The organism is Cupriavidus sp. MPR-AND1C (assembly GCF_058809705.1).
Genome location: NZ_JBXASU010000008.1, coordinates 1 through 56,048, shown reverse-complemented (window position 1 = coordinate 56,048; position 56,048 = coordinate 1). Strand labels below are relative to the sequence as shown.

Annotated in this window: 53 protein-coding genes (1 of these 53 running past the window's edge); 34 read left to right on the top strand and 19 right to left on the bottom strand. The window is 65.7% G+C overall.

Features of this window, described 5'->3' with window-relative positions; translation table 11 throughout:
* The 3 genes in view from AC1RWI_RS07255 to AC1RWI_RS07245 are tightly spaced (at most 54 nt apart) and all read right to left on the bottom strand, a layout consistent with a single transcriptional unit that may run on beyond the window.
* On the bottom strand, positions 1-160 hold the 5' portion of the coding sequence (locus tag AC1RWI_RS07255) for a DUF2783 domain-containing protein (protein ID WP_459374321.1). Its footprint begins 56 nt before the window's first position; 160 of the gene's 216 nt are visible here — the first part of the coding sequence; it begins with the start codon at positions 158-160; its stop codon lies off the left edge, out of view.
* 35 nt (positions 161-195) lie between these two features.
* Entirely contained in the window at positions 196-1,929 is a 1,734-nt protein-coding gene (locus tag AC1RWI_RS07250) for an FAD-dependent oxidoreductase (RefSeq protein WP_492865379.1), read from the bottom strand.
* A gap of 54 nt (positions 1,930-1,983) precedes the next feature.
* Positions 1,984-2,943: an MBL fold metallo-hydrolase gene (locus AC1RWI_RS07245; protein ID WP_043353155.1), complete on the bottom strand. Its 960-nt coding sequence runs from the start codon at positions 2,941-2,943 to the stop codon at positions 1,984-1,986.
* A 304-nt stretch (positions 2,944-3,247) separates the two neighbouring features.
* Between AC1RWI_RS07245 and AC1RWI_RS07240 the strand changes: the two genes are divergently transcribed.
* Positions 3,248-4,075 (top strand): IclR family transcriptional regulator, encoded by an 828-nt coding sequence (locus tag AC1RWI_RS07240; RefSeq protein WP_043353157.1) that lies wholly within the window; start codon positions 3,248-3,250, stop codon positions 4,073-4,075.
* An 11-nt stretch (positions 4,076-4,086) separates the two neighbouring features.
* The gene (locus AC1RWI_RS07235) at positions 4,087-4,950 is read left to right on the top strand and encodes an IclR family transcriptional regulator (RefSeq protein WP_492865377.1); all 864 of its coding nucleotides are present in this window, start codon (positions 4,087-4,089) and stop codon (positions 4,948-4,950) included.
* A gap of 7 nt (positions 4,951-4,957) precedes the next feature.
* Here AC1RWI_RS07235 and AC1RWI_RS07230 read toward each other — a convergent pair whose 3' ends face one another.
* Complete coding sequence (locus AC1RWI_RS07230; RefSeq protein WP_492865375.1) at positions 4,958-5,947, bottom strand: LysR family transcriptional regulator; 990 nt, start codon at positions 5,945-5,947, stop codon at positions 4,958-4,960.
* 289 nt (positions 5,948-6,236) lie between these two features.
* Here AC1RWI_RS07230 and AC1RWI_RS07225 point away from each other — a divergent pair, with 289 nt between their 5' ends.
* From AC1RWI_RS07225 to AC1RWI_RS07215, 3 genes are all read left to right on the top strand, one after another.
* Complete coding sequence (locus tag AC1RWI_RS07225) at positions 6,237-7,274, top strand: aromatic ring-hydroxylating dioxygenase subunit alpha (protein WP_043353158.1); 1,038 nt, start codon at positions 6,237-6,239, stop codon at positions 7,272-7,274.
* Between the two features lie 6 nt (positions 7,275-7,280).
* Positions 7,281-8,240, top strand: a complete 960-nt coding sequence (locus tag AC1RWI_RS07220; RefSeq protein ID WP_492865373.1) for a PDR/VanB family oxidoreductase — start codon at positions 7,281-7,283, stop codon at positions 8,238-8,240.
* Between the two features lie 84 nt (positions 8,241-8,324).
* On the top strand, positions 8,325-9,482 hold the full coding sequence (locus AC1RWI_RS07215; protein WP_492865371.1) for an ABC transporter substrate-binding protein: 1,158 nt from the start codon (positions 8,325-8,327) through the stop codon (positions 9,480-9,482).
* Positions 9,483-9,594: 112 nt separating this feature from the next.
* Here the strand turns inward: AC1RWI_RS07215 and AC1RWI_RS07210 are convergent, their stop codons facing one another.
* Both AC1RWI_RS07210 and AC1RWI_RS07205 read right to left on the bottom strand, forming a co-directional pair.
* A complete protein-coding gene (locus AC1RWI_RS07210) occupies positions 9,595-10,437 on the bottom strand; it encodes a transporter substrate-binding domain-containing protein (protein ID WP_492865369.1) in 843 nt (280 codons plus the stop codon).
* A gap of 74 nt (positions 10,438-10,511) precedes the next feature.
* Positions 10,512-11,531 (bottom strand): succinylglutamate desuccinylase/aspartoacylase family protein, encoded by a 1,020-nt coding sequence (locus AC1RWI_RS07205; RefSeq protein WP_492865367.1) that lies wholly within the window; start codon positions 11,529-11,531, stop codon positions 10,512-10,514.
* 292 nt (positions 11,532-11,823) lie between these two features.
* Between AC1RWI_RS07205 and AC1RWI_RS07200 the strand changes: the two genes are divergently transcribed.
* From AC1RWI_RS07200 to AC1RWI_RS07185, 4 genes are all read left to right on the top strand, one after another.
* On the top strand, positions 11,824-12,636 hold the full coding sequence (locus AC1RWI_RS07200; RefSeq protein WP_492865365.1) for a MetQ/NlpA family ABC transporter substrate-binding protein: 813 nt from the start codon (positions 11,824-11,826) through the stop codon (positions 12,634-12,636).
* A gap of 45 nt (positions 12,637-12,681) precedes the next feature.
* Positions 12,682-13,575, top strand: coding sequence for a methionine ABC transporter ATP-binding protein (locus AC1RWI_RS07195; RefSeq protein ID WP_492865363.1), 894 nt, complete (start codon positions 12,682-12,684; stop codon positions 13,573-13,575).
* The gene (locus AC1RWI_RS07190; RefSeq protein ID WP_492865361.1) at positions 13,556-14,212 is read left to right on the top strand and encodes a methionine ABC transporter permease; all 657 of its coding nucleotides are present in this window, start codon (positions 13,556-13,558) and stop codon (positions 14,210-14,212) included. Before AC1RWI_RS07195 ends, AC1RWI_RS07190 begins: the two co-directional genes overlap by 20 nt.
* 366 nt (positions 14,213-14,578) lie before the next feature.
* Complete coding sequence (locus AC1RWI_RS07185; protein WP_492865359.1) at positions 14,579-15,541, top strand: tripartite tricarboxylate transporter substrate binding protein; 963 nt, start codon at positions 14,579-14,581, stop codon at positions 15,539-15,541.
* Between the two features lie 220 nt (positions 15,542-15,761).
* Here AC1RWI_RS07185 and AC1RWI_RS07180 read toward each other — a convergent pair whose 3' ends face one another.
* The 3 genes from AC1RWI_RS07180 to AC1RWI_RS07170 form a co-directional block, all read right to left on the bottom strand.
* Positions 15,762-16,691 (bottom strand): AraC family transcriptional regulator, encoded by a 930-nt coding sequence (locus AC1RWI_RS07180; protein ID WP_492865357.1) that lies wholly within the window; start codon positions 16,689-16,691, stop codon positions 15,762-15,764.
* 242 nt (positions 16,692-16,933) lie between these two features.
* Entirely contained in the window at positions 16,934-17,989 is a 1,056-nt protein-coding gene (locus AC1RWI_RS07175) for an alkene reductase (protein WP_043353164.1), read from the bottom strand.
* Between the two features lie 72 nt (positions 17,990-18,061).
* Positions 18,062-18,358, bottom strand: a complete 297-nt coding sequence (locus AC1RWI_RS07170; protein ID WP_043353167.1) for an ArsR/SmtB family transcription factor — start codon at positions 18,356-18,358, stop codon at positions 18,062-18,064.
* 235 nt (positions 18,359-18,593) lie between these two features.
* Here AC1RWI_RS07170 and AC1RWI_RS07165 point away from each other — a divergent pair, with 235 nt between their 5' ends.
* From AC1RWI_RS07165 to AC1RWI_RS07155, 3 genes are all read left to right on the top strand, one after another.
* Entirely contained in the window at positions 18,594-19,826 is a 1,233-nt protein-coding gene (locus AC1RWI_RS07165) for an MFS transporter (protein WP_492865355.1), read from the top strand.
* 123 nt (positions 19,827-19,949) lie between these two features.
* Positions 19,950-21,548 (top strand): DUF1800 domain-containing protein, encoded by a 1,599-nt coding sequence (locus tag AC1RWI_RS07160; protein ID WP_492865353.1) that lies wholly within the window; start codon positions 19,950-19,952, stop codon positions 21,546-21,548.
* A gap of 28 nt (positions 21,549-21,576) precedes the next feature.
* Positions 21,577-22,929 carry a DUF1501 domain-containing protein gene (locus tag AC1RWI_RS07155; RefSeq protein WP_492865351.1) on the top strand — a complete coding sequence of 451 codons (1,353 nt, stop codon included), beginning with the start codon at positions 21,577-21,579 and terminating at the stop codon, positions 22,927-22,929.
* A gap of 112 nt (positions 22,930-23,041) precedes the next feature.
* On the opposite strand, the gene AC1RWI_RS07150 is transcribed toward AC1RWI_RS07155, so the two are convergent.
* Positions 23,042-23,629: a gamma carbonic anhydrase family protein gene (locus AC1RWI_RS07150; protein WP_043353177.1), complete on the bottom strand. Its 588-nt coding sequence runs from the start codon at positions 23,627-23,629 to the stop codon at positions 23,042-23,044.
* 246 nt (positions 23,630-23,875) lie between these two features.
* Here AC1RWI_RS07150 and AC1RWI_RS07145 point away from each other — a divergent pair, with 246 nt between their 5' ends.
* The 15 genes from AC1RWI_RS07145 to AC1RWI_RS07075 all read left to right on the top strand — a co-directional run bounded on the left by AC1RWI_RS07145 (position 23,876) and on the right by AC1RWI_RS07075 (position 37,292).
* Positions 23,876-24,604, top strand: coding sequence for an SAM-dependent methyltransferase (locus tag AC1RWI_RS07145; RefSeq protein WP_492865349.1), 729 nt, complete (start codon positions 23,876-23,878; stop codon positions 24,602-24,604).
* Between the two features lie 88 nt (positions 24,605-24,692).
* Positions 24,693-24,881: a hypothetical protein gene (locus AC1RWI_RS07140; RefSeq protein ID WP_492865347.1), complete on the top strand. Its 189-nt coding sequence runs from the start codon at positions 24,693-24,695 to the stop codon at positions 24,879-24,881.
* A 160-nt stretch (positions 24,882-25,041) separates the two neighbouring features.
* Positions 25,042-25,917 carry a hypothetical protein gene (locus tag AC1RWI_RS07135; RefSeq protein WP_492865345.1) on the top strand — a complete coding sequence of 292 codons (876 nt, stop codon included), beginning with the start codon at positions 25,042-25,044 and terminating at the stop codon, positions 25,915-25,917.
* A 61-nt stretch (positions 25,918-25,978) separates the two neighbouring features.
* Positions 25,979-26,374 carry a nuclear transport factor 2 family protein gene (locus AC1RWI_RS07130; RefSeq protein ID WP_063778451.1) on the top strand — a complete coding sequence of 132 codons (396 nt, stop codon included), beginning with the start codon at positions 25,979-25,981 and terminating at the stop codon, positions 26,372-26,374.
* A gap of 138 nt (positions 26,375-26,512) precedes the next feature.
* Complete coding sequence (locus tag AC1RWI_RS07125; RefSeq protein WP_043353180.1) at positions 26,513-27,010, top strand: MarR family winged helix-turn-helix transcriptional regulator; 498 nt, start codon at positions 26,513-26,515, stop codon at positions 27,008-27,010.
* A 185-nt stretch (positions 27,011-27,195) separates the two neighbouring features.
* Entirely contained in the window at positions 27,196-27,621 is a 426-nt protein-coding gene (locus AC1RWI_RS07120) for an organic hydroperoxide resistance protein (RefSeq protein ID WP_043353183.1), read from the top strand.
* A gap of 144 nt (positions 27,622-27,765) precedes the next feature.
* Positions 27,766-28,692: a LysR family transcriptional regulator gene (locus AC1RWI_RS07115; protein WP_043353186.1), complete on the top strand. Its 927-nt coding sequence runs from the start codon at positions 27,766-27,768 to the stop codon at positions 28,690-28,692.
* A 130-nt stretch (positions 28,693-28,822) separates the two neighbouring features.
* Positions 28,823-29,191, top strand: a complete 369-nt coding sequence (locus AC1RWI_RS07110) for a CzcE family metal-binding protein (protein ID WP_236702162.1) — start codon at positions 28,823-28,825, stop codon at positions 29,189-29,191.
* A gap of 112 nt (positions 29,192-29,303) precedes the next feature.
* Complete coding sequence (locus AC1RWI_RS07105; protein WP_043353192.1) at positions 29,304-29,675, top strand: helix-turn-helix domain-containing protein; 372 nt, start codon at positions 29,304-29,306, stop codon at positions 29,673-29,675.
* Positions 29,676-29,677: 2 nt separating this feature from the next.
* Positions 29,678-31,012, top strand: coding sequence for a type II toxin-antitoxin system HipA family toxin (locus AC1RWI_RS07100; protein ID WP_492865341.1), 1,335 nt, complete (start codon positions 29,678-29,680; stop codon positions 31,010-31,012).
* Between the two features lie 203 nt (positions 31,013-31,215).
* Entirely contained in the window at positions 31,216-32,220 is a 1,005-nt protein-coding gene (locus AC1RWI_RS07095) for a tripartite tricarboxylate transporter substrate binding protein (RefSeq protein ID WP_492865339.1), read from the top strand.
* Positions 32,221-32,272: 52 nt separating this feature from the next.
* Positions 32,273-32,662, top strand: coding sequence for a Zn-ribbon domain-containing OB-fold protein (locus AC1RWI_RS07090; RefSeq protein WP_043357646.1), 390 nt, complete (start codon positions 32,273-32,275; stop codon positions 32,660-32,662).
* Positions 32,659-33,840 (top strand): thiolase family protein, encoded by a 1,182-nt coding sequence (locus AC1RWI_RS07085; RefSeq protein ID WP_492865337.1) that lies wholly within the window; start codon positions 32,659-32,661, stop codon positions 33,838-33,840. Before AC1RWI_RS07090 ends, AC1RWI_RS07085 begins: the two co-directional genes overlap by 4 nt.
* A 14-nt stretch (positions 33,841-33,854) precedes the next feature.
* Positions 33,855-36,011 (top strand): 3-hydroxyacyl-CoA dehydrogenase NAD-binding domain-containing protein, encoded by a 2,157-nt coding sequence (locus AC1RWI_RS07080; RefSeq protein WP_492865335.1) that lies wholly within the window; start codon positions 33,855-33,857, stop codon positions 36,009-36,011.
* A gap of 207 nt (positions 36,012-36,218) precedes the next feature.
* The gene (locus AC1RWI_RS07075) at positions 36,219-37,292 is read left to right on the top strand and encodes an FUSC family protein (protein WP_043353200.1); all 1,074 of its coding nucleotides are present in this window, start codon (positions 36,219-36,221) and stop codon (positions 37,290-37,292) included.
* Between the two features lie 94 nt (positions 37,293-37,386).
* On the opposite strand, the gene AC1RWI_RS07070 is transcribed toward AC1RWI_RS07075, so the two are convergent.
* Positions 37,387-38,208, bottom strand: coding sequence for a CPBP family intramembrane glutamic endopeptidase (locus AC1RWI_RS07070; RefSeq protein ID WP_492865333.1), 822 nt, complete (start codon positions 38,206-38,208; stop codon positions 37,387-37,389).
* A gap of 239 nt (positions 38,209-38,447) precedes the next feature.
* On the opposite strand from AC1RWI_RS07070, the gene AC1RWI_RS07065 reads away from it, so the two are divergent.
* The 6 genes from AC1RWI_RS07065 (at position 38,448) to AC1RWI_RS07040 (ending at position 46,400) form a co-directional block, all read left to right on the top strand.
* Complete coding sequence (locus AC1RWI_RS07065) at positions 38,448-39,572, top strand: LacI family DNA-binding transcriptional regulator (protein WP_492865332.1); 1,125 nt, start codon at positions 38,448-38,450, stop codon at positions 39,570-39,572.
* Positions 39,573-39,802: 230 nt separating this feature from the next.
* Complete coding sequence (locus tag AC1RWI_RS07060) at positions 39,803-40,792, top strand: Bug family tripartite tricarboxylate transporter substrate binding protein (RefSeq protein ID WP_492865474.1); 990 nt, start codon at positions 39,803-39,805, stop codon at positions 40,790-40,792.
* Positions 40,793-40,867: 75 nt separating this feature from the next.
* Positions 40,868-42,025, top strand: coding sequence for an L-talarate/galactarate dehydratase (locus AC1RWI_RS07055; RefSeq protein WP_043353202.1), 1,158 nt, complete (start codon positions 40,868-40,870; stop codon positions 42,023-42,025).
* Positions 42,026-42,078: 53 nt separating this feature from the next.
* Positions 42,079-43,059 (top strand): Bug family tripartite tricarboxylate transporter substrate binding protein, encoded by a 981-nt coding sequence (locus tag AC1RWI_RS07050; RefSeq protein WP_052494868.1) that lies wholly within the window; start codon positions 42,079-42,081, stop codon positions 43,057-43,059.
* A 176-nt stretch (positions 43,060-43,235) separates the two neighbouring features.
* On the top strand, positions 43,236-43,523 hold the full coding sequence (locus AC1RWI_RS07045; protein ID WP_043353204.1) for a hypothetical protein: 288 nt from the start codon (positions 43,236-43,238) through the stop codon (positions 43,521-43,523).
* A gap of 297 nt (positions 43,524-43,820) precedes the next feature.
* The gene (locus AC1RWI_RS07040; RefSeq protein WP_492865331.1) at positions 43,821-46,400 is read left to right on the top strand and encodes a penicillin acylase family protein; all 2,580 of its coding nucleotides are present in this window, start codon (positions 43,821-43,823) and stop codon (positions 46,398-46,400) included.
* 138 nt (positions 46,401-46,538) lie between these two features.
* Here the strand turns inward: AC1RWI_RS07040 and AC1RWI_RS07035 are convergent, their stop codons facing one another.
* The 4 genes from AC1RWI_RS07035 to AC1RWI_RS07020 form a co-directional block, all read right to left on the bottom strand.
* On the bottom strand, positions 46,539-47,630 hold the full coding sequence (locus AC1RWI_RS07035; RefSeq protein ID WP_043353205.1) for a porin: 1,092 nt from the start codon (positions 47,628-47,630) through the stop codon (positions 46,539-46,541).
* Between the two features lie 180 nt (positions 47,631-47,810).
* Positions 47,811-48,587: an enoyl-CoA hydratase gene (locus AC1RWI_RS07030; RefSeq protein WP_043353207.1), complete on the bottom strand. Its 777-nt coding sequence runs from the start codon at positions 48,585-48,587 to the stop codon at positions 47,811-47,813.
* 9 nt (positions 48,588-48,596) lie between these two features.
* Positions 48,597-49,568 (bottom strand): Bug family tripartite tricarboxylate transporter substrate binding protein, encoded by a 972-nt coding sequence (locus AC1RWI_RS07025; protein WP_492865329.1) that lies wholly within the window; start codon positions 49,566-49,568, stop codon positions 48,597-48,599.
* Positions 49,569-49,613: 45 nt separating this feature from the next.
* A complete protein-coding gene (locus AC1RWI_RS07020; protein WP_492865327.1) occupies positions 49,614-50,795 on the bottom strand; it encodes a CaiB/BaiF CoA transferase family protein in 1,182 nt (393 codons plus the stop codon).
* 316 nt (positions 50,796-51,111) lie between these two features.
* On the opposite strand from AC1RWI_RS07020, the gene AC1RWI_RS07015 reads away from it, so the two are divergent.
* Positions 51,112-51,537, top strand: a complete 426-nt coding sequence (locus AC1RWI_RS07015; protein WP_043353214.1) for a phasin family protein — start codon at positions 51,112-51,114, stop codon at positions 51,535-51,537.
* Positions 51,538-51,730: 193 nt separating this feature from the next.
* On the opposite strand, the gene phaP is transcribed toward AC1RWI_RS07015, so the two are convergent.
* From phaP to AC1RWI_RS06995, 4 genes are all read right to left on the bottom strand, one after another.
* Positions 51,731-52,288, bottom strand: a complete 558-nt coding sequence (phaP, locus tag AC1RWI_RS07010; protein ID WP_043353216.1) for a TIGR01841 family phasin — start codon at positions 52,286-52,288, stop codon at positions 51,731-51,733.
* Positions 52,289-52,796: 508 nt separating this feature from the next.
* A complete protein-coding gene (locus AC1RWI_RS07005) occupies positions 52,797-53,120 on the bottom strand; it encodes a putative quinol monooxygenase (RefSeq protein ID WP_043353218.1) in 324 nt (107 codons plus the stop codon).
* An 86-nt stretch (positions 53,121-53,206) separates the two neighbouring features.
* A complete protein-coding gene (locus AC1RWI_RS07000) occupies positions 53,207-53,956 on the bottom strand; it encodes an SDR family oxidoreductase (RefSeq protein ID WP_492865324.1) in 750 nt (249 codons plus the stop codon).
* Positions 53,957-54,181: 225 nt separating this feature from the next.
* Positions 54,182-55,831, bottom strand: coding sequence for an acyl-CoA synthetase (locus AC1RWI_RS06995; RefSeq protein ID WP_492865322.1), 1,650 nt, complete (start codon positions 55,829-55,831; stop codon positions 54,182-54,184).
* Positions 55,832-56,048 lie beyond the last annotated feature (217 nt).

Genomic DNA, 56,048 nt, shown 5'->3' with positions numbered 1-56,048 from the left:
CGGCGAGCGTGTCGTGGTCGCCGATATGATTTGCGAGCAACAGGATCAATTGCGCATTGGCCGCCTGGCTCTGGCCGTCGTCGAGATCGCGGTGCATGTCGATCAGGGCTTCGTAGAAGTCGTCGGCGCGCGCCAGGTTGGGTTGGGTGTTGAGTGCCATTGCAGTCTCTCTGACTCGGAATGTCGCGGCGGGATTCATGCCGCTACCGGAGCGGCCGCTTGCGCTGCCGGTGCGCTGGTCTGCGTGCCCGGCAAGTTGCCGGTCGCGCGTGACATGGCCTGCTGGACGGCGGCGATGTCGACCTGCCGCCAGCGCGCGCAGACATGCTGGTCGGGGCGGATCAGGTACAGCGTGCCGGGCCGCGCGTCGTAGCGCTGCGCCGCAAGTCCCTCGGCGTCGTGCAACATCGCAATGCCAGGCGATGCGGCGGGCATGGCATCCGCGCTGACCACCACCAGCCTGAGCGGCAGCGTGCCTTGCTGCAGCCGTTGCAAGGCGGCCAGGCTGTCGGCGTCGGGTGTGCCGAACAGCAGCGCGGTGAATTGCCCGCCTAGTTGCGGCAGCAGCCATCCCTGGCCTTGCGCGCCGCGGACCGGCGCATCCACGCAGGCCGTGCCTGGCTCCATGGCGGCGGCAAAGTCGCTGGTGTCAGGCGTGTTGAGCGTCGAGTCGCGCAGCACCGATGGCAATGACAACCGCCCGCTATTCACCAGCTGCCGGGCGAACGCATGCTTCTTCGACAGTGCCAGCACGGCATCGCGGAACACCTTGCTGACCGCACTCTTCGGCGTGATGAAATCCGTCGAGCGCGTCGAGTTGCGGATGTTCTCGTCGGCGGCGTATTCGCGCTCGCTTGCATAGGTGTCGAGCAGGCTGTCCGGCGCGCGGCCCTGGATCACGTACGCCAGCTTCCACGCAAGGTTCTCCGCGTCCTGCACGCCGCTGTTGGCGCCGCGCGCGCCAAACGGCGAGACGCCATGCGCGGAGTCGCCGGCAAACAGCACATGGCCATGGCGGAAGCTGTCCATGCGCAGGCAGGAGAAGGTATAGACGCTGACCCATTCCAGCTCGAACTTCGCGTTCGGCCCGAGCAGCGCCTGCACGCGCGGAATCACGCGCTCCGGCGTTTTTTCCAGCACGGGATCGGCGTCCCAGCCGAGCTGGAAATCGATGCGCCAGACATTGTCGGGCTGGCGGTGCAGCAGCACCGACTGGTTCGGATGGAAAGGCGGGTCGAACCAGAACCAGCGCTCCGTGGGGAATTCGGCTTCCATCTTCACGTCAGCGATCAGGAAGCGATCCTTGAATGTGCGGCCCTTGCTGTCCAGGCCCAGCAGGTTGCGCAGCGGGCTGCGCGAGCCATCGGCCGCCACCACGTAGCGGCCGGTGAGCGCATAGGGGCCGTCCGGCGTGTCGACGCTCAGCACCACGGCCGCGTCCGGCGTGCCGGCGTGACGCTGTTCGATGCCCGTCACCTTGTGCTTCCAGCGGATCTCCAGGTTCGGCAACTGGCGCGCGCGGTCGAGCAGGAAGCCTTCGACGTAATACTGCTGCAGGTTGATGAAGGCCGGCCGTTGATGGCCGGCCTCCGGCAGCAGGTCGAAGGTGTAGACCTGCTCGTCGCGCACGAAGACCTTGCCGACGTGCCAGCGCACGCCCTTGTCCACCATGGGTTCGCCGCAGCCTAGCCGGTCGAAGACATCCAGCGTGCGCTTGGCAAAGCAGATCGCGCGGGATCCGCTCGACAGCGTGCAGTCATCGTCCACCAGCACAACCGGCACGCCGTGCTGGGCCAGGTCGATCGCGGTGGCCAGGCCGACGGGCCCGGCGCCGACGACGATCACGGGGTGCGGCTTGCCTGCGTGCGCCTGCCTTTGCTCGCGGCAGGGCTGGTACTCAAATGACTGGTTCTGGTAATCGTTGCTCATGTTTGTGTCTCCATCCACTCTGTACGGCCATTCCATCTATGCGGCGATTGGCCTTCAGTTTTGCAGCGCGGCCCACATTTCCTTGTCGCGCTGTGCGGTCCAGATGCGCGGATGCTGGATGCCGCTGGCCTCATCGAAGGCGCGCGACACGTCGAACGGCAGGCAGTGCTCATAGATGAAGACGTGGCCGAATTTCGGGTCCATCGATTTGCGCGTATGGGCCATCGCGCTCTTCAGGTCCAGGCGGTCCACCACGGCTTCCTTGCCCGCCTGGAACAGCGTGGTGACGAAATCCTTGGTGTACTCGATGCCCTTCTTGACCTCTTGCGGATTGGTCAGGGCCGGGCCGCGGCCGGGGACGAGCTTCTCGGCGCCCAGGGCCTGCAAGGCGTCGAGCGTGGCGGGCCATTGCGCGAGTTGCGCGTCGCCGCAGTAGCAGGCCGCGTCGTACTCCACCAGGTCGCCGGAGAACAGCACCTTCTGCGACGGCAGCCAGACCACGGTATCGCCCTTGGTGTGGCCCGAGCCCAGATGGGCGATGCGCACTTCCAGCTTGCCGAGGTACAGGGTGATTTCTTTCTCGAACACCAGCGTCGGCCAGGTCAGGCCCGGCACGGTTTCCACGCCGGCGAACAGGCGCGGGAAGCGTTCGATCTCCGACTTCATGTCGGCCTCGCCGCGCTCCACGATCATCTCGTAGGTGCCGCGGCTGGCGATGATCTGCTGCGCGCCTTCGGCGAAATAGGCCGAAGCACCCAGCACGCGCACCGCGTGGTAGTGCGATAGCACGACGTACTTGATGGGCTTGTCCGTCACCGCGCGGATCCTGGCGATCAGGTCTTGCGCCATGGCGGGCGTGGCGGTGGTGTCGACGATCAGCACGCCGTCGTCGCCAATGATCACGCCGGAGTTGGGGTCGCCCTCGGCGGTGTACGCGTATGCGTTCTCGGAGAGCTGGGTGAAGGTGACTTTCTTGGCTTCCAGGTCGGCCTGGGATGCGAATGCCTTGCTCATGCTTGCCTCATCTCTTTTGTCTTGCGTGGGGAAAAGACGAGACAGCAGGCGCCGGAGCGGATCACTGCATGGCGGGGGACTGTCTCGCCCCGTATTCACTCTATAGCTGCACCGGTATCGGGGTAAGGCCATCTTAGGAATCGCAGTGAAATTAGTCAATAACAAATCATATTGTTTTTGACTAACTAACGTGGCGAGGCGGATAAGGCACAAGCAAGACGCGGAAATCCAGGGGGAAACCCTCGGTCTTGCCGGGTGGATGGCGTCGGGTCGATTACTATCTGGGTTTTCAAGCGGGGGCCGAATGCCACGACCAGCACGATCAGCGCGATCCGAGGACCACATGGCGGACGCCGGCGGCGAGGAGAAGGCGCAGCGCGGCATCCAGAGCGTGGAAGTCGCCGGCCGCTTCCTGCGCGCGCTGGCCGACGTCCGTGCGCCGATGGCCCTGGCCGATCTTGCGGCCAGCGTGCAGATTGCGCCCGCGCAAGCACACACTTACCTGGTCAGCCTGGTGCGGCTTGGCCTGATCAAGCGCGACCACCTGTCCGGGCGCTACGAGCCAGGCCCGCTGGCGCTGCAGCTCGGCATGCTGTATCTGGATCACGATCCGGCCTACCGGGCGGCGGTGCCGCTGGTGGCCGCGCTGGCTGGCTCGTGCGGGTTCAGTGTGGCGATCTGCGCCGCCGGCCCGCAGGGCCCCACCATCGTGCGCTATGCGCACGCGGGCTCGCCCTTGCACGTGAACCTGCACGTTGGCACGGTGATGTCGCTGTCGGCAACGGCGACCGGCCGCGTGTTCTGCGCGTTTCTTCCGCCCGGCCAGTGGCAGGCGATCTGGGCGCAACAGCACGCGGGCGACACGCCCGCCGTGGACGCCACCGCGTTCGCTGCGGATCTCGCCGCCATCCGCGAGCGTGGCATCGAGCGCAGCATCGACGCGCCGAGCCCTGCCGTCAGCAGCCTGTGCGTGCCGGTGCTGGACGCCAGCGGGCGGCTGCGCCTGGCGCTGACCGTGGTGGGATCGACCGGCGCCATCGATGTGGGCTGGCGTGGCCCCGTGGCGGTCGCATTGCTAGACACCGCCGCCGCCATCCGTGACGCGATCGCCGCCACTACCGAAGCCGAATGACACCCGCCCCCATGCCAATCGACGACATCCTGGGCCAAGCCGCCAAGCCGCAACGCGGCATCCAGTCGCTGGACAACACCGGCCAGTTGCTTGCCGCGCTGGTCGCGGCCGGGCGGCCGCTGCCCTTGCGCGACCTTGCGCGCGCGGCCGGCATGCCGCCCGCCAAAGCATTCCCGCATCTGGTCAGCCTGCAGAAGATCGGCTTGCTGGCGCGCGACGCGGCGGGCAATTTCCTGTCCGGCCCGCTGGGCCTCGAACTCGGGCTGATCGCCTTGCAGCGGCTCTCGCCAACCCGCGAGGCCGAGCCGGAAGTCATCGAGCTGGCTGGCGCGACCAGCCTGAGCGTGGCAATGGCAGTGCTTGGCCCGCTGGGGCCGACCGTGGTCCGCCTGGAGGAAGCCGCGCGGCCGCAGCACGTCAGCCTGCGGGTCGGCACCGTGCTGTCGCTGGTCAATACGGCGATCGGCCGGCTGTTCGCGGCGCACCTGCCGGAGCCTGTGCTGATCGGCCTGCTTGGCCAGGATGCGCTGCGGCTCGCAGGTGTACCGAAATCGGAAGTCGTCGAAGCGCACAGCGGCGCGGGCGAAGCGCTTGCGCCAGCGTACGCGGCCCGGCTGGCGCAAATCCGCGCGCAGCGGATCGACAATGCGCTGAGCCGGCCCGTGCCCGGCATCGACACACTTGCGGCGGCCGTGTTCGACCACACCGGCAGCATTGCGCTCGTCATCGCCCTGATTGGCACATCGGGCAGCTTCGACAGCAATACGGACAGCGCGACGGCCGGGACGCTGGTGCAGGCGGCGCGGCGGTTGTCGTGGCGGTTTGGCGCGATGGAGCCGATGGAGCCGATAGAGGCAGCCGCGGGGAACGGATAGCCGCCGCTTACTTTCCCTTTGCCGCTCGCCGGGGCCGCCTGGGTTGCGGCGCAGGCACCGCCGCCTCATCCTCGCCATCGTAGACCCGTGGATAGTGTTCGAAGGTCCGTTTCACCAGCTCGCGCAGCCAGATGATTGCCGGGTCATGGTGGAAACGCGGATGCCAATGCTGCTTGATGGCGAATTCCGGCAGCGCCACCGGCGGCTGCATCACGCGCACCGTGCCGTAGCGGGCAAAGACGTTGGCGAGCTCCAGCGGTACCGTGGCGATCAGGTCCGGCTGCTGCTCCATCAGCAACGGCACTACCAGGAAGTGCGGCGTCGAGAGGTAGATATTGCGCTGGATGCCATGGTCGTCAAACGCGCTGTCGTACGCCGCGCTGGCGCGCCCGGACAGCGTGACCACGATCTGCGGCATGCGCTGGAACTGCTCGAGCGTCAGGGCATCGCCAACCTCCTGGTTGCGCGCGCTCACGATGGTCACGAACGAGTGCATGAACAAGCGCTGCTGGAACAAGCCTTCCGGCGCGGCGCGAATCGATCCCAGTGCCAGGTCGGCCTCGCCCGTGCCGAGCATGCCCTCGATCTGCTGTAGTGGAACCTGCAACGTGCGCAGCTTGCAGTGCGGCGCCTCGCGGCGCAGCCTGCTGATCAGCGGCGGCAGGAAGACCAGTTCGCCCATGTCGGTCATGCACAGGTTGAACGTGCGCCGTGCCGCTAGCGGATCGAAGCGGAATTGCGACAGGACTTGCTGCCGCACAGTGGCCATTACGCCGACAATGGCCTCGGTCAGTTCCTCCGCCTTGTGCGTGGGCGTCATGCCTGCTGGTGTCTTGACGAACAACTGGTCATCGAAGAAGGCGCGCAGCCGGTTCAGTGCGTGGCTCATTGCGCTTTGCGTCAGGCCCAGCTCTTGCGCGGCCTTGGTCACGCTGCGCTCCCGCAGCATCGCATCGAACACCGCAAGGAGGTTGAGGTCCAGCTCATCTGCATGCATGGCGTACATTCTCGCTATTAGGTGGATGACGTTGACGCATGTTTCCTCCAAATCTATTCTGCAGTCAAGGACCCCGGAGATGGGTCGCCGCACTGGAGACAAGACATGACATCCCACGCTCGCACGCGCCGCCACCGGCGTTCCGGCCTGCAAGGCGCGTTGCCGCCATCCTGACTCTCCGCTTTTTTTAATGCCCGCAACACGCATTGCCTGCAAGCAATGCGTGCATGGCAACGTGCGCCCTGAATCTGCGCGCCGGGCGCAAAGTGAACGCTCCAAGGAACCCCGCATGTTCATCAAAAACACCTGGTATGTAGCCGGCTGGGATAAGGAAATCCCTGCCGAAGGCATGTTCTCCCGCACCATCATCGGCGTGCCTGTGGTGATGTACCGCAAGGAAGACGGCAGCATCGTCGCGCTGGAGGATCGCTGTTGCCATCGTGGCGCGCCGCTGTCGGTCGGGCGCAGGGAAGGCGATTGCATCCGCTGCATGTATCACGGCCTGAAGTTCGACAGCGCGGGCAGATGCATCGAGGCGCCCGCGCAGGAGCGCATTGCGCCGCAGGCCAAGGTGCGCAAGTTCCCCATCGTCGAGCAACACCGCTGGGTGTGGATCTGGATGGGAGACCCGGAAAATGCCGATCCGTCGCTGATCCCGGATACGCAGTGGCTGGACCATCCGGAATGGCGCAGCCTGGACGGCTACATCCACTACGACGTGAATTACCTGCTGATCTGCGACAACCTGCTGGACTTCTCGCACCTGCCGTTCGTTCACCCCACCACCCTGGGCGGCAGCGAGGACTATGCCGCGGTGCGGCCCAAGGTGGAGCGTATCGACGGCGGCGTGCGGATCACGCGTTGGGCCATCAATACCGAAGCGCCCGCCTTCGCCAAGGCCGTCAAGGATTATCCGGGGAAGGTCGATCGCTGGAACATCTACAACTTCACGATCCCCGCCATCCTGTTAATGGACTCCGGCATGTCTCCCACCGGCACGGGCGCGCCGGCGGGCGTGCGCGTCGATGCCGCTGAGTTCCGTGGCTGCCAGGCCATCACCCCCGAGACGGAAAATTCCACACACTACTTCTTTGCCCATCCGCACAACTTTGCCATCGACAAGCCGGAAGTCACCGCGTCGATTCATCAAAGCGTGGTCACCGCGTTCGACGAAGACCGCGAGATCATCTCCGCGCAGCAGCGAAGCCTCGAGCTTGAGCCCAGCTTCAAGATGATGCCTTTTTCCATTGACGCCGCGCTTTCGCAATTCCGTTGGGCGGTGAACCAGAAGCTCGAAGAGGAAGCGGCGGCGTCCGCGCGGAGGTAGCCCGGCATGCTCGAACTGATCGTATCCAGGATGACCGCGGAGGCCGAGGGCATTCTCGGCATCGAGCTGCGGCGCCCCTGCGGCGGCGCCTTGCCGGCGTTCACCGCGGGCGCCCACATCGATGTGCACCTTCCCGGCAATATCGTCAGGCAATACTCGCTGTGCAACGACGCCACGCAGACCGACCGCTACTGCCTTGGCGTGGGGCTCGCGCCCTCGTCGCGCGGGGGGTCGCGGTATATCCATGAAGGACTCAAGGAGGGCGACGCGCTCGCCGTGAGCGCGCCGCGTTCGCTCTTCGGCATCGACGCGGCCGCCTCGGTGCATCTGTTCATCGCCGGCGGCATCGGCATCACGCCGATCCTCAGCATGATCCGCTGGTGCGAGGCCAACGGCCGGCCGTGGAAACTGCTCTACTGCATGCGCTCGCGCCAGCGCGCGGCCTACCTGGATACGTTGTCGCGCTACGGGGAAAGGGTGCAACTGCATGTCGATGACGAGAGCCAGGGTGCGCTGGCGGATCTTGGCTCCTTTCTTGGCGGGCTGCACGAGGGCGGTCACGTGTATTGCTGTGGGCCTTCGCCACTGATGGACGCGGTGGCCGTCAAGGCGGCGGCGGCGGGTGTGCCACGCGCTGCCACGCACTTCGAGCAGTTCAGCGCGGATCCGCAGCAGGCCGGTGCCCATGCCGATGCGGACGCGGCTTTCACGGTTGTCCTGCACCGGCACGGCGGCCGTTTCACCGTGCCCGCCGGCTCAACCATTCTCGACGCGCTTGAGCACAACGGTGTGCCGTTGCCGTTCTCCTGCCGCGAGGGGCTGTGCCGCAGTTGCGAGGTGCCCTTGCTGTCCGGCAAGGCGGACCACAGGGACTACGTGCTGAGCGACGAAGAGCGCGAGGCCAACACAGCCATCATGATTTGCGTTTCGCGGGCGCTGACTCCCGAGCTGGAACTGGACATCTGAGCACGCCGCGCAGCCCCGCCGCCTGGCAAAAGCACCACAACACGCGCCACCCAGATGGCCGCGATCATCCAAGGAGACAAGACGATGTTCCATCCCATTCGCTCAATGCTGGCTGCCGTGCTCGCCATGGCCAGCCTGGCGGCAACCCCCGCACGTGCCGATATCAACGTCGGCGTCACCCTGTCGCTGACCGGTCCGGCGGCGTCACTCGGCATGCCGGCAAAGCGCGCGATCGACCTTCTGCCAAAGGAGGTCGCAGGGCAGAAGCTGAACTTCATCCTCCTCGATGACACCTCGGATCCGAGCGTCAGCGTGCGCAACTTTCGCCGCCTGGTGGATGAACACAAGGTGGATGTGGTGATGGGCTCCTCGGTCACGCCGTCCACCATTGCACTGGTCGACATTGCCGCCGAGACCAAGGTGCCTTTGATGAGCCTGGCCGCCAGCGCCAGGATCGTCGAGCCGCAGGACGAGAAACGACGGTGGGCATTCAAGGCGATCCAGAATGAGAACCTGATGATCGGCGCCACGCTTGACCATATGCAACAGGCCGGGACGAAGACGCTGGCATTCATGGGCTTCTCGGATGCCTATGGCGACGCATGGCTGTCCGCACTCCAGCCGCTGGCGGACAAGGCCGGCATCAAGCTTGTGGCGACGGAGCGCTATGTCCGCACGGACACCAGCGTCGTTGCGCAGACACTGAAGATCATTGCCGCGAAGCCGGATGCCGTCCTTGTCGCCGCATCCGGCACACCCGGCGCCCTGCCACAGAAGACGCTCAACGAGCGCGGGTACAAAGGAAGCGTCTACCAGACCTACGGCATTGCCAACCGGGACTTCCTGCGTGTTGCCGGAAAGGATGCGGAGGGCGCAATCTTCGCGGTTGGGCCGGTGCTGGTAGCGGACCAGCTTGAGCCAGGCAGCCCGATGCGACCCGTGGCGCAGGATTTCGTCAAGCGCTACGAGGCCGCGTACGGCCCTAACTCAGCCTCGATTTTCTCGGCCAATGTCTGGGATGCGGGCCTGGTGCTGCGTGCGGCGATTCCCGGCGCCCTTGGCAAGGGCAAACCGGGCACCGAGGCGTTCCGCATTGCGCTGCGCGACGCATTGGAGAGCACCAGCGGTGTCGTGACTACCCAAGGCGTGACGACGATGTCCCGGACCGACCATGTTGGCTACGACAAGCGGGCCGCGGTGCTGGTCCAGATCCAGAATGGCGTATGGAAATACCTGAAGTAGATCGTTGCCTAAGAGGCCGTTTCAAAGTGAGGCGAAGCGGTTCTGGCCGGGCGCAGTGGTACGGCCAAGGCCGCGCAACGACGCCAGAATCTTTTTGAGGCGGCCTCTAAGGCTAAGGCTTGCCGCTGAACTTGCGGTGCAATTGCGCCAGCAGCGGCGAGCGCGGCAGCAGGTCGGCCTTGCTCTCCAGTTCGATCAGCCGGCCGGAGCCGTGCAGGCCTTGGATGATGCGGTCCACCGCCGCCGCCGTGTCTTTCTCGCCCTTGCGCACCCAGGCCACCTGCGGGGCAGGATCGACCTCGTCGGGCAGCACCGCGTAGTCGCGCCATTCCGGATCGCGCGCCACCAGCGTGTTCAGTGTCACGCTCTCATGCACGGCTGCCACGCACGAGCCGCCGCCGCGCAGCGCCAGCAGCGATTCGGACATGCCCTTGAAGCCTTTGAGCTCGGCGCCGTATTGCGCGCTCAGCGGCTTGGCATAGCTGCTGCCCTGCGAAAGGTAGACCGGCTTGCCGCGCAGATCCTCCCAGCGCTTGATGCCGCTGCGCTTGAGAAAGACCGCGGTGCCGCCGTTGCGATAATACGGCGTGGGCGCGTAATCCATCTGCGTGGCGCGCTCCGGCGTCAGCAGCATGATGGCAACCAGCAGATCCACCTTGCCTTGCTGCAGGAACTGCACGCGGTTGGCTGGCAGCACGGGTACCAGTTCGGCTTGCACGCCCAGGTCCCCGGCGATCTGCCTGGCCAGTTCCGGATTGAAGCCGATCATCTCGCCGCTGGCCGGATCGATCGAGCCGAAGCCGCCCGTGCCGTTGACGATGACGCCGATGCTGATCTTCTTGCGCTGGTGGATGCGGTCCAGCGTGGCGTCGGCATTGGCGGCGGCGCTGCCGAGCAGCGTGGTGAGTACTAGCGCAAGGAGTGCGGGGCGTGGTGAGGCGGATAGGCTGGACATGGGAGTGCAAACTGGTGAGGTGTAGAGCGGCGCCGTGATGCCGGCGTGTGCGCCTTGTGCGAAGCAAGCGCTGATCAATCGTCGGCCAGCTGGAACAGGCAATCGCCACGCTGCGTGAGCGCGGGCACGCGCTTGCAGATCACCAGTCCGCTGGCCGGGAAGCGGGCGATCACCGGCTCGCGCTCGAGGCTGTGCGGCGTATGCAGCAGCGCCGCGGGCTGGCCGGCATCCACGTGATCGCCAAGCTGCACCAGTGGCTCGAAGATGCCGTCTTCCCGCGCATAAACATAGTGGCGCTCCCGGTCCACGCGCAGCAGTCGGGTGGCGTGCGGCGCCGCGGCAGGCACCAGCGGGCCGCGTACAACGCCGTGGTGCCCTAGCAGATGCAGGAGGCCGTGCCACGCATCTTGCAGCGCTACGGCATCCACCATGCCCGCGCCGCCAAGTTCGGTCAGCAGTGCCAGCACGCCCTGGCGGCGCGCCGCCGCCAGCAGGCCGACCGGGTTGGGAACCTCGTTGATGAAGGTGTGCGGCAAGCCGAAGGCATGCACCGCGTCGAACAGCCGCGCCTTGGCGGCAGCGTCTTGCGCGGCCTGGGCAAACAAGGTGGCGCCGTGGTATTGCAGTGAACTGCCGCCGGAGTGCAGGTCGATAGCCAGGCTCACGCGTGTGAGCAGCGAACGCTCGACATAGTGAGCGATGACCTGCGTCGGTGTGCCGCGCGCATCGCCGGGAAAGCTGCGGTTGAGGTTGCCGCCGTCCAGCGGCGACGTGCGCAGGCCGGCTTGCGCAGCCGGATAGTTGGCCATCGGCAGCAGGATCACCTGGCCCTGCACCATCTCCGGCGTGAGCGCGCGGATCAGCCGAGAGACCAGGATCTGGCCTTCGTATTCGTCGCCGTGGTTGCCTGCCATCACCAGCACGGCGGGGCCTTCGCCGTTGCGTACCGAGGCGATCGGGATGGGCAGCCAGCCATAGGCGGAGCGATGCGCGGAGTGCGGCAGGCGCAGGTAGCCGGTGTGCTTGCCCGGCGCGTCGAAATCGACTTCGCTGTGGATGGGGGAGGCGGGCGCGTGCCTCGGGGAGGAAGCCATGGTGAAGCCTTCGGGTGATGGCCGCGCGAGCCGTGCAGCTCGCGCGGCGTACGGAAACCCGTCACTCTACGCAGCCGGCCCGGCGTGCGGAAGGAACAATTCGGCGCATGGATATGCGTACGGCGTGCGCACGCTTTGACTTCCGGTCGCCACGGCTGCCACGCTGGCAGGATTTCCGGATTTGCTATTGCAGTTTTATTCTTGGACCGGCATGCCGTCGCTTACCTAGACTGGTTGCCTGGCATTTCGCCAGCTCAATCAACGCCAGCAACGTCTCCGAGGTGAACGGCTTATGAACCTGCGTGCAATTTTCTCCACGGTCCTCGCCGCCACGATGGCGCTCGCCATCGGCGCCGCTCCGGCGCTGGCCGCCGACAAGCCCATCAAGGTCGGCGTGCGCGGCGGGGTGGACGAAGAGATCTGGGAAGTGGTGACCAAGGTGGCCAGCAAGCAAGGCCTCAACGTGGAGCCGATCGTGATTACCGGCACCGCCAGCCCCAACGAAGCGCTGAACAATGGCGATCTCGACGCCAACGCGTTCCAGCACAAGCCGTTCCTGCGTGACCAGATCAACCAGCGCGGCTACAAGATCGTGGCGGTGGCGGACACGCTGATCTCGCCGATCGCCTTTTACTCGCGCAAATACAAGTCGCTGGAGTCGCTGCCGCAGGGCGCGCGGCTGGGCATTCCCAATGATCCGAGCAACCAGACCCGGGCGCTGGTGATCCTGCGCGATCACGGGCTGATCAAGCTGCGCGAGGGCTTCGACCCATACACCGGTACGGCCACGCTGGGCGATATCACCGCCAACCCGAAGAAGCTGGACCTGGTGGAAAGCGCCTCGGTGGTGCTGGCGCGCTCGCTGCCCGACGTGGATGCCGCCGCCGTGGTCAACACCTTTGCCTACCAGGCCGGGCTGATCGCCACGCGCGATGGCATTGCGGTGGAGAAGAAGGAGCACAACCCGTATGTGAACGTGATCGCCGTGCGCGAGCGCGACAAGGCCGCGCCGTGGGTGGCACCGCTGATCAAGGCGTACCACTCGGACGAGGTGCGCAAGTTCATCCTGACCAAGTACCAGGGCTCGGTGATCCCGGCGTTCTGATGTGGTGGATGTCGTTGTTCATGTTGTTCCCGGAGGATTTTCATCGTGTCACAGGCGCCCCCGCTGCAATCAAGTCCGCCGCATATCGTCTTCGAGAAGCTTGGCAAGCACTACCCGGGCGCGCCCGCGGCGGCCTTGCAGGAAGTGTCGTTCACGGTGGCGCGCGCGGAGGTCTTCGGCATCATAGGGCGTAGCGGCGCGGGCAAGTCCACGCTGTTGCGCACCATCAACATGCTGGAGCGTCCCAGCGCCGGGCAGGTGCGCGTCGATGGCGTGGACGTGGGCACGCTGGATGAAGATGGCCTGGTGGCGCTGCGCCGCCGCATCGGCATGATCTTCCAGCATTTCAATTTGCTGTCGGCCAAGACTGTGTTCGAGAACGTGGCCTTGCCCCTGCGCGTGGCCGGCGTGCCGCGCGCGCAGATTGTGCCGCGCGTGATGGCGCTGCTGGAACTGGTGGGCCTGGCCGACAAGGCGCAGGTTTATCCGGCCACGCTGTCCGGCGGGCAGAAGCAGCGCGTGGGCATTGCGCGCGCGCTGGTGCATCGCCCGGAGATCCTGCTGTGCGACGAGGCCACCTCGGCGCTGGACCCCGAGACCACCGAATCGATCCTGGCCCTGCTGCGCGATATCAACCGCACGCTCGGACTGACCGTGGTGCTGATCACGCACGACATGGCGGTGATCCGCCAGGCTTGCGACCGCGTGCTGGTGCTCGACCAAGGCCGCGCGGTGGAGCTCGGCACGGTGTGGCAGGTGTTTACCGAGCCGCAGGCTGCTGCAACGCTGGCACTGCTGCGTGCGCTGCGGCTGGATTTGCCAGTGCCGGCCGGCGGCGAATTTGCCAAATCCATTCATGCGGCCAATGCCGTCAACGCGTCGTATGCGAGCGCGCGCGTCAATATCGAGATCCAGGCTTATGTTCCCGCCAATGGCTGACAAGTACGTAAAGGCGCTGGGCGAAACCTTGCTGATGGTGAGCGCCGCCTGCCTGGTGGTGTTTGTGTGCGGCATGGCGCTGGCCATCGTGCTGACGCTGAGCGCGCCGGGCGGCTTGCGTCCGCGTGCGCGGCTGCACCGCACGCTGTCGGCGCTGGTCAACACCTTCCGCTCGATCCCGTTCATCATCCTGCTGGTGGCGATGCTGCCCGTGACGCGGCTGATCGTCGGCACCACCATGGGCACGTGGGCGGCGGTGGTGCCGCTGAGCGTGCACCTGATTCCCTTCTTTGCGCGCATTGCGCAGGTCAGCCTGAACGAGATCGATCCGGGCCTGATCGAGGCCGCGCGCGCCATGGGCTGCCGGCGCTGGCACATCGTGCGCCACGTGCTGCTGCCCGAAGCGTTGCCCGGCATCGTTGGCGGCGCAACCGTCAGCGTGATCGCCATGATCGGCTCGTCGGCGATGGCCGGCGCGGTGGGCGCCGGCGGCCTGGGCGACCTGGCCATCCGCTACGGCTACGAGCGTTACGAGACCGCGGTGATGTTCAACGTGATCGTGATCCTGGTCGCGCTGGTCACGCTGGTGCAGTTCGGCGGCGAGCGGCTGGCGCGGCGCTTCGACCACCGGCGCTGAGCCGGCCACGCAGCGCGTGCCGCCGTTGCCGCCACGCGCACGGCCCACTCGGCGGGCGCAACCTCGACCTGGCCGGCGGGGAATTGCAGGGCGGGGAGGGACAGGCTCGGGTCCGGCAAGGCAAGCAGCGGTTCGGTAACGGCGTTGATGCGGCGCTCCAAAAAAAGGGGGAAGCGGAACATCCCAAGGCCGCCGCCCGGGCGTGCCAACGCCGCAATCGGGTTTTTGGAAAGGCAAGGGCGGCAGGCGGCGATGCGGCAGCGATGCGCCATCCCGTAGAATCCCCCCTGCGCGGCCGCTCCCATGCGCCGCACGCCATGCACATACCCGGCACCACCCATAAAACCAATAACGCAGGAGCGCCCCTTGCAGAAGCCCTTTGCCCTCATGGCCGCAGCAGCACTGACGACGGCTGCCGCCTTTGCCCACGCCGCTTATCCCGAGCGGCCCATCAAGCTGATCGTGCCCTTTCCGCCGGGGCAGGCCACCGATATCTTTGCGCGCGCGCTGGCCGAGCGGCTGGGCAAGCAGCTTGGCCAGCCGGTGGTGGTGGACAACCGTGCCGGGGCGGGCAGCAACCTCGGCATGGAGATCGCTTCCCACGCCGCGCCCGATGGCTACACGCTGGTGATGGCCGGCAGCGCGATGGCAGTCAACCAGACCCTGTACAAGAAGCTGAACTACAACCCGCGCCAGGATTTCCAGCCGATCTCCGGCGTGTTCTCGGTGCCGCTGGTGTTCCTCGCCACGCCGGCTTCCGGCATCGTCTCGCTGCGCGACCTGATCGCCAAGGCCAAGGCCGCGCCAGGCAAGTACAGCTACGCCAGCGCGGGGGTGGGGGGCACACAGCATCTGTCGGCCGAAATGCTCAAGGCCCAGGCCGGCATCTTCATGGTGCACATCCCCTACAAGGGCAGCGGCCCGGCGCAGTCCGACTTTCTCGGCAACCAGATCCCGCTGATGGTGGATTCGGTGACGGCGGCGTTGCCCCTGATCCAGTCGAAGAAGGCCGTGCCGCTGGCGGTCACGGTGGCCAAGCGCGCGCCGCAGCTGCCATCGGTGCCCACGGTGCGCGAGCAAGGCGTTCCCGGCTTCGAAGCGCTGGGCTGGGCCATCCTGATGGCGCCCAAGGGCCTGCCCCCCGCGCTCGTGAGCCAGCTCAACGCGGAAACGGTGAAGGCGCTGCAGTCGCCCGAGCTGTCGAAGTTCATCACCGACCGCGGCTCGGAGCCGATGCCGATGAGCCCGGAGGAAACCGGCAAGTTCGTCGACAGCGAGATCCACAAGTGGGGCGCGGTGGTGAAACGTTCGGGCGCCCAGGCTGACTAAGCGCCTGGCGTGAAGCAAGGAATGGCCGGGCGCCGCATGGCGGCTCCGGCCATTTTCTCGTGCCCGGGGGGGCAGTCCGCTATGCGTACCTGTTCAACCGCGCCACGCGGCGGCAAAGCCTGACCGAGATCGGGAAGATCTCCTAAGCGCGTTGCAAAACCCTGTTGGCCGATGCCGGGTTGGTGGCGTCGGTGGCGCAGGCGCTGTCCGCCTCGCAGCGCTAGAGCGCACGCACGGGAATACACAGCTCGCAGGTCAGCGAGCCCGTTCGCGCGTCCAGCGCCGACACTGCTGAGAACCGCTCGAAGCACGGGCGCTCGTCGCATTGCAGACCGCTGGACGGCAGCCATTCCCGGGTCAGCCAGGTCCATGCCTGGGCGATGGCGGCAGGGGCGCCGCTGAATTGCGCCACGGCGTAACGTCCGCCCGGCAGGACGGAGACGCTGGCCTGGCCGCCGGGCTGGAAGGTTTCAGGTATCTCCACGCAGGCGTCGTAGCGGCACTTGTCCGGCGGCGTGATGCCGGGGGCGTCGTGGCCGATGCCGTAACACGTTTGCCCGGCCAGGCCGTTGGCATGCATCCATGGCGCGACGGTTTCACGCCAGAAGGTGCCGATCGCCGGACCGTAGGGGCCGATGTGGCGTTGGTAGGCGACACGTGCCTCGGGTAGATCGATGACGCGGACTTCCATATTGCTCTCTCCATCTGTTTGGCGGGAGAGGCCATGGTCGATGAAAGCACCGTCATCCACCTGATCGGGATTGCGCAGGACCTGATCGGGATTGCTATGGCGGTTGGCCAGGCGCGCGCGCGCCGCCGCGACCCGCGCGGCCCGATGTTCGGCTGCGCCTGCGCGCCAGGCAGAGGGCGTGCAGCCAAACTTGAGCTTGAAGGCGCGCGCGAATGCCTCGCCGGAGCCGAAACCGGTGGCCAGTGCGATTTCCAGCACCGAGGCGCAGGGTTTGCAAGCCAGCTGAAATGCGGCGGACTCGAGCCGGCGCCGCCGTGCGTAGTCGCCTAGCGTCTCGCCCATCCAGGCCGCGAACAAGCGATGAAAATGGAAGCGGGAAAAGTTCGCGACGTCCGCCAGTTGGGCCAGATCGAGCGCTGTGTCCAGATGCTGGTCGATATAGTCGAGCACGCGGTTCATGCGCCGCGTGTACTCCGCGCGATGGATACGCAACTGCGATGGGTCTGACTGCGGGCCTTCTGCTTGGTCGGTGGGTGCCATGGCTGCGGATTATGGCATGACGGCGACAAGCGCAAACCGGCCCGACCAACGGAAAACGCCCCGCGCTGGGCGGGGCGTTCAACCGTTCAACCGGTCACCTACTCGGCCAGGTCGCCTGGCCGCGCGCGCTCATGCAAGCCGGCGCGGGCCGGCAACCGTGCTCAGGCAAGCGCGGGGTAGTCGATATAACCTTCCGCGCCCGAGTGGTAGTAAGTCTCCGGCTGCGGCGCGTTCAGCGGTGCGTCGATCTGCAGGCGGCGCGGCAGGTCCGGGTTGGCGATGAACAGCTGGCCAAAGGCCACCGCATCGGCTTCACCGGCTTGCAGCACGTGCTCGGCGGTTTCCTTGGTCATCTTCTCGTTGGCGATATAGGTGCCGCCAAACGCCTGCTTCAGCGCGGGGCCGAGGCGGGGCTCGCCCAGCGCTTCACGCGAGCAGATGAAGGCAATGCCGCGCTTGCCTAGCTCGCGTGCCACGTAGCCGAAGGTGGCCGGCAGGTCCGAGTCGCCCATGTCGTGCGCATCGGCACGCGGTGCCAGGTGCACGCCCACGCGCGATGCGCCCCACACGTCGATGCAGGCGTCGGTCACTTCCAGCAGCAGGCGGGCGCGGTTTTCGAGCGAGCCGCCGTAGGCGTCGGTGCGCTTGTTGGTGCTGTCCTGCAGGAACTGGTCGAGCAGGTAGCCATTGGCGCCGTGCACTTCCACGCCGTCGAAGCCGGCGGCCTTGGCGTTCTCGGCGCCGTGGCGGTAGGCTGCGACGATGCCGGGGATTTCATCGGTTTCCAGCGCGCGCGGCGTGACAAACGCGCGCTTGGGGCGCACCAGGCTGACATTGCCCGCGGCGGCAATGGCGCTGGGCGCCACCGGCAGTTCGCCGTCCAGGAAGACCGGATCGGAAATACGACCCACGTGCCACAGCTGCAGGAAGATGCGGCCGCCGGCGGCGTGCACGGCATCGGTCACCACCTTCCAGCCGGCGACTTGCTCGTCGGACCAGATGCCCGGGGTGTCGGCATAGCCCACGCCTTGCGGGCTGACCGAGGTGGCTTCGCTGAGGATCAGGCCTGCGGAGGCGCGCTGCACGTAGTACTCGGCCATCAGGGCGTTGGGCACGCGGCCGCCACCCACTGCGCGCGAGCGCGTCAGCGGCGCCATGATGACGCGGTTGGGGAGGTCGAGGTCGCCGATGCGGATGGGGTCGAAGAGAGAGGTCATGTCAGTTTGTCCGGGTGTCGAGGAGAGTGGCGCACCGTGGGTGCGTAAGTAGGCGCTCGCGCGCCGCTGGTATCAAAGATCGCTGTGCATGTGATCGAGAAAGGCCTGGATGGTCTGCTCGTCACGCTTGAAAAAAATCCATTGGCCAACCCGCTTGGAAGTCACCAGCCCGGCGCGTTGCAACGTGGCGAGATGTGCCGACACGGTGGATTGCGACAGTCCGGTGCGCGCGTCGATCAGGCCCGCGCAGACGCCCAGCTCGAGCGGATAGTCCTGCATGGCGAAATTCTCCTGCGGGGCTTTCAGCCAGGCGAGGATGCTGCGCCGTACGGGATTGGCCAGGGCTTTGTGGATGGCGTCGATGTCCATTGCGTGGGTTTGTCCGGTCTCGGAGGCACGGGCTGTTTCGCGTTTTGGCGAAACATATATCCGCTTCTCACAAAATTAATATCGCAACTATACGATATACGTCGCGGCTCTGCTGGAGAGGCCGTTGCGCCACATGGTAGTACCTACTCGGCGCATGGTTATCTCTATCTGGTTGCTTAAAGAAACCAATGTGACTTAGACTCCGTTCAGTTTCTTTATAAAACCAAATGGATCCATGATGACGCCTGACCCTGCCACCGCCGCCACCTTGGCCACCGCACCGTTGGCGCAGGCCCCGGACGCGCCGTCTGCCATGCCGTCGTCGCTGGTCTGGCTGTTCGCATTGGCGTGCGGGCTCAGCGTGGCCAACGTCTACTACGCGCAGCCCTTGCTGGATGCGATGGCGCGCGAGTTCGGCTTCGGCCATGGGTCGGTCGGCATCGTCGTCACGGCCACGCAGGCGGGCTGCGCGCTGGCGTTGCTGCTGCTGGTGCCGGTGGGCGACCTGGTGGACCGGCGCCGCCTGATCCTGCTGCAGTTGCTGTTGCTCGCCGTCGCCCTGGCGCTGGTGGCGGCGGCTTCCACCCGCACGGCATTGCTGGCAGGCATGCTCGCCGTGGGCTTGCTGGGCACGGCGATGACCCAGGGGCTGATTGCGTTCGCGGCCACGCTCGCCGCGCCGGCCGAGCGCGGGCGCGTGGTGGGCGCCGCGCAGGGTGGCGTGATGATCGGCTTGCTGATGGCGCGGGCCATGGCGGGCGTGCTGGCGGATCTTGCCGGCTGGCGCGCGGTGTACGTGGTCTCGGGCGTGCTGGCGTTGCTGATGATCGGGCTGCTGGCGCGCCGTTTGCCGCGGCAGGCCAGCGCGCCGGCCAAGCTGCGTTACGTCAGCCTGCTCGCGTCGATGTTCACGCTGCTGGCGCAGGAGCGCACGTTGCAGGTCCGCGGCGTGCTCGCCATGCTGATGTTCGCCGCGTTCAGCGTGTTCTGGACCGCGCTTGTGCTGCCGCTGAGCGCGCCGCCGTATTCGATGTCGCATACCGCCATCGGTGCCTTTGGGCTGGTTGGCGCTGTGGGCGCGCTGGCAGCAGCGCGTGCCGGGCGCCTCGCGGATCGCGGGCTGGGGCAGTGGACCACTGGCATCGCGCTGGTGCTGCTGGTGGCGTGCTGGGCGCCGCTGGCGTTTGCGCGGGAGTCGCTGTGGCTGCTGGTGGCGGGCATCATCGTGCTGGACCTGGCCGGGCAGGCCATCCATGTCACCAACCAGAGCATGGTGTTTCGGGTGCGGCCGCAAGCGCACAGCCGTCTGGTGGGCTGCTACATGTTGTTCTATGCGCTTGGCAGCGGTGCCGGGTCCATCGCCTCGACGCATGTCCATGCGTACGCAGGATGGTCCGGCGTTTGCATGCTGGGCGCGGCGATCAGCGCGGCCGCGCTAGTATTCTGGGGGGTGACCTTACGTCGGTAACGCGGCGGGAGCTTTCATTTTGCTTACTGGTTCAGGCTGGATATCGGGTGAATCCACGTCAACCAAATCCCGTCGGCCAGCGTAAGAGCGGTGTCACCCCTCGGGGTTCGAGACAGGCCAGCCATGTCCTTGCGCATTTCACGCCTGCGGTCACGCACGATGTCCCGCCTGATGTCGGTTTGCCTCCTGAGTGCGGCCGCAGGCCTGCTGGGTGCCTGCGCGCAAGGCGGCAGCGCGCCGCAGGGTACAACCGGTGCGGCCCTGAAGCCGGCCGACCTGCACTGGCTCAACACCGTTACCTTCGGCGCCAACCAGTCCAGCATCGAGCGCCTGCGCAAGCTGGGGCGCGAGCGCTATCTCGAAGAGCAACTCAAGGCGCCCGGCACCGATACGGGCGAGCTTGCCGCCACCATCGGGGCGCTGAGCATTGCCCAGCAAAGCGGTGAGCAAAGGCTGCGCAGCGTGCGCGCCGAGCAGCAGCGCATCAATACCCTTACCGACGAAGACGAAAAGCAGAAGGCGCGCGACGCGCTCAACCGCAGCGGCAACGACGCGGTGCTCGACACCAGCCGCCGCCATCTGCTGCGTGCCCTCTACTCGCCCGCGCAGCTGCGCGAGCAGATGACGTGGTTCTGGATGAACCACTTCAGCGTGTACTCCGGCAAGGGCTCGGTGCGTTGGGTACTGGCCGACTACGAGGACAAGGCGGTGCGCCCGCATGCGCTGGGCAAGTTCCGCGACCTGCTGATGGCGACCGTGACATCGCCCGCCATGCTGGAGTACCTGGACAACGCGCAGAGCGCGGTCAACCGCATCAACGAGAACTATGCGCGCGAGCTGATGGAGCTGCACACGCTGGGCGTGGCCGGCGGCCCGAGCGGCTCGCGTTACACGCAGCAGGATGTGCAGGAGCTGGCCCGCGTGCTGACCGGCCTGGGCATCAACGCCAGCGGCGAGCCGCCCAAGCTCGCGCCGCAAAAGCAGGCGTTTTACCGCGCGAGCGGGCTGTTCGAGTTCAACCCGAACCGGCACGACTTCGGGCCCAAGACCTTGCTTGGCCATCGCATCGAGCCGAGCGGTTTCCACGAGGTGGAGCAGGCCGTGGAGATTCTCAGCCGCGATCCGGCCACCGCGCGCTTCATCTCCTACAAGCTCGCCGCGCACTTCGTCGGCGATACGCCAGCGCCGTCGCTCGTCAATCGCATGGCAGGTACGTTTACGCAGACCGATGGCGATATCGCGGCGGTGCTGCGCACGCTGTTCCTGTCGCCTGAGCTGAACACCACGCTGGCCTCCGGCACACGCAAGTTCAAGGACCCGATGCAGTTCGTGGCTTCGTCGCTGCGGCTGGCGTATGACGGCCGCACGGTGGCCAACCTGCGCCCCGCCATCGGCTGGCTTAACCAGCTTGGCGAGCCGCTCTATGGCCGCATCACGCCGGACGGCTTCCCGGCAGCGGAGAGCGCATGGGCCAGCTCCGGGCAGATGGTCAAGCGATTCGAGATCGCGCGCGCCATTGGCTCGGGGCAGGCCGGGCTGTTCTCCAAGGATGACGGCAAGCCGGCCGAGCGCACCGGCTTTCCTTTGCTGACCAACCGCGTGTTCTTCGACAGCATCGAATCCACGCTCGGCCCCGCCACGCGCACCGCGATGACGCAGGCGACGTCGCAGGCGGAGTGGAACACCATCTTGCTGTCGTCGCCCGAATGGATGCAGGACTGAGCAGTCCGCCCTGAACAAGGAGTACCCCATGCAACGACGTGACTGGCTAAAGGGCGCGGGGCTGGCCGGACTGGCGGCATTGGCGCCCGGCATCCTCTCGCGCGCCTACGCGCTGCCGCAGCAGGCCGATGCGCGTTTCCTGCTGGTGTTCCTGCGTGGTGGCTACGATGCCACCAACGTGCTGGTGCCCGCGGGCAGCGATTTCTACTACGCATCGCGCCCGACCATCGCCATTGCCAGGCCGGTGACGCAGGGCGCTCCGGCCGATCCGCGCGCCGCGCTGTCGCTGGCGCAAGCCTTCGATGGCGGCGCGGGCAGGGGCATCGATGCCTGGGCGCTGCACCCCGCGCTCAAGGACAGCCTGTTGCCGCTGTGGCAGAAGCAGCAGCTTGCGTTCGTGCCGTTTGCCGGCACCGATGACCTCTCGCGCAGCCACTTCGAGACGCAGGACGGGGTCGAGGCCGGCTTGCCGCTAGCCGGCAACGGCAAGGGCAGCGGACGCATCGATGCCTCGTTGCGCGGCACCGGCTTTCTCAACCGGCTGGCCGAATCCATGGGCGGACGCGCCGCGCCCGTCGCCTTTACCGACGGCCTGCCGATGGTGCTCAGCGGCGCGCTCACCGTGCCCAACGTCTCGCTCAAGGGAACCGGACGCACGCCCTTCGACGAGCGCCAGACCCGCGTGCTTGCGCAGATGTATCGCGGCACGCGCTTCGAGTCGCTGATCAACGAGGGCTTCGAGCTGCGCCAGACCGTGGCGCAGGAGGCCGAGGCCATGCAGCGGCGCAACAGCATGATGGCCGCGAACCTGCCCGCGCAGGCCGAGCCGGACATGGCGGGCCGCATGCAGGAGATGCAGGCGGCCAACCGCCGCGCACTCAGCGCCAAGGGCTTCGAGGTGGAAGCGCGCCGCATGGCGGGGCTGATGCGCGAGCGTTTCAATCTTGGCTTTATCGATGTCGGCGGCTGGGATACGCACGTGAACCAGGGCGGCGCGCAGGGGCAACTGGCCAACCTGCTCGATAACCTCGGGCGCGGCATCTCCGGATTCGCGGACGAGATCGGGCCGGCGTGGAGCAAGACCACCGTGGTGGTGGTCTCCGAATTCGGCCGCACCTTCCGCGAGAATGGCACGCGCGGCACCGACCATGGTCACGGCACGGCGTACTGGGTGGCCGGCGGCGCCGTGCGTGGCGGGCGCATCGCTGGCGAGCAAGTGGCGGTGGAGCAGCGCACGCTGAACCAGAATCGAGACTGGCCGGTGCTCAATGAATACCGCGCGATGCTGGGCGGGATCTTCAAGCGCCTGTACGGGCTGGACGATACGCGCCTGGCGCATGTGTTTCCCGATACCCGGGCGGTGGATATCGGGCTGGTCTAGCTGCCCGGCTGCCAGGCTGTCCGGAAACACGAGACAAGGAACGAGGTGATCGCGCTGACGCGGATATCAAGCGAGCCCGGCTGCGGTGCGGCAAATGCCAAGTGCAGTGCGGTCAAGTGCCGGCAATCGCGTCCAACTCCGCCTGCAGCCTTTCCACCTCCCGCATCATCTGTGCCGAGAACGCCGGCCCTTCCCACGCCCGATAATTCTGCTCCGCATAGGCCAGCGCGTTCTTGTAATACAAGAACGCATTGAGCCGGTTGCGCACATAGTTGTTCTGCGTGCGCGTGACCTTGCCCGGGCTGCCCATCACGATGGAGTTGGGCGGGATCACGGTGCCTTCCTTGAGGAAAGCGTGCCCGGCAATGATGCAGTTATCGCCGATCACGCAGCCGTCCATGATCGTGGCGTTGATGCCGATCAGGCAGTTGTCGCCGATCGTGCAGCCGTGGATGGTGCAGTGGTGGGTGATCGAGCAGTGACTGCCGATGATGGTCGGCGTGCGCTCGCCGATATGCAGCATCGCGAAGTCCTGGATATTGGTGTAGGCGCCGATCACGATTTCCCGGCTCTCGGCGCGCGCCGCCACATTGATCCAGATCGATGCGCCCTCATGCACGGTGATCTTGCCATAGAGGTAGGCCGATTCATGCACGTAGGCGGTGGGGTGCAAGCTCACATCGGGGCCGATGAATGCCATCGCTGTCTCCTTGGGCTATTTTTGGAATGCGCAGATTGTACGTTGGTGCGTCGATGCGCCGGGGTGCGTTCCATCTGCCGCGTCGATGCCTTCGCGACGGGTTCGTTTCCGCTTTTGTATTCGATCTTGTGCTGGTAGGTCTCATACCAGCATAAGTTGTCATCTTGTCGCGCCGGGACTGGCCCTTTAGGCTGTTAAGGGTCATCTCCCCGCAACAAGACAGAGCGAACGAAGAGGAACGCTTCCATGACCCCCAATCAAACCGCCGCCACCGATCCCGCCGCCAAATTCGACCCCAGCCGCGCTGGCGAGTACGAAAAGCAAAGCCGCATCGCGCTGGCTGGCTACGACGCCTGCCATGAGCTGTCCGCCTGCATGCTGGCGGCAACGCTTGGCGCCGGGCGCGCGGCCGAGGTGCTGGTGGTAGGCGCCGGCGGCACGGCGCAGGAGATCGTCTGCGCGGCCAGGCTGGAGCCGGCGTGGCGTTTCACGGCGGTCGATCCGTCGGCGCCGATGCTGGACCTTGCCATGGCGCGCGTCGCCCAGGCCGGGCTGGCCGAGCGCACGCATGCCGTGCCGGGCGTGGTGGAGGACCTGCCCGCCACGCCGCGTTTCGACGCCGCCACGTTGATCGGCGTGCTGCATCACCTGCCGGGGGACGAAGCCAAGCGCGATATCTTGCGCGCCATCGCTGCCCGCCTGAAACCCGGCGCGCCGCTGATTCTCGCCGGCAATTACCGCGCCTATGCCAGCGAGCCGCTGCTGCTGGCTGCGTGGGGCGAGCGCTGGCGCATGCAAGGCGCCAGCGCCGACGAGGTCCAGGCCAAGCTGGGCAAGATCCTGCAAGGCGCGGACCCGCCACACTCGGAGGCTGCCGTGCAGGCGCTGCTGGCCGAGGCGGGCTTTGCCGCGCCGCAACGCTTCTTCGGCAGCTTGTTCTGGGGCGCCTGGCTGGCGCGCAAGCAGGGCGGCTGAGCCTGGGCGCTCGCGCCTGGCCGGGCTTTGCGCGCAAGCCAGCCGGTTCTATCCTACGCAGACGAGAGCCGCCATCAAGGAGCTTGCCGTGCCCGTGCGCTCTTTGTCCTTGCCCGCGCAGCCCTTCATGGCCGCACTGCGTCAGGTTGCCGATGTGGAGATCGTGATCGACCAGACCGCGGCGGATCCGGCGCGCGGCGTGCCTTATCCCGTGTTCAGTGGCCGTCCCGGCCCGGCGGCGCCCGTTCCGCCGCAATCCGGCCGAGGGCCGAATTAAGCAGTTTCTGCCCGAGCTTGGATTCTCCGGTGCTCGCGCCAATCCGGGTTGTGGGGCGTCATGCCAAGTGCTACCTTCTGGGCGTGCTGGCGGCCCGTCCGGGTTGAAACCCCGACCCATGGGGAAGCGCCAGCGGCAGGATTTTTGCTCGGGAAACCACATGACTGCTAACCCTCACGGGCCGAAGCCCGCCTTCAGGCGGCTGGGTGCGGTGCTGCTTCCCTTGCTGCTATGCGGGCTCGCCGATGAAGCCCTGGCGCAGCAAGGCCCCATCGACAGCCCGGCGCAGGGCGTGCCCGGCACCATCTGCGACGCGCCGTGGTTCCAGTCCGGCGCGCGGGCGCAGATGGAGGCCAGTGGCGACATGCCGATGTCGATCACCATGACTATCCGGAACCCGACGCTCACGGAAAATGGCTGCAGCGCCTGGCTGTCGATTCACTCGAAGTCGGCGCTGGCGGCCATGATGGGCCCGCCGGTGGTGATGGACCAGGTCCACAAGATGACGTTCGACCGCGGCGCCACGGCCGGCTCGGTCGGCAGCGTGAGCAGCCAGCGCGCCACCATCAATGCGCAGGCGCGCTACACGCGGTTGTTCGGGCAGGCATCGTTCCAGGGCAAAGGCGTGCTCAGCTACGCCGGCCTTGCGATACGGGAGGGCGTGGTGCTGCCGGGCGAGACGCTCAGTTCCAGCCTGGATCTCGAGATCCACAGCCTGGCTACGGACGAGATGGTCACGACCATTCGCGCGCCATCGGCCTCGGTCTCGGTTGGCGAGCGGCGCGTCGGCCGTGCGCAATCTATCGAGACCATGCTGGGCCGCCGCGAATGCATGCCGATCACTTACGAAAAGCGCACCTCGCTGGGGCCTTTGATGATGGGCGATGACCTCATCCAGACCGAGCCCGCGATCATGAGCGTCACCGACTGGTACTGTCCGACGGAAGCGTTCGTGCTGCGCACGGAGGTGCGGCAAAAAGGCAAGGTCGAGAGAATCGACACGACTGCCATTGGCATGGACGACGACGCGCAGTGACGCGGAAATGCAGAGCGCTGGCAGGAACGCCGCGCCAGGGAACGCCAAGGAGCACCACGACATGAACAACGAGAACCAAGAGATCGATTTGCTGCCCTTGCTCCGGCAACTCGAAACCGAACTGCACCGTCCCGCCGCGCGCGGCGACCGCCATCGGCTGGACGCGCTGCTGCACGACGACTTCCTGGAGTTCGGCCGCTCCGGTGGCATCTACACCAAGGCCGACACGCTCGACCAACTGCCCACCGAAGCCGCCTCGGGCACGATCTGGGCGCAGGATTTCTCGCTGCGCCCGCTTGCGCCGGGCGTGGCCATGCTGAACTACCGCTCTGCCTGCCAGCAGCCGGACAGCCGGCTGGAGCGGCACACCTTGCGCACCTCGATCTGGACGCTGACTGACAAGGGTTGGCAGATGTCGTTTCACCAGGGCACGCCGACGGACCCTTTTTCTGCTTGACGCGTTTCAAGCGGGCTGAATTCCGCACGTTGATGTGAGGCGCCATGGCTACGACGGCCTTGCAAGGGCCGGTAAGGGCTGGTTCGGTAAGAGAAAAATAGCTTGCAATTGAATCGCGCGCTATATATATTTCAGCCCATGGACACGAAACGCACCTCCCGGACCAAGCAGGCAGCACACGACGCCACGGCAAACGCCGCGTCGGCGCTGCTTCTGGACCAGCAGTTCTGCTTTTCCGTGTACGCCACGTCGCTTGCGCTGAACAAGCTGTACCGCAAGTTGCTGGCACCGCTGGGCCTGACATATCCGCAGTATCTGGTGATGATGGTGCTGTGGGAAGCCGATGGCCTGACCGTGTCGGAAATCGGCGGCCGCCTGCATCTGGATTCGGCCACGCTGACCCCGCTGCTCAAGCGCATGGAAGCGCAGCTGCTGCTGCGGCGTGAACGTGCCGTTGCCGACGAGCGGCAGGTCATTGTCACGCTCACCGCCGAAGGCCATGCGCTCAAGGAGCCGGCGCAGGCGGTGCCCCGCGCGGTGCTGTGTGCCTCTGGCTGCAGCGTCGATCAGGTGATGGCCGTGAAGGCGGAGCTGGACCAGTTGCGCGAGCGGTTTGCCGTAGCAGCCGGCAGCTAAGGATCAAGGCGCCGGCGCGATGGGAGCAGCGGCGGATGGCGGGCTGAACAACTTGACAGCCCGTTTTGGTTGTCTAATATATAGCGTGCTATTTAATAGCAAACTATTAAATGTGGAAAGCGAACAGGCTTTCTCCAACCCAAGGCTCGATGAGCCAGTTTTATCAACTAGCCAGGAGTGTCATCATGTCGATCGAAAAAGTCCTCTACCGTGCTTCCGCCACCGCAACCGGAGGCCGTGACGGCCGCGCCGTGTCGTCCGATGGCGCCCTGGATATCAAGCTGGCCACCCCGCGCGAGCTGGGTGGCGCGGGCGGCGCCGGCACCAACCCGGAGCAGCTGTTCGCGGCGGGCTACTCGGCTTGCTTTCTCGGCGCGCTGAAGTTCGTGGCGGCGCGTGACAAGGTGGCACTGCCTGCCGACACCGCCATCACCGGCCAGGTCGGCATCGGCGCCATTCCCACCGGGTTTGGCATCGAGGTGGACCTGAACATCGCGCTGCCCGGCCTGGACCGCGCCGTCGCGCAAGACCTGGTCGACAAGGCGCACGTGGTCTGCCCGTACTCGAATGCCACGCGTGGCAATATCGACGTGCGCCTGACGCTGATCTAAGCACGCATCTCCATCCCTGCGTCCCCGGGGCCGGCCCCGCGCAATGCTCTAGAATGAGCCCCCTTGCGCGGGGCCGTCTGCTTTGTCTCGCGCGCGGCCACAAGTGGCAAACAGCGAAGCAACAAGACAGCCCCCGGAGACACAGTGCGATACGAGCTCACCGACCTGCGCCTGTTCCAGGCGATTGCAGAAGCGCAGAGCCTGTCCAGTGGCGCCTCTGCCAGCCACATCACGGCATCCGCCGCCAGCTACCGCCTCAAGAATCTCGAGCACGCGATGGGCACGGCCTTGTTCGTGCGCAGCGCGCGCGGCATGGAACTCACCCCTGCCGGCGAGACCTTGCTGGTGCACGTGCGTGAACTGCTGCGCGGCGTGGAGCGCATGCATGGCGAAGTCGGGCGCTTTTCCGCCGGACTCAAGGGCCATATCCGGCTGCTGGCCAACAGCAGTTCGCTCAACGGTTTTATCATCCCCAGCGTGAGCCGCTTCCTGGCCGCCAACCCGGACGTCAACATCGACCTGGAAGAGCGCGCCAGCCAGGCGATCCCGTGCGCCGTGGCTGCGCAAGAGGCCGATATCGGCATTCTGGCTGGCGATATCGATGCCAGCGACGTCCGTGCCGTGCGTTACGCGGTGGACGAACTGATCCTGGCGGTGCCCAACGGCCACCCGCTGGCGCGCCAGGCCGAACTGCGCTTCGGTGCCGCGCTGGATTTCGATTTCGTGTGCATGAGCCGCGGCAGCAGCAACTTCCTCTTCCTGCGCGATATGGCGCAGCGCGCCGGAAAAAGCCCCAACGTGCGGCTGCACGCCCATAGCTTCGAGGCCGCGTTGTCACTGGTCGAAGCCGGCGTGGGCGTGGCGCTGGTACCGCGCAGCGTGGCCGCGGCGGCCCTGCGCGATGCCCGGATAGCTGGCGTGCGGCTGGCGGAAACCTGGGCCCGCCGCGAGCTGAACCTGATCGTGCGCGCCGAAGGCAAGCTGCCGTCCTTCACGGCGGCGTTCGTGCAATTCCTGCTCAATGATCCGCGTGTTGCCGCCACGCGGGAGGATGGCGCCCCGGTCGCGTAGTTGCCGGCGTCATCACTGAGCATGAAAAAAGCGACTGAATGTGTGATGAATATATCATTTTTAGAATAGATTCATCGTCGCTACACTTTCCTCGTGTACCCAAATCTGACAAGGGTAGGCACAAGGAAAAATGATGAACAAGAAGCAAACGCTCGCCGCCGCTCTGGCACTCTCCCTCGTCGGCATCGCCGCCGCCAGCCCCTCCGCCTGGAGCGCCACGCCGGCCACGAAAGCCGCCCGTGTCGCCGCCCTGTTCGGCAGTCCCGCCGACGTGAGCACGACGACCCGCACGGTCACGCTGGTCCCGGGCATGAACTACGTGAACGCGGCATCCGGCGAATCGGTGGCCTTCCGCGCCGGCGACAAGACCGTCGGCTGGACGTTCCTGGAGGCCATCGGCGGGACCTCGGTCGACATGAGGACCATCTTCCCGGCGATGGCGCAGGCCAGGGGGATCCGGGTGTACATCGCGCCGAGCCAGTTGTTTACCGGAGGCTGAGTCTGGATGAAATACAGTGCATGGATTGTATTTTGAATTTACAATCTTTGGCCTGTATTTTGTTTTTACAAGTTATACTTTGTCGGGTAAGTAACATGTGCCGGAGATCGCCGTGGACTATCCCATCAAAGCCATCAGCCAGCTACGTCCCATCCTGCAAGGCTTTCGCAAGGCCAGTCACCTGACGCAGGCGGAGGTTGCCGCCAAGCTGGGCATCACGCAGCAGTCCTATGCCCAACTGGAGGCCAACCCAGCCGCGGCCAGTATTGAGCGTCTCTACCGGACCCTGCAAGTTCTTGGGGTGGAACTGGTATTGAGTCCGGTGGCCTCACAGGCTGCCATGCGTCCCAGCGCCTGTCAGTCGGCGCCGGGACAAGGCACCGCGGCGACTGCATGGGTGGCGCAAGATAGCGCCGCCTCCGCCAAGCCTAAGCGCGCGAAGGCGACCGCGCCCACCGTGCCGAAGCGGCGCGAGGCTTGGTAGGCATGGGACGCCGCTCACACAAGCAAAGGCTGCAGATCTGGATGAACGGCGTCCCAGTCGGCATCTGGGAGCGCGCGCAGGTGGAGTCGCTGACCTACTTTGACGAGTGGATCCAGGACGAGCAAGGGCGCCCGCTCTCGCTGTCCCTCCCATTCCTGCCGGCCAATGCGTCCTACAAGGGCCGCATCGTCACCGATTTCTTCGACAATCTGCTGCCGGACAGCGATGCCATCCGGCGTCGCCTCGCGCAACGCTACCGGACCGGCGGCGTCACGCCGTTCGAACTGCTAGCCGTGCTGGGGCGCGATTGCGTTGGCGCGCTGCAGTTGCTGGAGGAGGGGGATGTGCCAGCCGACCTGACGACGATCAACGGCAGGCCATTGTCTGAAGCGCAGGTCGCACGCGTGCTTCGCGACACCACGAGCGCCGCGCCACTGGGTGCTTACGATGGCGACGACGAGCTACGCCTGTCGATTGCGGGGGCGCAAGAGAAGACGGCGCTGCTCCACCATCAAGGACAGTGGATGTTGCCCCACGGCAGCACGCCGACCACCCACATCTTCAAGCTGCCGTTGGGCATGGTGGGCAATATGCGGGCCGACATGCGGACCTCGGTGGAGAACGAGTGGCTGTGCGCGCAGATCGTTGCCGGCTATGGGCTACCCGTGGCCCGCTGCGACATCGCACGCTTCGAAGACCAGAAGGCGCTGATCGTCGAGCGCTTCGACCGCCGGCGGGCGAGCGACGGGCGTTGGATTGTCCGTCTTCCGCAAGAGGATCTCTGCCAGGCAACGGGCACACCTGCGCTGCTGAAGTACCAGGCGGATGGCGGCCCCGGCATGACGGCGCTGATGAACATGCTTGCTGGTTCCGAGCAGGCCGAAGCCGACCGGCGCAACTTCTTTAAAGCGCAACTGGTGTTCTGGCTGCTTGCCGCGACAGATGGCCATGCGAAGAATTTCAGCATTGCGCTACTGCCGCGCGGCAGTTACCGGTCCACGCCGCTCTACGATGTGCTTTCGGCTCACCCAATCATCGGGCCCGGCCGCAATCAGGTCGCGCCGCAGAAAGCAAAGCTGGCCATGGCAGTTCGCGGCAACGAGAACGACTACCTGATCGGGCAGATACGCCGCAGGCACTGGCTTGCACAAGGCCGGCAGGTCGGCTTGAGCAAGGAGAGCGTCGAAGCGCTTATCCAGGAACTGATCGCCGCAACGGACCTGGTGCTGTCCACGGTCGAGGCCGGCCTGCCTGCAGGTTTCCCCGCCGACCTGGCCGCCGCAATTCTCGACGGCGTACGGCGGCAGTCCCGCAAGCTGGCCGGAATGCCGGCATAGCGGAGCAACTGCCAAGCGCCCGCCGGCTTTGATAACCACCCCCCAAGCGTTCCAATTCCACGAACCGGTGATTCGAATCTTTCGGATGGCCGGGCTCCGGCCACAAAAATATACTGGCCGGCAGCCCCAAGCCATCGATGTTGGCGTTCTCCGCCTCTTGTCGAGCAGGCGGCGGCACACAAGAACGAAAGACCGGAGACACCGTGAAATCCATCCAGGCCCGCCTGCGCCTGCTCGCCTTGTGCGGCAGCGCCCTTAGTTCCCTGATTTCCCTGACAGCCTCCGCGCCCGCGCTGGCCCAGCCGGACCCGTATCCCAGCAAGCCTGTCACCATCGTGGTGGCATTCGCGCCCGGCGGCATGACCGATATCGTGGGGCGTTTGCTGGCGGCCGAACTGTCGCAGGCGTTCAAGCAGAGCTTTGTGGTGGAGAACCGTCCCGGCGCCGCCGGGCAGATCGCGACCGAGTATGTGGCGCGCAAGCCCAACGATGGTTATACGCTGCTGCTTAGCGCGACCGGCCATGTGATCGGGCCGGCCGTGCAGAAGAACGTGCGCTACCAGCCGGTGAAGGATTTCGAGCCGATCGCATTGATCGCCAAGGCGCCGAACATGCTGGTGGTGAACCCATCGGTGCCGGCCAAGACGTTGCCGGAGTTCATCAAGTGGGCTAAATCGCAGCCCAGCGTGCCGTATGGCTCGGCCGGGGTCGGCGGCTCCACGCACCTTGCCGGCGAGTTGTTCCGGCAGGTGGCGGGCGTGCCGCTGGTGCATGTGCCGTACAAGGGTGCGTCGCCGTCGACCAACGATGTGGTGGCGGGGCAGATTCCGATGGTGTTCCAGGATTCCATGAGCGTGTCGGCGTTTATCGCGGCCGGCAAGCTGCGCCCGATCGCGGTCACCAGCGCGGAGCGCAGCAAGCTGTTTCCCGATCTGCCGACCATTGCCGAAGCCGGTTTCAAGAACTATGACCTCTACACCTGGCTGGGTCTGTACGCGCCAGCCGGCACGTCGCCGGAGATCGTGGCGCGGCTGAACCTGGAGGCCAACCGCATCATGAGCTCGCCGGAGATGGCGGCCAAGCTGCGCAAGCAAAGCGCCGAAGCCGCGGGCACGCTGGGGCCGGCGGAATTCCGCAAGTACGTCGAGGCCGAGGTGGCCAAGTGGCAGCGCACTGTGCAGGTTACCGGCGTGAAGGTGGACGAGTAGGTGGGCGGCCAGGTGAACGAGCCGGTGAACGAGCAAGGGCGGAGCCATGTCGATGCATAACGAATCTTCCACGCAGCACGCCCAGGGCGCGGACGCCTTCTACTTCGGGCAACTGGCCCAGGGCCGCTTCGTCATTCCCCGCTGTGCGGATTGTGGCCGGTGGCACTTCTTTCCACGCGTGCTTTGCCCGCACTGTGGCTCGGATGCGCTGGAATGGCTTGCGCCTTCGGGGCGCGGCACCGTGTACGCCACCACCACGGTGCGCCGCAGGGAGGGCGACTACAACGTCTGCCTGGTCGACCTGGACGAAGGGCCAAGGATGATGAGCCGCATCACCGGCGTCGCGCCGGATGCGGTGCGCATCGGCATGCGCGTGCAGGTGCAGGTCGCGCACGAGGAAGCCGGGCCGTTGCTCGTATTCACGCCGGGAGAGACGCAATGATGGGCAGCACCAGAAGCACATCCGGCTCGCAGCGCGGCGCCATCGCCATCCTCGGCACCGGGCTGGCCGGCCTGGGCCACGCCGGCGGGCGTACCGAGCAGGAGATCATCGCGCAGGCGGCGCATGCCGCGGTGAAGGCCAGCGGACTGCGCATGCAGCAGATCGACGGCATCATCACCTCCAGCCTCACCTCGCCGTGGTGGGTGATGCGCATGGCCGAGTACCTTGGCATCCGGCCGAGATTCTCCGATAGCACGATGTTTGGCGGCTCGTCGTTTATCGCTGACCTGAAGATTGCCGCCATGGCGATCGAGGCGGGCGAATGCGACAACGTACTGATCTGCTACGGCAGCACGCCGCGCAGCGTGCCGAGCAGCTCGCGCCAGAACCAGATGCGGGCCGAGCTTGACCCGCAGCCCTACGAGCACCCGTACAAGCCCTTCAACCCGCCCAGCAGCTATGCGCTGGCCGCGGCACGCCACATGCACCAGTACGGCACCACGCGCACGCAACTGGCCGAGGTGGCCGTGGCCGCGCGCAGGTGGGCGCAGCTCAATCCCGATGCGTTCTCGCGCGACCCGCTTACGGTGGATGACGTCATCAACGCGAAGATGATCTCGGACCCGCTCACGGTGCGTGATTGCTGCCTGGTCACCGATGGCGCCGGCGCATTCGTGGTCACGCGGGCCGACCGCGCGCGCGGCCTGCACGCCAGCCCGGTGTATGTGCTGGGTTGCGGCCATGCCCACTGGCACCGGCAGATTTCCTGCATGGACGATGTGACGGTCACGCCCGCCGTGGAGTCCGGGCGCAGGGCATTCACCGAGGCGGGCCTGACGCCGGACGATATCGACGTGGTGGAGCTCTACGATGCGTTCACCATCAACCCGATCCTGTTCCTGGAGGATCTCGGCTTCTGCGCCAAGGGCGAGGGCGGCGCCTTCGTGTCTGGTGGGCGCATCGAGCCGGGCGGTGCGTTCCCGATGAACACCAATGGCGGCGGGCTGTCCTGCCTCCACCCGGGCATGTACAGCATCTTCCTGGTGATCGAGGCCGTCACGCAGCTGCGCCGCGAGGCGGGCGCCCGCCAGGTCAAGGACGCGGACATTGCGCTGGTGCATGGCAATGGCGGCGTGCTGTCCAGCCAGGCTACGGCCATTCTCTCCACCTCGCTTTGAGCCCGCGCAATCCTATGACTTCCCGTTCTTCGGCATCCGTCTTCACCCCGCTCACCGCTACGGTGCCGACGGTGCCGACGGTGCCGACGGTGCAATACGGGCGCCAGGGCCGTATCGCCATCCTGTTGCTCGACAACCCACCCGTGAACGGCCTCGGGGACACCGTGCGCCTTGGCCTGTTCGACGGCATCGCCCAGGCCACGCAAGACGATGCCGTGGCGGCAATCGTGATCCTCGGCGCCGGCAAGGTGTTCTGCGGCGGCGCGGATATCCGCCAGTTCAATACGCCGGCTGCCAGCGCGCAGCCCACCCTGCGCCAGGTGATCGCGCGCATCGAGCAGTCGGCCAAGCCGGTGGTTGCCGCCATCCATGGCGTGGCGCTGGGCGGTGGCATGGAACTGGCGCTCGGTTGCCACTACCGCATCGCCAGCGCCGATGCCAGCCTGGGGCTGCCGGAGGTCAACCTCGGGCTGGTGCCGGGCGGCGGTGGCACGCAGCGCCTGCCGCGCCTGATTGGCGTACCGGCGGCGCTGGAGCTGATCCAGGGCGGCAAGCCCGTGCGCGGTGACAAGGCGGTGGCACTCGGCATGGCCGATGCACTGATCGATGGCGAGCCGCTGGCCGCGGCCGTGGCCTTCGCCGAGCGCGTGGCCGGTTTGCCGGGCGCCCATCCGGTGATCGCGCGCAGGCCTTGTGCCGATGCCGCTGGCGTGGACTTTGCAGCGCGCAGCGCGGCGGTTAGCGCCAAGGCGCGCAATGCGCTGGCGCAACGCGCCGCCATTGCTTGCGTGCAAGCCGCCACGCGCCTGCCGATCGACGCCGGTCTCGGCGACGAACGTGCCCGCTTCGACCAGCTCGTGGCAGGCACGGAATCGAAGGCGCTGCGCCACCTCTTCTTCGCCGAGCGCGAGGCGCCCAAGGTGGCAGCACTGCCGGCAGGCGCATCGCTGCGCACGGTGGCGCGGGTGGGCATTCTCGGCGCCGGCACCATGGGCGCAGGCATTGCCATGGCCTTTGCCAACGCCGGCATTGCGGTGACCTTGCTGGAGCAGCAGCAGGCCGCGCTGGATCGGGGGCTGGCCATGATCCGCCGCAACTACGAGATCACGGCCGCCAAGGGCAAGCTCACGGCGCAGGAGATTGCACAGCGGATGGCATGCATCACGCCCACGCTGGCCGATGCCGCCCTGGCGGACGCCGACCTGGTCATCGAAGCGGTCTTCGAGGACATGGCGGTCAAAAAGGCCGTGTTCGCCCGGCTCGACGCGTTATGCAAGCCCGGCGCCATCCTCGCCACCAATACCTCGCGCCTGAGCATCGACGTGATCGCCGCGTCCACTTCGCGCCCGCAAGATGTGATCGGGCTGCACTTCTTCAGCCCGGCCAATGTCATGAAGCTGCTGGAAGTGGTGCAGGGCGAGCGCACCGCGCCGGAGGTCATCGCCACCTGCATGAAGATGGCCCAGGCCATCGGCAAGATCCCGGTGCTGGTGTGCGTGTGCGAAGGGTTTGTCGGCAACCGCATGCTCACGCCATACTGGCGCGAGGCCGGCTTCCTGCTGGAGGAGGGCGCATCGCCGCAACAGGTGGACGGCGCGCTCACGCGCTTTGGCATGGCCATGGGCCCGCTGGCCATGGCCGATCTTGCCGGCATGGATATCAACTGGGCCACGCGCAAGCGGCTCGCGCCGACGCGGCCCGCGCACCTGCGCTACTCCAAGGTGGCCGATCGCATCTGCGAGCAAGGCCGCTTCGGCCAGAAGACCAATGCGGGCTACTACCGCTACGAAGCCGGCAGCCGCGCGCCGCTGCCCGATCCGGCGGTCGACGCACTGATCCGCGCCTGCGCGGCGGAAGCCGGCATCGAACGCCGCGAGGTGAGTGACGAGGAGATCGTCGAGCGCTGCATGCTCGCGCTGGCCAACGAGGGCGCGCGCATCCTGGAGGAGGGCATCGCGCGGCGCGCCGCGGATATCGACGTGGTGTACGTGCATGGCTACGGCTTTCCTGCCTGGCGCGGCGGGCCGATGTTCCATGCCGAGACCATCGGCCTGGGCCGCACGCTCGAGAAGATCCGGGCGTTGAATGCCATCCACGGCGAGCACTGGACGCCGGCGCCACTGCTGGTGCGGCTGGTGGCGCAGGGCCGCGAGACCTTCGCCGCAGGCTGAAACGGCGCAAGGCGCGTGCCTGTGTGCCCGGGCCCCGGTTGCCTTACGGCGAAAGGCGGAGGACACTAGCGTAGTTTTTGCTGGTGCCAGCCGGGCGGTCGCGCCCAGCGTTTCTTCGTTGTCAGCCAGGTAGCCGAGGATGTTGCCAAGAATCACCCGTCTGCTGCAGCGCGTGGACGAAAGCATTGCGCAAGCCGGCGGGCGAGCATGACCAGCACGCTGCTTTCCCGTGCCCATCCGTGGCTGCGGCGCGTGCTGCGCCCGGTGCTGGACCCGGCGCGCCGCTACCGCCATGCCAAGGTGATTCATGCCGCCAGGGTGGCGCTTGGCCTGCTGACGTCCATTGCGCTGACCACGGGCATCCACCTGCCTCATGGCGAATGGGCATCGATCACGCTGCTGGTGGTCATCGGCGGCCTGCAGCACCACGGCAATATCCGCAAGAAGGCGGCCGAGCGTGCGCTCGGCACGCTGATCGGCGCGGGCGCGGGGCTGGTGATCATCCTGCAGCAATCGTATTTTCACGCGCCCTTGCTCAGCTACGCGCTGATCGTCATCGCTTGCGCCATCTGTGCGTATCACGCGATCGGCAAGGGTGGCTACGTGGCGCTGCTCTCCGCCATTACCATCTTTATCGTCGCCGGCCATGGCGAGAACGCCATTGCGGACGGCCTCTGGCGCGCGGCGGATGTGCTGATCGGCATCGCGATCGCACTGCTGTTCTCCTTCGCGCTGCCCCTGCACGCCACCTATACGTGGCGCTACAAGCTGGCCGAGGCCCTGCGCAGTTGCGCCAGGATGCACACGGCCATCGTCAACGATGCGGGCTTCGACCGGGCCGTGCTGCAGCAGGCCATGGTCCTGCAAGGCAGCTTGCTGGTACAGCTGCGATCGCTGATGCCGTCGGTGGCCAAGGAGATCAATGTCTCGATGGACCAGCTCGAAGCCATCCAGCACGCCATGCGCGTGTGCATCAGCCTGCTGGAAGTGCTCGCGGCCACGCGCCCGCGCGTTGACGATGAACAGGCCAAGGCATTCGTGCGCGACCATCTTGCCGAAGAGAACCGCCGCATCAGCGCCATGCTGATCGGCATGGCGCGCGCGTTGACCCATGGCGTGGTGGCGCGCCTGGCGCCGCGTGGTACTTGTTCGCTTGCGCGAATTGCGGGCACCGTTGCGCCGCAATGGGCTGGCTATGTCTCGCTGACGCTGCGCTTGTCCGGCGAGTTCGACGATCTCAGGCAGCGTCTGGCGGCCATCGCGGATCGCTGGAACATTTAAGCCCGCTTTGGTGTTCAACGGTTGCTTCGACGCCGATGCTGAAGTTTGCCCAGGCGCCGGCCTCGTGGATTGCCGGCAGGGAGGAAGCTGGCTGTCAGGATTGGCCTTCGGCCGCACCCGCGCCACGCGGGTACCACAGCAGCCGGCGCAGCATCCAGGCCCCGGCCAGCCCTAGTGGAACCGCTAACGCCCACACGCTGAGCGGCGCTTCCAGCGCCGTGCTGTCGGGCGCCATCGCGGCTGAGATCATGACGCCGGCGTTCAGGCCCGCGTGCAGGACGATGCCGGGCCACAGCGAACGTGTGCGGCAATAGAGCGCCGCCGCGAACAGCCCGATGGCGAATGCGATCACGAACTGGTAGATGTTCAGGTGCGCCACGCCGAAGACGAAGGCCGAATACACCGTGGCATCGGCACGCGCGTACCGCCCCAGCATGCCGCGCAGCAGGATGCCGCGGAAGAACATCTCCTCAACGAACGGCGCGATCACGCACACCAGCACCCAGATGCCGATGCCGCCGCTCGTCATCTGCGTGATCATGCGCGCGTCGTCGGCGGAAAAGGGGAGCAGCGCCTCTATGCCGACCATGGCCAGGCCGTCGAGCAGCAAGATCAGCGGCACCATCAGCAGGATCGGCGGGCCCAACAGGCCAAGCGTGGCCGCCACGCTGGCGCCGCCCTCGTGGAACAGCTTGCGATAGCTCAACCCGCTGGCATGCAGCAAGGTGCTGAACACCAGCCCGTAGCAGGCCACGCGGATGAGGCTGGCAGCGGCCATCGGCTGCATGCCGTTGCGCAGCAAGGCCGGGCGCAGCAACATGGTCAATATCACCTCGACAAACCAGGCCACGAAGGTGAGCGCTAGCGCCCACTGGAAGGTAATCGGTCGGGTCTGGTCTGGCCGGTTGGGATTCATGGATCGCGAGATCTATCGGGGCGAAGGGCTTGTCGTAGACGGCCGTCTCCATTAACGGCAGCGGCACCGCGATTCTGTAGGTTCGGCTGCTCGGAAACGGCGCGAAAGCCATGCGCGCGGCGCTGCGCCGCGGTACCGATTCCGGGGTCGTCGGGTCTGCCTGGCCAGGTGGGTATACTCTGCGAGTGCGGCGCTCGGAAGCAACTATCCGGTCCCCGGCACAACTACCAGCAGAAGCGATGAAGCAGGCAAAAAAAGCCATTGAGGGCAACCCGCCCAGCGAAGAGGGCAGCGGCAAGACACCGGCAGCGTTGCCGCACGCTCGCAGCTCGCCCCGAGCAACCGGCAGCGCCACGGTGGCCGATGTCGCCAGCATCGCTGGCGTATCTGCCATGACGGTGTCGCGGGTCCTGAACAACCCGGAACGGGTTTCGCCTCGCACGCTCGCAGTGGTGAAAGGTGCCATCGAGCGCACTGGCTATGTGCCGAACCTGCTCGCAGGGGGACTGGCTTCACGCCGTAGCCGGCTCGTTGCGGTAGTGGTGCCGACCATCGCGAATTCCATGTTCGCCCAAGTCACGCAGGCGCTCACGGACGAACTCGGCAAGTCCGGATACCAGGTGATGCTCGGCCTTTCCGGATACGACGTGTCGCGCGAGCAGGAATTGCTGGACGCCATCCTGAGCCGCCGTCCCGATGGCATTGTGCTGACCGGCACGGTGCATACCGACACCACGCGCACCCGACTGCTCAAATCCGGCATGCCGCTGGTCGAGACCTGGGATATGAGTCCCTCGCCAATGGACATGCTGGTTGGATTTTCCCACGAGCAGGTCGGGGAGGCCGTGGCGGAGTATCTGTTGGGCAAGGGGTATCGGCGATTCGGACTCGTGTTCGCCAATGACCAGCGTGGCGACGTTCGCCGCAGCGGCTTGCTTGCGGCGTTGGCCAGGCACGGCATCAGCGACGTGCCCCTCGAGTCAGTGCCGGTCCCAACCACCATGGGCTTGGGCAAGCGGCATTTTGCCAAGCTGCTGGAACGTGCCCCTGGGCTGGACGTCGTGGTCTGCAGCTCCGATCCCTTGGCGCAGGGGGTCGTCGTGGAGGCGCAAGAGCGGGGCATTGCTGTTCCGGATCAACTCGCGGTGATGGGGTTCGGTGACTACGATTTCGCCGCCGAGTTGTCTCCGACACTCAGTTCCGTCAGCATCGATGGGAAGGCGATCGGCATTCGCGCCGCGCGTTTCCTGGTCGCCAGGATCGAGAAGACGGAGTCCGCTGGGTCCGAGACCGTTGTCGATGTCGGTTTCAGCATCATCGAAAGAAGAAGCACCTCAAAAAGCAAATCCAAGAGCACGACTTGAGTGCGGTTAGGGATTTCCCCGCGAAGTTAAGCCTTGAATCCGCCGTATGGTAGCGCTAACATACAGCCGTTGTTGATCGGCAGGCGAAACGCCCAAGTGGTTCGTCTTGAAATGTTAGCGCTAACACTTTGCGTGTCTGGTTGATGAAGAGCGCATTGGCAACGAGTAGAAGGGCTCGCCCTGTTACGCATGAGGCAGCCCAGTCCATCAGGCAGGAGACACCCATGACCATGATTTGCCAGGCGCAGGCGCGCCGTTGCGTTCCCTTGATTTGCGTGGCGCTCGCCGCTGCCACGCTGGCGTTGCCGGCGGCAGCGCAGCAGCCATATCCCGCCAAGCCAGTGAACATCGTTGTGCCGTTCCCCGCGGGGGGCAGCTCCGACGCAATGGGCCGGATCCTGGCCGCAGAACTGCAGGCCCAGCTCGGACAGTCGTTCGTCGTGGAGAACAAGGGCGGCGCTAATGGCGGCATTGGCTCCGTGGCGGTGGCGCGCGCGGTGCCAGACGGCTACACCCTGTTGATCTCTGGCGTGGGTTCGAATGCGATCAACTACGGCCTCTACAACAAGCTGCCGTACGCGGACAAGGATTTCGCCCACATTTCCTTGCTGGCGACCGGGCCGAATGTGCTGGTGGTGAACCCTGAGTTTCCGGCCAGGACCATTCAGGAATTCCTCAAGCTCGTCAAGGCCTCGCCTGGAAAGTACCAGGCTGCCAATTCCGGCAACGGGTCTTCGAACCACCTGGGCATGCAGATGCTCGAGTCCGCCGCAGGATTCAAGATCACGCCCGTGCCCTACAAGGGCGGCGCCGCTGCCATCAGCGACACGCTCGCCGGGCATGTGCCCATCCTCACGCTGAACCAGGACGTTCTGCTGCCGTACGTCAAGTCAGGCAAGCTGCGGCCGATTGCCGTATTCAGCGCCGAGCGGAACCCGTCGTATCCGAACGTGCCGACCATCGCCGAGTCCGGCTTCCCCGGTTTCTCGGCGGTCTCCTGGTTCGGCCTGGCAGCCCCCGCAGGTACACCCAAGGCCATCATCGACAGGCTAGCCGCCGCATCGGAAAAGGCGATGGCCAATCCCAAGGTCAAGGAAAAACTGGAGGCCGCAGGTTTCGTCGTGGTCGGCAGTTCACCCGCCAAGGCGAACGAGTTCGTCAAGGCGGAAATAGAGAAATGGGGCAAGACCGTCAGGGAATCCGGTGCAATGGTCGAGTAGGGCCGGCACCAGGCGTCACCATGCATCACCAGGCGGCCCCGGTGGGCCGTATCTCAAGGAATCAGGAGCACAAGCATGACCACGCAGCACCAGCCGAAGACCGGCGCAAACGACAACATCGCATCGATCCGGCTTTCGTCGGTGTACCTGCCGCTCGCGACGCCCATCAGCGACGCCAAGGTGCTGACCGGCAGACAGAAGCCGATGACCGAGATCGCGATACTCTTTGCCGAGATCGAGACGGAAGGTGGCGACAAGGGGCTCGGATTCAGCTACGCCAAGCGGGCCGGGGGACCCGGGCAATTCGCACATGCCAGGGAGATCGCGCCGGCGCTGATCGGCGAGGATGCCAACGACATCGCGCGGCTGTGGAACAAGCTGATCTGGGCGGGTGCATCCGTTGGGCGCAGCGGCTTGGCCACGCAAGCCATTGGCGCATTCGACGTTGCGCTGTGGGACCTCAAGGCCAGGCGCGCCAACTTGCCGCTGGCGAAGCTCCTCGGTGCGCACCGCGACTCGGTGAAGTGCTACAACACCTCGGGTGGCTTTCTTCATACGCCGCTCGACCAGCTCCTGATGAACGCGAGCAAATCGGTGGAGAAGGGCATCGGCGGCATCAAGCTGAAGGTGGGGCAGCCCGACTGCGCCGCCGACATCCAGCGGGTAGAGACAGTGCGCAAACACCTGGGTGATGGCTTTGCGCTGATGGTCGATGCCAACCAGCAGTGGGACCGGCCGACCGCGCAGCGCATGTGCCGCATCCTGGAGCAGTTCAACCTGATCTGGATCGAAGAGCCGCTGGACGCCTACGACTCCGAAGGCCATGCCGCATTGGCCGCCCAGTTCGACACGCCGATCGCCACCGGCGAGATGTTGACGAGCGTGGCAGAGCACTGGGACCTGATTCGCCATCGCGCAGCCGATTACCTGATGCCCGATGGCCCGCGCGTGGGCGGCATCACGCCCTTCCTGACGGTGGCAACGCTGGCCGATCACGCGGGACTGATGATTGCCCCTCACTTTGCCATGGAGTTGCATGTCCACCTCGCGGCAGCGTACCCGCGCGAGCCGTGGGTTGAGCACTTTGAATGGCTGGAGCCATTGTTCAACGAACGCCTCGAAATCAAGGACGGCCGCATGCTGGTGCCGACGCGGCCGGGGATCGGTGTGAGCCTGAGCGGTCAAGTGGCCGGGTGGACCCGGGAGCAGGCGGAGTTCGGCGCCAAGCGGTAACCGGCAAGCGTGCCGGGCCGGTGCAATGATAAAGATGCGATATAGACGGAGACATGATGCGAAACAGGATCACGACGCTACGCTGCGTGGCGGCGCTTCTGATGGCTTGTGCCGGTGGCGCCGCCACCGCGCAAGCCAAGTTCCCGACCGCACCCATTCGCATGCTGGTGGGCACGCCGGCGGGCGGGACCACTGACGTGATCGCCCGGCTGATCGCTGCCAGGATGAGTCAGTCGCTGAGCCAGAGTGTGGTGGTCGAGAACCGCACCGGTGCCAGTGGCCTGATCGCGGCGGAGAGCGTGGCGAAGGCCTCGGCGGATGGCTACACCGTGTTGATGGCTTCGTCGCAATTGGCGACCTATCGCGCGCTGTATGCGGCCACCAGGCTGGAACCGGAAAAGGACCTCGAGCCTCTTGGGATTGTGGCCACTTCCCCGTATGTGATGGTCGTGCATCCGTCGCTGCCGGTGAAAACGCTCCCTGAACTGATTGCGTACGCCAAGGCAAATCCCGGAAAGATCTCCTACGCGGGATCCAGCCCTGGCACCGCCCAGCATCTCGGTTGGGAACTGATCAAGACCAAAGCCGGCGTCGACATGCAGTACGTGCCTTACAAGGGCACTGGCGCCCTGATGCCCGACCTGCTTGCCGGCCGGCTGCAGGCTGGCATCGACAATGTCGCCATCCTGACGCCATACATCAAGAGCGGGCAGTTGCGAGGAGTCGCCGTGACGAGTCCGGCCCGCACGCCGTTGCTGCCGGACTTGCCTACCGTCGCAGCCTCCGGCGTGCCTGATTTCCAGGCCATGGGCTGGTTCGGCGTGTTCGCCACCGGCAAGGCGCCGCCGCAAGCGCTGGCGGCGTTGAGGAGCGCAGTGCGATCCGCGATGGCGGCGCCGGAGGTGAGGGAGAAACTGGTGGGCATGGGAGCGGAGCCCCAGAGTGGTGACCCAGCCGAATTGCGCGGCTTGCTCAAACGCGAGTCCACCGTCTGGTCCAAGGTGATCAAGGACAACCACATCTCGGCGCCATAGCCGGGCCAGCACGCACCGGGCCGTGCGCATTGTGGCTTTGCGCCCTCGCACCTGCCAGGTATTAACAATTGATTACAACCGAGGGAGGCCCGTCGCACTATGCTCCCCGAGCCCCAAAACATTGCGGCCGCCAGTACGGCGGCATGCCGTGCAACATGAAACGCAGGAAAAAGCGCATGAACAAGATCTACTCGTTTGCCTTGATGGCGATTGCCATGCTGGCAGCGACCTCGGGAGCCGCCCAGGCGCAGCATGTTGTCGGGGGGATGGGCGAGGAAGTCAGGCTCGGCGCTTTCAGTGGCCGCGCCGACACTTACCTGGGCGGCCGCAGCCTGCCCGACAGCCATGGGCGCAAGGCAGCAGGCCGGGACAGGAACCGCACACGAGCCATCGACCGGCAAGCAGTGCGCGCCAGTGGCGCGCGCGGAAGGACGCCTTCGCTTCCCGGCAGAAATTTGCCATAGGGCTCAGAGACACCCTCTTTCCGCCGTTCTGGCGCCCGAGTGCATACCCCTGGTGGGCGAGTCGGGAATGACTTCGCAAGCATTCCGCCAGGCGCGCCAGGGTACTGTCGCTTCAACGATGCAAAGTGCCGTCTGTCACCGATCCCGGAAGTGACGTTGACTGAATTTCATGGGCCAGGACGCTCCATTCCGACGCGTTCCTTCCGGGCTGGGATACGCCCCTTAATTAATTGACCGCCCGGTCGGTTTATTTTAGGATGTGCCGGCGCCATAAAGAAAAATGACTCCGGAGACATCATGACCCTGCGCCCCCGCCTTGCCCGCATTGCATCGACTGCCGTCATCCTCGCCCTCGGCGGCATCGCGGATATTCCCATTGGTCTTGCGACGGCGCATGCGGCCTCGTCCCATGCCGCGCAGCAGGTCGTGATCAAGCGGGACGAGTATGGCGTGCCGCATATCTACGCGGATACCGCCTACAAGCTTTTCTATGGCTATGCCTACGCCGTCGCGCAAGACCGGCTGTTCCAGATGGAGATGGCAAAGCGCAGCACGCAAGGAACGGTGGCCGAGGTGTTGGGCGATAAGTTCGTCAAGTTCGACCTGGCCACGCGCGGCAACTACTGGCCCGCGGCGATCGAGCAACAAATCGCGGCCTTGCCGAAGAGGGAGCGCGACATCCTCGATGGCTATGCCGCCGGGATGAATGCGTGGATCGCGCAGGTTCGTGCGCGGCCTGACACCTTGATGCCAAAGCAGTTCAACGATGCGGGCTTCAAGCCGTCAGACTGGAGCGCATTCGACGTGGCGATGGTGTTCGTCGGCACCATGGCGAACCGCTTCTCCGACAGCACCAGCGAGGTGGACAACCTGGCGTTGCTTACCGCCCTGAAAGACCGGTATGGTGAAGCGCGTGGCATGGACCTGTTCACGCAGTTGAAGTGGCTCGTCAATCCAAAGGCGGTCACCACCATCGCGGCCGGCGAGCGTACTTACCCGATACGGCTCGGCGCCCCGGCAGGCACCGGCGAACTTGCCTACGCATTGCCACGCTACGACGGACCGCCGCCGATGGCGCAGCGGCCCGCGCGCGGCGATGACGGCATGCTGCTCGCGCTCGACACGCAGGCCAACCGCGACACCGTGTTCGCCCAGTATGCGCAGAGCGGCGCCAACGGCCCCGCCGGCTTCCCGACCACCAGCAATATGTGGGTGATCGGCAAGCAGCGTGCGCGCGGCGCCAAGGCGATCATGCTCAACGGGCCACAGTTTGGCTGGTTCAACCCGGGTTACACCTACGGTATCGGCCTGCATGGCGCGGGCTTCGATATCGTCGGCAATACGCCGTTTGCCTACCCTTGCATCCTGTTTGGCCACAACGGCAAGATCTCATGGGGATCGACTGCCGGCTTTGGCGACGACATCGACATGTTCGCCGAGCGCGTCGACCCCGCTCGGCCTGACTTCTACTGGCACAACGGCAAGTGGGTGCAGATGCAAAAGCGCGCCGAGATCATCCACGTCAAGGATGGCGCGCCTGTGACACTCACCGTCTACCGCACCGTGCACGGCATCGTCATGCAGCGGGACGACGCCACGCAAACTGCCTATGCCAAGGCACGCGCCTGGAGCGGAAAGGAAGTGCAGTCGCTCCTGGCGTGGACCCATCAGGCGCAGGCGCATGACTGGAAGAGCTGGACCGCGCAGGCCGCACGACAGGCCCTGACCATCAATTGGTACTACGCGGACCGCCAGGGCAATATCGGATACGCACACACCGGCGCCTATCCACATCGTCGCACGGGCCACGATCCGCGCCTGCCCGTGCCCGGCACCGGGGAATGGGACTGGCGCGGCGTGCTGCCGTTCTCCACCAACCCACAGGTCTACAACCCGCACTCCGGCTATATCGCCAACTGGAACAACTCGCCTGAGCAGGGCTACCCGGCCTCTGATCTGTTTGCCTTCCTGTGGGGCGCGGCGGACCGCAATGTCGAAATCCAGCATCGCATCGAGGCGCACGCGACGCTCGACAGCGACGATGCCTGGCAGATCCTGAAGGACACCAGCCGCTCGGACCTGAACGTGCGGCACTTCCTGCCGTTCATCCGCAATGCCGCGGCGGCGCTGCCCGCCGATGATCCGCGCCGCCGCCTCGCCGATACATTGGCGGGCTGGAACGGCATCAACGACGACCCGCGCGACACTGGAAAGTACGCCCAGCCCGGCTCGGCCATCATGAACGCCTGGCTCACGTCGATGCTGGCAAGGACCGTCGTCAAGGCGGTTCCCGCGCCGTTCGACAAGTGGTACATGGCCAGCGGCTACGAGACGACGCAGGATGGACCCACCGGCTCGCTGAACCTCAGCACGGGCAGCAAGGTTCTTTACGAGGCGTTGCTCGGATCTCGCTCGGCCATTCCCCAGCGCGTGGACCTGTTTGGCGGCGCCGCGCCGGACGATGTCATTCGCGCCGCACTGGGCGACACCTGGACATCGCTGTCGGCCAGGTACGGGGACGATATCGCCCGCTGGCAACCGCCAGCCGTGATGCTCACCTTCCGCGCGAACAACTTCTTCGGCATTCCGCAGGCGGATGCGGCCGAAGCCATTCGCGTGCCGGAGTACCAGAACCGCGGGACGGAGAATGACCTGATCGTGTTCGGCAGTGCCGCCGCTGCCGGCAAGACGCAGGCATGGGATGTGGTGGCGCCGGGGCAGAGCGGGTTCGTCGCGCCGGATGGCACGCGCTCACCGCACTACAGCGACCAGCTCCCCCTCTATACGAGCTTTGGCCGCAAGCCGTTGCGTCTGGAGGCGGGCGAGGTCGCACGCCACACGCGCAGCGAGGAAAGGGTCGCGGTCGCACCGCGATAGTTCGTGGCTGGCGGCCTCAGGCCGCCGGCCGGCCAGCGCTTTCGCCAGAAGCTGTCTGGCCGAAAAAAAAGCCCGCTTAAGCGCGGGCCAAGGTCGATAAAGCGTTTTGCGCTGGGCGAGCAACCCAAGAAGAGCGGCTCAGAACCGATGCCGCATGCCCACGATCGCACCCACCTGGCTCTGCCCGGCGCCGACTTGCTCCGTGGTATTCACCAGCGTTGTCGCATTGGCATTCAGCGACGGCCCGAACCCGGACAATCCCATCGCAGACCCATCGCGGTTCTTCGCGTAAGCGAGGATCGTGTAGAGATCGGTACGCTTGGACAGTGCGTAGGTGCCGGATAAGACAAAGCTCAGCGGATCGGCCGACGAGTTGCGCACGTCGGTGTAGTACGCAGCGCCGGTCAGCGAAATGGCTGGTGTGGCCTGGTACTGCACGCCGGCCCAGTAGAGATTGGTGCGCAGGGAACTGGTGGTGAAGTCGCCACGGTAGTAGCGGTAGCCCGCCAGCACCTTGACCGACGAGAAGGCATAGGCCGCGGCCACGGCGGCGCGGCGCTCGCGGTTATCCTGCAGCGTGACCGTGCTGCCGCGGACTTCGTCGTAGGCCACGCGCGTGGACAGGGGGCCGTTGGCGTAGCCCAAGCTGGCGCTCCATTCCCGTCCCGCCTTGGATGCGCCGGCGATTTCGCCGCCGGCGGTGCTGTCGTAGCCGGTGCTGTAGAACAGGCCGTAGTAGACGCCGCCAGTGGTGCCGGTGAACTTGATGGCGTTGTCTGCGCGGCCGGACATCCACTTGTCGTGCATCAGCAGGGAGTAGCGGGTCGAGATGACCATCGGGTCGAACGCCGACGAGAGATCGTACATCAGCGTCTGTTGGCGGCCGAGGGTCAGGGTGCCGTACCGGGCCTGCAGGCCGGCGAAGGCCTGGCGGCCGAACAGGCGGCCGCCCTGGTTGACCTTGCCGGTGTCGAGGTCGAAGCCGTTCTCCAGTACGAATACGCCCTTGAGGCCGTTGCCCAGGTCTTGCGTGCCACGCAGGCCGAAGCGCGAGGTGGAGAGGTTGCCGGCGGACATGCGCACCGTGGAGTTGCTGCCGCCGGTGGCGTTGGGCACGTGGCTCAGGTATTCGATGCCGGCATCGACCACGCCGTAAAGCGTGATACTGCCTTGCGCCATTGCGGCGCCCGGGATGAGCGGCAACAGCGCCAGCCATGCACGAGATTTCATTGCGTTGATTTCCTTATGATTTGCGACGCCCCTTGGGCTCGGGCATCGCAGCGGCGTCAATGTAGCCTCATAAGGACAATGCAAAAAAGGGAGTTCCCGGAACAGACTGTTCCTGCCGGCGAACAGTCCGTCCTGGCTCCCTTGGCCCGCTTTTCCCACGTACTGCTTACCGCGTACCTCTTACCGCTTGCGCTGCAAGAACGCGTTCATGTACCGCTGCGGCTCCCCGGTCTCGAAGGCACTGCCAAACTCCGCCACGCTGTTGTTGATGGACACATCCAGCGGCGCCTCCTCCCACTCGCGCAACAGCCGCTTTTGCTGGCGCACCACGGCGGGGCCGAAGCCGGCCAGCAGCGTGGCGAGGCGTTCGATTTCGGCGTCCAGTTCGGCTAGCGGCACCACCTTGCTCACCAGGCCCCAGGCCAGCGCTTCGCGCGCGTCGGAGATCTCGCCGGTCAGCAGCATCCATGCGGCGCGGGCGTTGCCGATCAGGCGGGGCATCAGCGCGGCGTGGATGACCGACGGAATGCCGACCTTGACCTCGGGCATGCCGACATGGGTGTTGTCCGCGGCGACGCGGATGTCGCAGGCCAGCGCGAGTTCCAGGCCGCCGCCCAGGCACCAGCCGGGCATGCGCGCGATCACCGGCACGGGGAAGTGGCGCAGCGCGTCGCACAGGCCACGCAGGCCACTGATGAAGCGCTGTGCGCTGTCACGGGTCAGGGCGGCCATCTCCTTGATGTCGGCGCCGCCGATAAAGCCTTTCTCTCCGGCGCCTTGCACGATCAGCACGCGGATCTCGTCCCGGGCCGCGAGCTCGGCCACGGCCTGGGTCAGTGCGGCGATGACCGGCGTGCTCAGGATATTGAGCGAGCCGGCCTCGCGGATGGTGAGGGTGGCGATGCCGAGCGCATTGATCTCGATGCCGGCGTATGGCTTGTTATCTGCTTGGCTCATGGCGTGGACTCACTGCAGTTTTGTGAAATGGATATCTTCGACGACCTTCTTCCAGTGCGCGTTCTGGCCGCGGATCAGCTCGGCGAATGCCTTGCGCGTCATCGGTGCGGGAATGGCGCCTTGCTTCTCGATGGCGGTGACGACCTCGGGATCGGCCAGCACTTGCCGCACTGCGTCGTTGAGCTTGTCCAGGATAGCCGCCGGCGTGCCGGCGGGCGCGCCCAGGCCGAACCAGGAGGGATTGTTCATGGCCGGCAGGCCGGCCTCGGCATAGGTTGGCACATTGGGCAGTACCTTCAGCCGCTTCCCGGCAGCCACAGCCAGCGGGCGCAGGCGGTTGCCCTGGATCAGGCTGGAGGAGGAGGGAATGTTGTCGAACACCACCTGGATCTGGCCCGCCACCGCATCGTTGAGCGCGGGGCCCAGGCCCTTGTAGGGCACGTGGAGCATCCTGGTGCCAGTCTCGTTCATGAACAGCTCGCCATTCATGTGGCTCAGGCCGCCATTGCCCGAAGATCCGAACGAATACTTGCCCGGGTTGGCCTTGAGCAACTTGATGAAGGCGGGCAGGTCGCTGGCCGGGAAGGCGGGGTTGACCACCAGCACGTTGGGCACGTCGGCGAGGTTGCTGATGGGTTCGAAATCGCTGACGGGGTCATAGGCTGTCTTGGCGTACACGTTGGGGTTGACCGCATGCGAGCTCTCCACTTCCATGACCAGCGTGTAGCCGTCCGCAGGCTGCTTGGCCGCATAGGCGCTGCCCACGGCGCCGCCCGCGCCAGGGCGGTTTTCCACTACGACGGGCTGCTTGAGCACGGCGCCGAGCCGGGTGCCGACGATGCGCGCGATGATGTCGGTGGTGCCGCCGGCCGCGTAGGGCACGATCAGCTTGATGGGCTTGTCGGGGTAGGCCGAGGCGTGCGCGCCGCTGGCAAGGCTCAGGCCGGCGAGCAGGGTGGTGGCGATGATGTGTTTGTTCAAGCGATGTCTCCGGACGGTTTTTTTTTAGGTGTCGGCGCGCAGGTACTAGCTGCCGTTACGCCTGCCGTGCTCATCGAGCAGCGGCGGTGGCGCCAGTGCTTGCGCGCCGCTGCCGGCCAGCATGGGGTTGCGGATCATCGGCACGCGGCCAAGCACCGGGTGCTCGGCTTGCTGCACCAGTTGCCGGTGCGAGACCTGCGGATGCGCAAACACTTCTTCCATGGAGTGGATCGGGCCCCATGGCACGCCGGCCGCGTCGAAGGCTTGCGTCCAGCTCTGCCGGTCGCGGGTGGGGAACACGTCGGTGAGCAGCTTGCGCAGCGCCGGCAGGTTGGCAATGCGCCCCGCGTTGCTGGCGTAGCGTGGGTCCGTTGCCAGCGCGCCGAGGCAGGCCACTTCGCACAAGCGCGCGAATTGCGCGTCGTTGCCGATGGCGAGGATCAGGTGGCCATCCGCGCAGCGGAATACCTCGTATGGCGCGCAGTTGGGATGCGCATTGCCACTGCGTTGCGGCGCCTTGCCGGACACCAGGTAGTTGGAGGCCTGGTTGGCATTGAGCGCGACTGCCACGTCGAGTAGGGCGATATCCAGGTACTCGCCTTCGCCGGTGGCGTGACGGCGCAGCAAGGCTGCCAGCACCGCCGAGGTGGCATACATGCCGGTGGTCAGGTCCACCACCGCCACGCCCGTGCGCAGCGGGCCGGCGCCAGGCTCGCCGTCGGGGTGCCCGGTGTAGCTCATCAGCCCGCCCATGCCCTGGAACACATAGTCGTAACCGGGCTTGTCGGCCATCGGGCCGCTCTGGCCGAAACCGGTGATCGACAGGTAGACCAGCCGCGGGTTGAGCACCTTGAGCGACTCATAGTCCAGGCCGTAGCGGCGCAGCGTCCCAACTTTGTAGTTCTCCACCAGCACGTCGGCCTGCAGCGCAAGTTTCCGGATCCGCGCGGCGCCTTCCGGGGTGGCGTAGTCGATGGCCACGGATTGCTTGCCGCGGTTGCAGCAGATGAAGTAGGCGGAGAGGCCTGTCTCGCCATCGCCGTCAGCGCTGCCTTCGGGCGGGTGCAGGTAGGGCGGGCCCCAGCCGCGCGTATCGTCGCCGAGGCCGGGGCGTTCTACCTTGGTGACTTCGGCGCCCAGGTCGGCCAGGTTCTGCGTGCACCATGGGCCGGCCAATATCCGGGACAAATCCAGCACCTTGATGCCGGCCAGGGCCTGATGAAGCATGGGGTCTCCGCAAGACAATTCGTTATGGTGCGGGCGAGTGTATCGGCGGCCCCCGGCGCGAGCCAGTTCATAGTTTTCAAGGAAGCGTTCATCGAATTCGAACGGCCCGGTGAAGGCATGGTGAGGGCCGGGCTGGCCTGATGTGAGTTCGGGAGCGCTCGGCTGCAAACGGTGGCGCATTCCCCTCCTGGCGGCGTGCGGTACGCGCTACACTTGCGCTACCGCGCCCGCCATCGAGAAGTCAATCGGGCAGAAGCATCCGGATCACGGCGCGGCCAGTTTCCTGCTTCACCTACCCCCAGCGAGGAGATGCATCATGTCGACACCGTCCAATCCGTTCACCGATTTCAGCAAGTTGCTCGAGCAGTACAAGCTCCCCGGGGTCGATATGACTTCGGTAATCGAAGCGCGGCGCAAGGATATCGAAGCCATCACGGAGGCCAACAAGGTGGCCTACGAAGGCATGCAGGCACTGGTGCAAAAGCAAACGGAGATCCTGAGCAAGACCATGCAGGAGATCCAGTCGGCGGCGCAACAGATGACCACCGGCGGCAACCCGGCCGAGGCCATGGCCAAGCAGGGCGAGTTCGTTCAGCAGGGCCTGCAGAAGGCGTTCAACAATATGCGTGAACTGGCGGAGATGGCGCAGAAATCGCAGGCCGAGGCGCTGGCCGTGATTACCAGGCGCGCGGAGCAGAATATCGAAGAGGCGAAAAACCTGATGAAGCCGAAGGGCAAGTAAGCGCGAGCCATCTCAAAGAGATTCAGGCGTCGTTGCGCGGCCTTGGCCGATCCACTTGTACGGTCTGCGGCCGCGCGCCTGGCCAGAACCGCTTCGCATCATTCTGAAACGGCCTCCAAGGCGCCCGGCGTAGCCGAAGGCAATGCGCGAATCTCCCGCGCAGCACGGGAAGGCCGCGCTGCGCGGGCGTGCTTTACGCCTTGACAGCGCGGCGTGCGCTTTGCTGGACTGCGCCAGTCGCGGCCGCGGTCGATGCTTCGATGTTGGACTTCACCGTTTCAGCCGCTTGCTTCGAGGCCTTCTGCACCGATTCGTAGGTGTTGTTGGCGGCGGCAACCGTCTGCTGCAGCAGGGCGGTGAGCGCCTCCGATCCGGCCGGCGCATTCTTCACGAACGTATCGACGAAAGTCTGCACGCTGCGGTTGTGCTGTTCGTATTGCGCCTCCACCGTCTTGGTGAGCTCGGCCTGCGTGGCCGAGGCAATCTCGTACACATGGCGGGCATACGCAAGCGCCTTGTCGGCTGCCGGCTGCGCGAACTTACCCTGTGCGCTGAAGACATCCTTCAGGTCGCCACCGGACAAGGCCGCCTGCACGTTCTCCTGGCTCTCCGCCAGGTTCGACTTCACGGCTTGCAGGTTCAGCTCGGCCAGTTTCTGGAAACCGTCGAAAGCCGTATTCGTCAGCGCGAACAGGTTGGCGAAATGGGCTTTCTGGGCTTCAGCGAACTGGTCGGACGAAAAAACGAACATGCGTGTTCTCCTGTGTATCGCCCGGCAGCCAGGCCGACATGCACGGGATGTGCCGTCGCGGCAAACGGGTCGAATGTGAGATTCGGAAAGGCGGCGGCATCACTGATTTGCGCAGTGCACCATCCAAGGGCAGATTCTAGAGCCCCCTATTTGGATAGCCCCTAGGGAGATACCCGAATAAACGGAGTATGCCGCTTGCTGCTGTGCAGCAAGGTCGACATGGGTATACCCAACCGTGTGGGGGGTGCTTGCGGTAGTACCCTGCCGCCCCCGCCAATCCAGGGACTTTCTGGCCTCTCTGTTGGCAATCGGCAATCGGTAATCGGTAATCGCACGTTTTTTCACGACATGCGGCGGCCGGCATGCGCCTGCCTGTCCTCCTGGCGCGCTCCATATGGAATCCCGATGACGATCCGGGGCGGGCGCAAAGACCGAGGCCTCCACTTCCGGATGATCGTCTTCTTCGTCTTCCGGCTCCCGCCATCAAGGCAACGTCAGCTGCCCGAGCTTATGCCGCCGGCTTTTCGAACGCGCGCAGCGGCTTGAGGAATTCCAGCGTGCGCTCGCGCTTGAGCAGCGTCGGCAATGCCTGCTCATACGCCTGCCGATAGGGCCGGCTCAAGTGATGCGTCTGGAAATACGCGGGGCTGCAAGCCCAGGTCTCGTAGAGCACCAGCGTATCGGGGTCTTCGACCGAGCGATGCAGGTAGGTGTTGACGAAATCCGGCTCCTTGGCCATTTGCTCCAGCACTTGCAGCAAGCTGGATTCGAGTTCGTCGCGATGCTCTGGCTTACCCGGCAGGTGGACGATAAAGGCGATGCTTTCGCTCATGGTGTTCAGTGCTCCTTGCTGATGTCAGGTCAGATAAGTCAGATAAGTCAGTCAAGCCAGTAAAGTCGGTTGAGCCCGCTCGAGCCTCACAACTGGCTCATGCCGCCGTCGACGATGATCTCCGTGCCGACGATGAACGCCGACTCGGTGGCCGAGAGATGCAGCACCGTTGCCGCGATTTCTTTCGTCTCGCCAAAGCGGCCGAGCGGAATCTGGCTCTTGATCTGGGCGGCGGTGTTGGCGAGGGCGTCGGCGTCCAGGCCGAGCTTGCCGTAGAGCGGCGTGGTCACCGGGCCCGGGCTGAGCACATTGACGCGTACGCCGCGCGGCAGCAGTTCGGCCGAGAGTGTCTTGGCCAGCGATATGAGGCCAGCCTTGCTGGCCGCATAGACGGCGGATGACGGCATGCCGATGTGCGCATTGATGGACCCGTTGAGCACGATCGATGCGCCTGGATTGAACAGCGGCACCAGCGCCTGGATCTGGAAGAAGGGACCCTTCACATTGGTATCGAAGGTCTGGTCCCACATCGATTCTTCGACATCCGGCAGCGGCGCGAACCTGGCGATGCCCGCGTTGATGAATACGGCGTCGAGCTTGATGCCTTCATCGTCGAGGCGTTTTGCCAGCGCGCGGGCTGCGGCCACGGTGCCGGCGTCATTCTGGATGGCCAGCGCGTTGGCGCCCAGCGTGGGCTTGGCTGCCTCCAGCGTCGCGGTATCCCGGCCCGTCACGATGACGCGCGCGCCCTCGGCGGCAAATGCCTGCGCGGTAGTCAGGCCCATGCCACTGTTGCCGCCAGTGACCAGTACGGTTTTGCCTTCGAAGCGATTCATGGTGTTCTCCTGAGAACGTGTTGTGGTGGTGTGAATGGAGTATGGACAGCGCAGGGCAATAAGCCGTACGAAAGAGTTGGCAATCTTGTTCGATAAGATTGGACATCTTCAGCGGCCCGTCAAAAAAGCGCTTCCAGCCACACGTGGACACGGGAGAATGGAAAAAGGGCGCTGCCAGGCAGCGCCCCCCCGTGTTTTGCTGTGCCGGCAGCCGTGCCGGCTGCGCTACGCCTGCGCCTCGCGCTGCCGCGCCACTTCCTGGTTGCGCAGGATAAAGCGCTGGACCTTGCCGCTCGGTGTCTTCGGCAACTCGGGCACGAACTCGATTTCGCGGGGATAGGCGTGGGCCGCGAGGCGATTGCGCACGTGCAGGCGCAGTTCTTCGGCCAGCTCCGGGCTCGCCTTGTATTCCGGGCCGAGAACGACAAAAGCCTTGATCAGTTCGGTGCGTTCCGGATCGGGCTTGCCGATGACCGCGGTCTCGACCACCGCCGGATGCTCGATCAGCGCGCTCTCCACGTCGAACGGGCCGACGCGGTAGCCGGAGGTGGTGATGACATCGTCGGCGCGTCCGATAAAGCTGATGCTGCCATCGGGGTTCAGCTCCGCGGTGTCGCCGCTCAGGTAGTACTGGCCGACGAAGGCGCCGGTGGGCGTGCCGTGGTAGCCGGCGAACCAGGCCATCGGAGACTTCGACATATCCAGCGCGAGCGTGCCAGGCTGGCCGGCCGGCAACTCGCGTGCGTCGTCGTCCAGCACCACCACGCGATGGCCCGGGCTGGCGAAGCCGGCCGCGCCCAGGTGCACGGGATGGCGCAGCGCGTGGTGATTGCACAGCACCATGCCGAGCTCGGTCTGGCCGTAGTGATCGTGGATGGTGACGCCGAGCTGGTCGGCGAACCAGCGGATCACTTCCGGGTTAAGTGGCTCGCCCGCGCTGCTGACCGCGCGCAGCTTGCCGCGCAGCGGGCCGGCCACGGCCTGCCCCGCCGCGATCAGCAGGCGATAGGCGGTGGGCGAGCCGGCCAGGTTGGTGATGCCGTACTTGTCGATCATCCGGCATGTGCTCTCGATGCTGAATGGGCCGTCATAGAACGTGGTGGGATGGCCCAGGGCCAGAGGCCCGGTCACCGCGTAGTACAAGCCATAGGCCCAGCCAGGGTCGGCGAGGTTCCAGAAGGCATCCTCGGGGCGCAGGTCGACCGCGTCGCGCATATAGCCCGCGAACGCAGCCACGGCCTTGAGCGGTACCAGCAGCGGCTTGGCGGGGCCGGTGGTGCCGGAGGTAAACATCATCAGGAAGGGATCGTCGCCGGTGCGCATGACCGGATCGAACCGGACCGGCTGGCGCTCAAGCTCTGCCCAGAAACTGAAGTCTCCGCGCGCGATACCGCGGCCTTTGGCGCCGCCAACGGTGAGTACTTGGGGGCAGTTCTCCACCTCATCGAGCTTGCCGCGATTGGCGCCGTCGGTGACCACGAGCCGGGCGCCGGAGGTTTGCAGGCGATGCTCGATGGCCTTGGGGCCAAAGGCTGTGAACAATGGCTGGTAGACCGCGCCCGCGCGCCAGGTGCCGAGGATGGTGACAAGCAGCTCCGGGGTGCGCGGCAGCAGGCCAGCCACACGGTCGCCGGGGCCGATGCCCTGCGCCGCGAGAAAGCTGGCGAACTGCGCGGAGAGCTTCTGCAACTGGCTGAAGGTATAGGTCTCGCTGGTGCCGTCGCGGCTCTCCCAGAACAGCGCGATGCGCCCTGGCAGTGCATGGCGGTCGCAGCATTCGACGCAGGCGTTGATGGCATCGAGCTTGCCGCTCAGGCACTCCGAGATCGATGCCTCATAGGAAAAGCCGGCGATAGCCTCGGCGTAGTCGCGCATGGTGGTCTCCTGGTTTCTTGTATGAATCGCAGCTGCCCGCATGGACAGGGGGTGCGCGAAATTCTGGGCCACGCCGGCGTGCCCGGCAATGGCCAGAATTTCCAGGCTGGCTGAACCCGTTTGCCAGTGTGCGTCGCGAGGGCTGTTTGGGCGCGCTGTTATCGGCCGCCGTGGCCACCATGGCCGCCGCCACCTCCATGACCGCCACCACCATGAC

Excerpts from the sequence above, each read along its gene's own strand:
- AC1RWI_RS07100 (WP_492865341.1), top strand. The coding sequence starts at position 29,678 with ATGGGACGCCGCTCACACAAGCAAAGGCTGCAGATCTGGATGAACGGC.
- AC1RWI_RS07250 (WP_492865379.1), bottom strand. The coding sequence starts at position 1,929 with ATGAGCAACGATTACCAGAACCAGTCATTTGAGTACCAGCCCTGCCGC.
- AC1RWI_RS07235 (WP_492865377.1), top strand. The coding sequence starts at position 4,087 with ATGCCAATCGACGACATCCTGGGCCAAGCCGCCAAGCCGCAACGCGGC.
- AC1RWI_RS07220 (WP_492865373.1), top strand. The coding sequence starts at position 7,281 with ATGCTCGAACTGATCGTATCCAGGATGACCGCGGAGGCCGAGGGCATT.
- AC1RWI_RS07080 (WP_492865335.1), top strand. The coding sequence starts at position 33,855 with ATGACTTCCCGTTCTTCGGCATCCGTCTTCACCCCGCTCACCGCTACG.
- AC1RWI_RS07240 (WP_043353157.1), top strand. The coding sequence starts at position 3,248 with ATGCCACGACCAGCACGATCAGCGCGATCCGAGGACCACATGGCGGAC.
- AC1RWI_RS07215 (WP_492865371.1), top strand. The coding sequence starts at position 8,325 with ATGTTCCATCCCATTCGCTCAATGCTGGCTGCCGTGCTCGCCATGGCC.
- AC1RWI_RS07030 (WP_043353207.1), bottom strand. The coding sequence starts at position 48,587 with ATGAGCCAAGCAGATAACAAGCCATACGCCGGCATCGAGATCAATGCG.
- AC1RWI_RS07150 (WP_043353177.1), bottom strand. The coding sequence starts at position 23,629 with ATGGCATTCATCGGCCCCGATGTGAGCTTGCACCCCACCGCCTACGTG.
- AC1RWI_RS07000 (WP_492865324.1), bottom strand. The coding sequence starts at position 53,956 with ATGAATCGCTTCGAAGGCAAAACCGTACTGGTCACTGGCGGCAACAGT.
- AC1RWI_RS07190 (WP_492865361.1), top strand. The coding sequence starts at position 13,556 with ATGTTCCCGCCAATGGCTGACAAGTACGTAAAGGCGCTGGGCGAAACC.
- AC1RWI_RS07075 (WP_043353200.1), top strand. The coding sequence starts at position 36,219 with ATGACCAGCACGCTGCTTTCCCGTGCCCATCCGTGGCTGCGGCGCGTG.
- AC1RWI_RS07015 (WP_043353214.1), top strand. The coding sequence starts at position 51,112 with ATGTCGACACCGTCCAATCCGTTCACCGATTTCAGCAAGTTGCTCGAG.
- AC1RWI_RS07170 (WP_043353167.1), bottom strand. The coding sequence starts at position 18,358 with ATGGACATCGACGCCATCCACAAAGCCCTGGCCAATCCCGTACGGCGC.
- AC1RWI_RS07225 (WP_043353158.1), top strand. The coding sequence starts at position 6,237 with ATGTTCATCAAAAACACCTGGTATGTAGCCGGCTGGGATAAGGAAATC.
- AC1RWI_RS07020 (WP_492865327.1), bottom strand. The coding sequence starts at position 50,795 with ATGCTTCATCAGGCCCTGGCCGGCATCAAGGTGCTGGATTTGTCCCGG.
- AC1RWI_RS07210 (WP_492865369.1), bottom strand. The coding sequence starts at position 10,437 with ATGTCCAGCCTATCCGCCTCACCACGCCCCGCACTCCTTGCGCTAGTA.
- AC1RWI_RS07245 (WP_043353155.1), bottom strand. The coding sequence starts at position 2,943 with ATGAGCAAGGCATTCGCATCCCAGGCCGACCTGGAAGCCAAGAAAGTC.
- AC1RWI_RS07135 (WP_492865345.1), top strand. The coding sequence starts at position 25,042 with ATGACTGCTAACCCTCACGGGCCGAAGCCCGCCTTCAGGCGGCTGGGT.
- AC1RWI_RS07165 (WP_492865355.1), top strand. The coding sequence starts at position 18,594 with ATGATGACGCCTGACCCTGCCACCGCCGCCACCTTGGCCACCGCACCG.
- AC1RWI_RS07090 (WP_043357646.1), top strand. The coding sequence starts at position 32,273 with ATGCATAACGAATCTTCCACGCAGCACGCCCAGGGCGCGGACGCCTTC.
- AC1RWI_RS07085 (WP_492865337.1), top strand. The coding sequence starts at position 32,659 with ATGATGGGCAGCACCAGAAGCACATCCGGCTCGCAGCGCGGCGCCATC.
- AC1RWI_RS07110 (WP_236702162.1), top strand. The coding sequence starts at position 28,823 with ATGATGAACAAGAAGCAAACGCTCGCCGCCGCTCTGGCACTCTCCCTC.
- AC1RWI_RS07060 (WP_492865474.1), top strand. The coding sequence starts at position 39,803 with ATGATTTGCCAGGCGCAGGCGCGCCGTTGCGTTCCCTTGATTTGCGTG.
- AC1RWI_RS07040 (WP_492865331.1), top strand. The coding sequence starts at position 43,821 with ATGACCCTGCGCCCCCGCCTTGCCCGCATTGCATCGACTGCCGTCATC.
- AC1RWI_RS07055 (WP_043353202.1), top strand. The coding sequence starts at position 40,868 with ATGACCACGCAGCACCAGCCGAAGACCGGCGCAAACGACAACATCGCA.
- AC1RWI_RS07180 (WP_492865357.1), bottom strand. The coding sequence starts at position 16,691 with ATGAACCGCGTGCTCGACTATATCGACCAGCATCTGGACACAGCGCTC.
- AC1RWI_RS07005 (WP_043353218.1), bottom strand. The coding sequence starts at position 53,120 with ATGAGCGAAAGCATCGCCTTTATCGTCCACCTGCCGGGTAAGCCAGAG.
- AC1RWI_RS07230 (WP_492865375.1), bottom strand. The coding sequence starts at position 5,947 with ATGCATGCAGATGAGCTGGACCTCAACCTCCTTGCGGTGTTCGATGCG.
- AC1RWI_RS07160 (WP_492865353.1), top strand. The coding sequence starts at position 19,950 with ATGTCCTTGCGCATTTCACGCCTGCGGTCACGCACGATGTCCCGCCTG.
- AC1RWI_RS07155 (WP_492865351.1), top strand. The coding sequence starts at position 21,577 with ATGCAACGACGTGACTGGCTAAAGGGCGCGGGGCTGGCCGGACTGGCG.
- AC1RWI_RS07070 (WP_492865333.1), bottom strand. The coding sequence starts at position 38,208 with ATGAATCCCAACCGGCCAGACCAGACCCGACCGATTACCTTCCAGTGG.
- AC1RWI_RS07205 (WP_492865367.1), bottom strand. The coding sequence starts at position 11,531 with ATGGCTTCCTCCCCGAGGCACGCGCCCGCCTCCCCCATCCACAGCGAA.
- AC1RWI_RS07065 (WP_492865332.1), top strand. The coding sequence starts at position 38,448 with ATGAAGCAGGCAAAAAAAGCCATTGAGGGCAACCCGCCCAGCGAAGAG.
- AC1RWI_RS07120 (WP_043353183.1), top strand. The coding sequence starts at position 27,196 with ATGTCGATCGAAAAAGTCCTCTACCGTGCTTCCGCCACCGCAACCGGA.
- AC1RWI_RS07175 (WP_043353164.1), bottom strand. The coding sequence starts at position 17,989 with ATGACCTCTCTCTTCGACCCCATCCGCATCGGCGACCTCGACCTCCCC.
- phaP (WP_043353216.1), bottom strand. The coding sequence starts at position 52,288 with ATGTTCGTTTTTTCGTCCGACCAGTTCGCTGAAGCCCAGAAAGCCCAT.
- AC1RWI_RS07125 (WP_043353180.1), top strand. The coding sequence starts at position 26,513 with ATGGACACGAAACGCACCTCCCGGACCAAGCAGGCAGCACACGACGCC.
- AC1RWI_RS07130 (WP_063778451.1), top strand. The coding sequence starts at position 25,979 with ATGAACAACGAGAACCAAGAGATCGATTTGCTGCCCTTGCTCCGGCAA.
- AC1RWI_RS07145 (WP_492865349.1), top strand. The coding sequence starts at position 23,876 with ATGACCCCCAATCAAACCGCCGCCACCGATCCCGCCGCCAAATTCGAC.
- AC1RWI_RS07050 (WP_052494868.1), top strand. The coding sequence starts at position 42,079 with ATGATGCGAAACAGGATCACGACGCTACGCTGCGTGGCGGCGCTTCTG.
- AC1RWI_RS07035 (WP_043353205.1), bottom strand. The coding sequence starts at position 47,630 with ATGAAATCTCGTGCATGGCTGGCGCTGTTGCCGCTCATCCCGGGCGCC.
- AC1RWI_RS07200 (WP_492865365.1), top strand. The coding sequence starts at position 11,824 with ATGAACCTGCGTGCAATTTTCTCCACGGTCCTCGCCGCCACGATGGCG.
- AC1RWI_RS06995 (WP_492865322.1), bottom strand. The coding sequence starts at position 55,831 with ATGCGCGACTACGCCGAGGCTATCGCCGGCTTTTCCTATGAGGCATCG.
- AC1RWI_RS07045 (WP_043353204.1), top strand. The coding sequence starts at position 43,236 with ATGAACAAGATCTACTCGTTTGCCTTGATGGCGATTGCCATGCTGGCA.